The 57,671-nt window shown below is 37.7% G+C and carries 51 protein-coding genes (2 of these 51 cut by a window edge); 21 read left to right on the top strand and 30 right to left on the bottom strand.

What is annotated here, in order from left to right:
- The 6 genes from ACOH2D_RS03045 to ACOH2D_RS03020 all read left to right on the top strand — a co-directional run.
- Nucleotides 1-1,199: the 3' portion of an arginine decarboxylase gene (locus ACOH2D_RS03045; protein WP_348035728.1), read on the top strand. Its footprint begins 211 nt before the window's first position; 1,199 of the gene's 1,410 nt are visible here — the last part of the coding sequence; its start codon lies off the left edge, out of view; the stop codon is at nt 1,197-1,199.
- 72 nt (nt 1,200-1,271) lie between these two features.
- Entirely contained in the window at nt 1,272-2,213 is a 942-nt protein-coding gene (gene speB / locus ACOH2D_RS03040) for an agmatinase (RefSeq protein ID WP_348035729.1), read from the top strand.
- Entirely contained in the window at nt 2,203-3,177 is a 975-nt protein-coding gene (locus ACOH2D_RS03035) for a deoxyhypusine synthase family protein (protein ID WP_348036570.1), read from the top strand. The genes speB and ACOH2D_RS03035 overlap by 11 nt, the downstream gene beginning before the upstream one ends.
- A gap of 5 nt (nt 3,178-3,182) precedes the next feature.
- Nucleotides 3,183-3,521 (top strand): hypothetical protein, encoded by a 339-nt coding sequence (locus tag ACOH2D_RS03030; RefSeq protein ID WP_348036571.1) that lies wholly within the window; start codon nt 3,183-3,185, stop codon nt 3,519-3,521.
- 271 nt (nt 3,522-3,792) lie between these two features.
- The gene (locus ACOH2D_RS03025) at nt 3,793-4,206 is read left to right on the top strand and encodes a VOC family protein (protein WP_348036572.1); all 414 of its coding nucleotides are present in this window, start codon (nt 3,793-3,795) and stop codon (nt 4,204-4,206) included.
- A gap of 141 nt (nt 4,207-4,347) precedes the next feature.
- The gene (locus tag ACOH2D_RS03020; RefSeq protein ID WP_348036573.1) at nt 4,348-4,716 is read left to right on the top strand and encodes a hypothetical protein; all 369 of its coding nucleotides are present in this window, start codon (nt 4,348-4,350) and stop codon (nt 4,714-4,716) included.
- A gap of 11 nt (nt 4,717-4,727) precedes the next feature.
- Here the strand turns inward: ACOH2D_RS03020 and ACOH2D_RS03015 are convergent, their stop codons facing one another.
- The 5 genes from ACOH2D_RS03015 to ACOH2D_RS02995 form a co-directional block, all read right to left on the bottom strand.
- Nucleotides 4,728-6,140 (bottom strand): MptA/MptB family glycosyltransferase, encoded by a 1,413-nt coding sequence (locus ACOH2D_RS03015; protein WP_449534322.1) that lies wholly within the window; start codon nt 6,138-6,140, stop codon nt 4,728-4,730.
- Between the two features lie 604 nt (nt 6,141-6,744).
- Entirely contained in the window at nt 6,745-8,235 is a 1,491-nt protein-coding gene (locus ACOH2D_RS03010) for a cellulose synthase family protein (protein ID WP_449534321.1), read from the bottom strand.
- Entirely contained in the window at nt 8,232-8,924 is a 693-nt protein-coding gene (locus ACOH2D_RS03005; protein ID WP_449534320.1) for a glycosyltransferase family 2 protein, read from the bottom strand. Before ACOH2D_RS03005 ends, ACOH2D_RS03010 begins: the two co-directional genes overlap by 4 nt.
- A gap of 274 nt (nt 8,925-9,198) precedes the next feature.
- On the bottom strand, nt 9,199-10,797 hold the full coding sequence (locus ACOH2D_RS03000) for a 4Fe-4S binding protein (protein ID WP_449534319.1): 1,599 nt from the start codon (nt 10,795-10,797) through the stop codon (nt 9,199-9,201).
- A 10-nt stretch (nt 10,798-10,807) separates the two neighbouring features.
- On the bottom strand, nt 10,808-12,130 hold the full coding sequence (locus ACOH2D_RS02995; RefSeq protein ID WP_449534318.1) for an NAD(P)/FAD-dependent oxidoreductase: 1,323 nt from the start codon (nt 12,128-12,130) through the stop codon (nt 10,808-10,810).
- Between the two features lie 92 nt (nt 12,131-12,222).
- Here ACOH2D_RS02995 and ACOH2D_RS02990 point away from each other — a divergent pair, with 92 nt between their 5' ends.
- Genes ACOH2D_RS02990 through ACOH2D_RS02980 form a run of 3 tightly spaced genes read left to right on the top strand, consistent with a single transcriptional unit; the run spans nt 12,223 to nt 14,545 of the window.
- Nucleotides 12,223-13,245, top strand: a complete 1,023-nt coding sequence (locus ACOH2D_RS02990; protein ID WP_449534317.1) for a glycoside hydrolase family 113 — start codon at nt 12,223-12,225, stop codon at nt 13,243-13,245.
- A 14-nt stretch (nt 13,246-13,259) separates the two neighbouring features.
- Complete coding sequence (locus tag ACOH2D_RS02985) at nt 13,260-13,781, top strand: O-acetyl-ADP-ribose deacetylase (RefSeq protein WP_348036580.1); 522 nt, start codon at nt 13,260-13,262, stop codon at nt 13,779-13,781.
- A gap of 8 nt (nt 13,782-13,789) precedes the next feature.
- Nucleotides 13,790-14,545, top strand: a complete 756-nt coding sequence (locus ACOH2D_RS02980; RefSeq protein WP_348036581.1) for a metallophosphoesterase family protein — start codon at nt 13,790-13,792, stop codon at nt 14,543-14,545.
- Nucleotides 14,546-14,790: 245 nt separating this feature from the next.
- Here ACOH2D_RS02980 and ACOH2D_RS02975 read toward each other — a convergent pair whose 3' ends face one another.
- The 11 genes from ACOH2D_RS02975 to ACOH2D_RS02925 all read right to left on the bottom strand — a co-directional run bounded on the left by ACOH2D_RS02975 (nt 14,791) and on the right by ACOH2D_RS02925 (nt 28,673).
- Nucleotides 14,791-15,678, bottom strand: a complete 888-nt coding sequence (locus ACOH2D_RS02975) for a sterol desaturase family protein (RefSeq protein WP_348036582.1) — start codon at nt 15,676-15,678, stop codon at nt 14,791-14,793.
- A gap of 53 nt (nt 15,679-15,731) precedes the next feature.
- Nucleotides 15,732-16,289: a transposase gene (locus tag ACOH2D_RS02970; RefSeq protein WP_348036583.1), complete on the bottom strand. Its 558-nt coding sequence runs from the start codon at nt 16,287-16,289 to the stop codon at nt 15,732-15,734.
- A 112-nt stretch (nt 16,290-16,401) separates the two neighbouring features.
- Nucleotides 16,402-17,214 carry a purine-nucleoside phosphorylase gene (locus ACOH2D_RS02965; protein WP_348036584.1) on the bottom strand — a complete coding sequence of 271 codons (813 nt, stop codon included), beginning with the start codon at nt 17,212-17,214 and terminating at the stop codon, nt 16,402-16,404.
- Complete coding sequence (locus ACOH2D_RS02960) at nt 17,207-17,884, bottom strand: TIGR04282 family arsenosugar biosynthesis glycosyltransferase (RefSeq protein ID WP_449534316.1); 678 nt, start codon at nt 17,882-17,884, stop codon at nt 17,207-17,209. The genes ACOH2D_RS02965 and ACOH2D_RS02960 overlap by 8 nt, the downstream gene beginning before the upstream one ends.
- Before the next feature lie 391 nt (nt 17,885-18,275).
- On the bottom strand, nt 18,276-19,328 hold the full coding sequence (gene arsS, locus ACOH2D_RS02955) for an arsenosugar biosynthesis radical SAM (seleno)protein ArsS (protein WP_449534315.1): 1,053 nt from the start codon (nt 19,326-19,328) through the stop codon (nt 18,276-18,278).
- 260 nt (nt 19,329-19,588) lie between these two features.
- Nucleotides 19,589-19,924, bottom strand: coding sequence for an arsenosugar biosynthesis-associated peroxidase-like protein (locus ACOH2D_RS02950; protein WP_449534314.1), 336 nt, complete (start codon nt 19,922-19,924; stop codon nt 19,589-19,591).
- 230 nt (nt 19,925-20,154) lie between these two features.
- A complete protein-coding gene (locus tag ACOH2D_RS02945) occupies nt 20,155-20,634 on the bottom strand; it encodes a nucleoside deaminase (protein WP_348036588.1) in 480 nt (159 codons plus the stop codon).
- A gap of 11 nt (nt 20,635-20,645) precedes the next feature.
- On the bottom strand, nt 20,646-20,969 hold the full coding sequence (locus tag ACOH2D_RS02940; RefSeq protein WP_348036589.1) for a type II toxin-antitoxin system PemK/MazF family toxin: 324 nt from the start codon (nt 20,967-20,969) through the stop codon (nt 20,646-20,648).
- Nucleotides 20,960-21,205: an AbrB/MazE/SpoVT family DNA-binding domain-containing protein gene (locus ACOH2D_RS02935; RefSeq protein WP_348036590.1), complete on the bottom strand. Its 246-nt coding sequence runs from the start codon at nt 21,203-21,205 to the stop codon at nt 20,960-20,962. Before ACOH2D_RS02935 ends, ACOH2D_RS02940 begins: the two co-directional genes overlap by 10 nt.
- Before the next feature lie 98 nt (nt 21,206-21,303).
- Nucleotides 21,304-23,586, bottom strand: a complete 2,283-nt coding sequence (gene tamL / locus ACOH2D_RS02930; protein ID WP_449534313.1) for a translocation and assembly module lipoprotein TamL — start codon at nt 23,584-23,586, stop codon at nt 21,304-21,306.
- Nucleotides 23,587-23,642: 56 nt separating this feature from the next.
- Nucleotides 23,643-28,673: a translocation/assembly module TamB domain-containing protein gene (locus ACOH2D_RS02925; RefSeq protein ID WP_449534312.1), complete on the bottom strand. Its 5,031-nt coding sequence runs from the start codon at nt 28,671-28,673 to the stop codon at nt 23,643-23,645.
- A 268-nt stretch (nt 28,674-28,941) separates the two neighbouring features.
- On the opposite strand from ACOH2D_RS02925, the gene ACOH2D_RS02920 reads away from it, so the two are divergent.
- Nucleotides 28,942-29,592, top strand: coding sequence for a fasciclin domain-containing protein (locus ACOH2D_RS02920; protein WP_348036286.1), 651 nt, complete (start codon nt 28,942-28,944; stop codon nt 29,590-29,592).
- Between the two features lie 86 nt (nt 29,593-29,678).
- On the opposite strand, the gene ACOH2D_RS02915 is transcribed toward ACOH2D_RS02920, so the two are convergent.
- A complete protein-coding gene (locus ACOH2D_RS02915; RefSeq protein ID WP_348036285.1) occupies nt 29,679-29,903 on the bottom strand; it encodes a hypothetical protein in 225 nt (74 codons plus the stop codon).
- Between the two features lie 181 nt (nt 29,904-30,084).
- Nucleotides 30,085-31,074 (bottom strand): bile acid:sodium symporter, encoded by a 990-nt coding sequence (locus tag ACOH2D_RS02910; protein ID WP_348036284.1) that lies wholly within the window; start codon nt 31,072-31,074, stop codon nt 30,085-30,087.
- 337 nt (nt 31,075-31,411) lie between these two features.
- Between ACOH2D_RS02910 and ACOH2D_RS02905 the strand changes: the two genes are divergently transcribed.
- The 6 genes from ACOH2D_RS02905 to ACOH2D_RS02880 all read left to right on the top strand — a co-directional run bounded on the left by ACOH2D_RS02905 (nt 31,412) and on the right by ACOH2D_RS02880 (nt 38,819).
- Nucleotides 31,412-31,894, top strand: a complete 483-nt coding sequence (locus ACOH2D_RS02905; protein WP_348036283.1) for a thermonuclease family protein — start codon at nt 31,412-31,414, stop codon at nt 31,892-31,894.
- Complete coding sequence (locus tag ACOH2D_RS02900) at nt 31,891-32,256, top strand: hypothetical protein (RefSeq protein WP_449534311.1); 366 nt, start codon at nt 31,891-31,893, stop codon at nt 32,254-32,256. The genes ACOH2D_RS02905 and ACOH2D_RS02900 overlap by 4 nt, the downstream gene beginning before the upstream one ends.
- Nucleotides 32,257-32,410: 154 nt before the next feature.
- On the top strand, nt 32,411-34,345 hold the full coding sequence (locus ACOH2D_RS02895) for a M1 family metallopeptidase (protein WP_449534310.1): 1,935 nt from the start codon (nt 32,411-32,413) through the stop codon (nt 34,343-34,345).
- Nucleotides 34,346-34,662: 317 nt separating this feature from the next.
- On the top strand, nt 34,663-36,075 hold the full coding sequence (locus tag ACOH2D_RS02890) for a Gfo/Idh/MocA family oxidoreductase (RefSeq protein ID WP_348036280.1): 1,413 nt from the start codon (nt 34,663-34,665) through the stop codon (nt 36,073-36,075).
- A 289-nt stretch (nt 36,076-36,364) separates the two neighbouring features.
- Nucleotides 36,365-37,060, top strand: a complete 696-nt coding sequence (locus tag ACOH2D_RS02885) for an OmpA family protein (RefSeq protein ID WP_449534309.1) — start codon at nt 36,365-36,367, stop codon at nt 37,058-37,060.
- Between the two features lie 316 nt (nt 37,061-37,376).
- Nucleotides 37,377-38,819 carry a glycosyltransferase family 2 protein gene (locus ACOH2D_RS02880; RefSeq protein WP_348036287.1) on the top strand — a complete coding sequence of 481 codons (1,443 nt, stop codon included), beginning with the start codon at nt 37,377-37,379 and terminating at the stop codon, nt 38,817-38,819.
- Nucleotides 38,820-39,392: 573 nt separating this feature from the next.
- On the opposite strand, the gene ACOH2D_RS02875 is transcribed toward ACOH2D_RS02880, so the two are convergent.
- The 9 genes from ACOH2D_RS02875 to ACOH2D_RS02835 all read right to left on the bottom strand — a co-directional run bounded on the left by ACOH2D_RS02875 (nt 39,393) and on the right by ACOH2D_RS02835 (nt 47,080).
- The gene (locus ACOH2D_RS02875; RefSeq protein ID WP_348036278.1) at nt 39,393-40,502 is read right to left on the bottom strand and encodes a formylglycine-generating enzyme family protein; all 1,110 of its coding nucleotides are present in this window, start codon (nt 40,500-40,502) and stop codon (nt 39,393-39,395) included.
- 299 nt (nt 40,503-40,801) lie between these two features.
- Entirely contained in the window at nt 40,802-41,185 is a 384-nt protein-coding gene (locus ACOH2D_RS02870; protein WP_348036276.1) for a DUF3037 domain-containing protein, read from the bottom strand.
- Nucleotides 41,175-41,954: a HipA family kinase gene (locus ACOH2D_RS02865; protein ID WP_449534308.1), complete on the bottom strand. Its 780-nt coding sequence runs from the start codon at nt 41,952-41,954 to the stop codon at nt 41,175-41,177. Before ACOH2D_RS02865 ends, ACOH2D_RS02870 begins: the two co-directional genes overlap by 11 nt.
- 321 nt (nt 41,955-42,275) lie before the next feature.
- Nucleotides 42,276-43,166, bottom strand: a complete 891-nt coding sequence (locus ACOH2D_RS02860; RefSeq protein WP_449534307.1) for an arsenite methyltransferase — start codon at nt 43,164-43,166, stop codon at nt 42,276-42,278.
- 224 nt (nt 43,167-43,390) lie between these two features.
- Entirely contained in the window at nt 43,391-43,723 is a 333-nt protein-coding gene (locus ACOH2D_RS02855) for an ArsR/SmtB family transcription factor (protein ID WP_348036273.1), read from the bottom strand.
- 161 nt (nt 43,724-43,884) lie between these two features.
- The gene (locus ACOH2D_RS02850; protein WP_449534306.1) at nt 43,885-44,673 is read right to left on the bottom strand and encodes a YoaK family protein; all 789 of its coding nucleotides are present in this window, start codon (nt 44,671-44,673) and stop codon (nt 43,885-43,887) included.
- A 129-nt stretch (nt 44,674-44,802) separates the two neighbouring features.
- On the bottom strand, nt 44,803-45,369 hold the full coding sequence (locus ACOH2D_RS02845) for a GNAT family N-acetyltransferase (protein WP_449534305.1): 567 nt from the start codon (nt 45,367-45,369) through the stop codon (nt 44,803-44,805).
- A gap of 145 nt (nt 45,370-45,514) precedes the next feature.
- Nucleotides 45,515-46,087 (bottom strand): GNAT family N-acetyltransferase, encoded by a 573-nt coding sequence (locus ACOH2D_RS02840; RefSeq protein ID WP_449534304.1) that lies wholly within the window; start codon nt 46,085-46,087, stop codon nt 45,515-45,517.
- Nucleotides 46,088-46,378: 291 nt separating this feature from the next.
- Nucleotides 46,379-47,080, bottom strand: coding sequence for a hypothetical protein (locus ACOH2D_RS02835; RefSeq protein WP_348036269.1), 702 nt, complete (start codon nt 47,078-47,080; stop codon nt 46,379-46,381).
- Nucleotides 47,081-47,731: 651 nt separating this feature from the next.
- Between ACOH2D_RS02835 and ACOH2D_RS02830 the strand changes: the two genes are divergently transcribed.
- A complete protein-coding gene (locus ACOH2D_RS02830; RefSeq protein WP_449534303.1) occupies nt 47,732-48,652 on the top strand; it encodes a mechanosensitive ion channel family protein in 921 nt (306 codons plus the stop codon).
- 505 nt (nt 48,653-49,157) lie between these two features.
- Here ACOH2D_RS02830 and ACOH2D_RS02825 read toward each other — a convergent pair.
- The 3 genes from ACOH2D_RS02825 to ACOH2D_RS02815 all read right to left on the bottom strand — a co-directional run bounded on the left by ACOH2D_RS02825 (nt 49,158) and on the right by ACOH2D_RS02815 (nt 51,704).
- Nucleotides 49,158-50,360, bottom strand: a complete 1,203-nt coding sequence (locus ACOH2D_RS02825; RefSeq protein ID WP_348036267.1) for a class I SAM-dependent rRNA methyltransferase — start codon at nt 50,358-50,360, stop codon at nt 49,158-49,160.
- Between the two features lie 103 nt (nt 50,361-50,463).
- Nucleotides 50,464-51,048, bottom strand: coding sequence for a TetR/AcrR family transcriptional regulator (locus ACOH2D_RS02820; RefSeq protein ID WP_348036266.1), 585 nt, complete (start codon nt 51,046-51,048; stop codon nt 50,464-50,466).
- Nucleotides 51,045-51,704, bottom strand: a complete 660-nt coding sequence (locus ACOH2D_RS02815; RefSeq protein ID WP_348036265.1) for a transglutaminase-like domain-containing protein — start codon at nt 51,702-51,704, stop codon at nt 51,045-51,047. The genes ACOH2D_RS02820 and ACOH2D_RS02815 overlap by 4 nt, the downstream gene beginning before the upstream one ends.
- A 189-nt stretch (nt 51,705-51,893) precedes the next feature.
- Between ACOH2D_RS02815 and ACOH2D_RS02810 the strand changes: the two genes are divergently transcribed.
- The 4 genes from ACOH2D_RS02810 to ACOH2D_RS02795 all read left to right on the top strand — a co-directional run.
- Nucleotides 51,894-53,093 (top strand): acetyl-CoA C-acetyltransferase, encoded by a 1,200-nt coding sequence (locus ACOH2D_RS02810; protein ID WP_449534302.1) that lies wholly within the window; start codon nt 51,894-51,896, stop codon nt 53,091-53,093.
- 19 nt (nt 53,094-53,112) lie between these two features.
- On the top strand, nt 53,113-55,254 hold the full coding sequence (locus ACOH2D_RS02805; RefSeq protein WP_449534301.1) for a 3-hydroxyacyl-CoA dehydrogenase NAD-binding domain-containing protein: 2,142 nt from the start codon (nt 53,113-53,115) through the stop codon (nt 55,252-55,254).
- 475 nt (nt 55,255-55,729) lie between these two features.
- Entirely contained in the window at nt 55,730-56,929 is a 1,200-nt protein-coding gene (locus ACOH2D_RS02800; protein WP_348036959.1) for an acyl-CoA dehydrogenase family protein, read from the top strand.
- Nucleotides 56,930-57,267: 338 nt separating this feature from the next.
- Nucleotides 57,268-57,671, top strand: the 5' portion of a protein-coding gene (locus tag ACOH2D_RS02795; protein WP_449534300.1) for a CaiB/BaiF CoA transferase family protein. It continues 655 nt past the right edge of the window; only the first 404 of its 1,059 coding nucleotides appear in the window; its start codon is at nt 57,268-57,270; its stop codon lies beyond the right edge, outside the window.

The raw sequence follows: 57,671 nt of genomic DNA, 5'->3' as shown, positions 1-57,671 counted from the left end.
ATAAATATGCGGGCAAGTACCATTATTGTTACTGTACTAAAAGTTCGCATTTTAAACATGTGTTGGATGAAGCCTTAAAAAATGATATCCACATTGAAACCTCTTCGGCATTTGATATTGACATTGTTGAAAAACTCAAGGCCGATGGCAAAATCACCAATAAAACTTATGTGATCAGTAATGGTTTCAAGCGCGCACAATATGTGACTAATATTGCGAGATTGATCAACGACGGACATAAAAATTGCATTCCTATAATTGACAACTATGAAGAGATCGAATTACTCTCACAGGAAATCAAAGGGAAATTCAATATAGGCATCCGTATTGCATCTGAGGAAGAACCGAAATTTGAATTTTATACCTCAAGATTGGGCATTGGATACAAAAATATCCTTCCATTTTACAGAAACCAGATTAGAGACAATAAAAAAGTAAAACTGAAAATGCTGCACTTTTTTATCAATACTGGGATTCGTGACAACGCGTATTACTGGAATGAGCTCTCTAAATGTTTGAAGGTTTATACGAGTTTAAAACGCATCTGTCCATCATTGGATAGTTTGAATATTGGTGGTGGTTTTCCAATTAAAAACTCTTTGGCATTCGATTTTGATTATGAATATATGGTGGATGAAATCATTAATCAGATTAAAATGTTCTGTGAGCAAGAAGAAGTAGATGTGCCAAATATCTTTACAGAATTTGGAAGTTTTACAGTAGGCGAAAGTGGCGGTGCCATTTATGAAGTGTTGTATCAAAAACAGCAGAATGATAAAGAGAAGTGGAACATGATCAACTCATCGTTCATTACGACGCTTCCAGATACTTGGGCCATCAACAAACGCTTTGTCATGTTGCCAATTAACCGTTGGAATGATAGTTATGAGCGCGTGCTTTTAGGTGGATTAACTTGTGATAGTGATGATTATTACAATAGCGAACAACATATGAACGCGATTTACCTTCCAAAGTACAATAAGGACAAACCTTTGTATCTTGGCTTTTTTAACACCGGCGCTTATCAAGAAACCATTGGAGGATTTGGTGGATTGCAACATTGTTTGATACCTTCGCCAAAACATATTCTGATTGACAAAGATGCGGACGGCAATATAACCACCGAATTATTTGCGGAAGAACAAAAAAGTGAAGACTTACTTAAAATTTTAGGTTACGATAACACAAGCGCGAGCTAAGATTTTCTGTTAATTGAAAACATATAAAAGCAAATTGTATTTTACCTTTAAAATAATAATAAGTATTTCAAAATGAATAGTAATGTAACGTATGCAGGAATACCAGAAGAATATTCCAAATTAGAGACTGCGAAAATCGTGTTGATTCCTGTGCCTTATGACGGGACAAGTACATGGCAAAAGGGTGCAGACCAAGGTCCAAGGGCTTTTTTGGATGCTTCTGAAAACATGGAACTGTATGACATTGAAACAAAAACCGAAGTGTACAAACAAGGGATTTACCTTGCTGATGCAGTGACTGAGAATTCATCTCCTGAAAAGATGGTCGATGCCGTGCACCAAACTGTTAAAAAGTACATCAAACGCAATAAGTTTGTAACGGCTTTTGGTGGTGAGCATTCTATTTCAATCGGTACCATTCGTGCTTTTAATGAATGTTTCGATAATTTGACTGTGCTTCAAATTGATGCGCATGCCGATTTGCGTAAGGAATATCAAGGTTCCAAATGCAATCATGCCTGTGCAGTTTATGAAGCGAGCCAAAACACCAATTTAATTCAGGTTGGTATCCGAAGTATGGACGCCATTGAAACGACAGTGATGGACGAAGAAAAAACTTATTTTGCCCATGATATGGTCAATGATGAGTTTTGGATGGACAGCGCTATCGATCAAATGACCGATAATGTATTTATTACTATTGATTTGGATGCTTTTGATCCCTCAATTTTACCATCAACCGGTACACCAGAACCAGGTGGCTTGCTTTGGTATGAAACTTTGGATTTTTTAAGAAAAATATTTGAAGAAAAAAATGTGGTTGGATTTGACATTGTTGAACTTTGTCCAGACCCGAACGAGAAATCATCAGATTTTCTTGCCGCAAAATTGTATTACAAAATGTTAACCTATAAATTCTTGGACGATAATGTAGATGATAGTTACGAAAGTAACTTTAACGAATCCAGTTCAAGTACAATTAAATATTCTAAATTCGATGACGATGACAACTAAAGGACCTATTTCTAATTTTATTGAAAAGTACTATTTACACTTTAACGCTGCTGCATTGGTAGATGCCGCTAAAGGCTATGAAGCCCAATTAGCAAATGGCTCAAAAATGCTAGTCTCATTGGCAGGTGCCATGAGTACGGCTGAAATAGGTAAAGTATTTGCAGAAATGATCCGTAAGGATAAAGTACAAATCATTTCCTCTACAGGAGCCAATCTTGAAGAAGATATCATGAACTTAGTGGCGCATTCACACTACAAACGTGTGCCTAACTACCGTGATTTAACCCCGCAAGATGAGTGGGATTTGATGGAAAAGGGTTTGAACCGTGTTACGGACACTTGTATTCCAGAGGAGGAAGCTTTCAGACGTTTACAAAAGCATATTTTCAAAATCTGGAAAGATGCAGAAGATAACGGTGAGCGCTTTTTCCCACATGAGTTTATGTACAAAATGTTGTTGAGCGGTGTGCTTGAGCAATATTATGAAATAGACATAAAAAACTCTTGGATGTTTGCAGCAGCAGAGAAAAATTTACCTATAATTGTACCAGGTTGGGAAGATAGCACCATGGGTAATATTTTTGCCAGCTATGTTCTTAAAGGCGAATTGAAAGCAAGCACCATGAAATCAGGAATCGAATATATGACGTTCTTGGCTGATTGGTACACTAATAATTCTGAAAACGGTATTGGATTCTTCCAAATTGGAGGTGGTATTTCAGGAGATTTCCCAATATGTGTGGTGCCAATGTTGTACCAAGATATGGAGCGACCAGACACACCGTTTTGGAGCTATTTCTGCCAAATCAGTGACTCTACAACAAGTTACGGATCTTATTCAGGAGCCGTTCCGAATGAAAAAATAACCTGGGGGAAATTAAATATAGATACCCCAAAATTTATAATAGAAAGTGATGCTACTATTGTGGCACCACTTATATTTGCGTATCTATTAGACATGTAATTATTATGGGTAACAAAAAAGACAATCTAAAGCGCGTAATTGTTGATTTTAAAAAATTGACACCAGAGATTCTATCCTTGTTGGTTGAAAAATATCCTGATGGTTATGATGATGATAACATCATTACCTTCAAAAATGCCAACAATGAAATTGTAGAAGCTGTTGAAGTGACCACGAGCGACACTAAGTATTTAGTGAAAGTGAGCACTAAACTGCAGATTACTATGGAAAACTACGACGAAGACGATTATGAAGATTTTGAAGGTGATGATCCGGATGCAGTTCAAGATCCTGAGTTGGGTGATGACGATGTGGAAGTTGAATTGGACGAAGAGGAAGATTAGTTGTCAATTTATAAGTTTATAGCCATGAACTATTTGCATAGATTCATGATATCATATTAATTTAAAAGTTGCCTGTAAATGGCAACTTTTTTTTGTTTGTGGCACTTATTGCGCGTTTTAAATAAGTTAAGTGAAATATATTTGGCATTAAAAAATAATGTAACTTTAACATACATGTCAATAAATCGATCTGATATTCTACCGCTTGTTTAAGTCGCGAAAGGCATCCTGATGACAAGCAAAATAAATACCAGACAAAAACCAACAAATTATGACAACACAATTCCATTTGGCTTTACCATGTGTAAGCATCAACAAAACGCGAGTATTTTATAAAGACATTCTTGGAGCCGATATAGGGCGTTCCGCGGTTAAATGGGCAGACGTTAATTTGTTTGACCATCAAATTACATTTACCGAATGTGGACCTTTTAAATTTGACTCTAAAAGTTATAATTTTAATGGAGATATATTACCTTCCTTCCATTTTGGCGTGATATTAAAAAAAGAAGAGTGGAACAAAGTTCGTGAGCGCTTGGATTCAAAGAACATTCCAATTGCTTCTGAAGTCAAGTTTTTGGAAAACAAAACTGGCGAACATCAGTCCTTCTTTGTTAAAGATCCTAATGATTATACGGTAGAGTTTAAATGCTTTGCCAAATCATCTGATGTTTTCAACGCTTAATTAAAAAATATTTATAGTAGTCGTTATTATCAATTGATATCCACGTGCAAACTTCATCGGGATGGAGTGGCTAAAAGTAATCGGACTTGTTGTGGCTAACTTCCGAAAAACCAATATTTCCTATCTAAAATTGAAAATAATATGAAAACAAAACTTTTAATGGCCATTCCGATTTTATGCTTTCTTTTGATGTCGGTAAAGCCTTTTCCTTTAAATGCACCAGCGCTTTATGACACCGCTCAAGATTCAAATATAATTGGAGTTTATGATGGTAATGAAGGCTATGGCTATAATTTTATTACCCAACACAAAGACAATGGTTCTGACTTTACCATGACCTTCCAAAAGGTTGATGACGCCGTAATGAAGGAATTTGATTTGGAGGGAGAACTATTTGTGAATCAAAAATTTGAAGTTACTTATAACGTCAAAATAGTGAAAAGCAAAGATGAAGATGGATTTGATCAAGAAGATGAAATTTATACCATCACACACTTGAAAAAATTATAATACCAACATTATTATATTTGAAAGACTGCCTTTTGGCGGTCTTTTTTTATGAAGACTTCCCAAATAAAAACCGCATAAACGATGAGATATTCCAAGCCTATAATCCAAGGGTTTTCGGAATGTTGTGTGTTGGTATACGATAGATAACTCAAGATAATCATGAAAGACCACACCAACGGGAATTTATAAGTGGTAAAAATGGACAAAATTAAAAGCGTTGCCAAGTACCAAGGATGGATCGTTGTCGAAATAAAATAGTAAATACTTACTGCAAAAAGCATGCTCACGATCAGGTGTTTGATGCTTGTGTTTTTACGGAAGAAGGTCAATATTAAAACGGTTAAAATGGTCAACATTGGAATAAATTTCCCAATGAACGCAATTTGATTGTAGCCTGTTAACCGATAGCCAATTTCTCTGGCAACATAATAAAGGCTTGCGTTAAACTCAAAAGCACTGAACCAGAGTCCTACTGTTTTGGAGTAATTTTGAATGAATTCAGAGGAAAAGAATGGTGCGAACAAAAGCAAGGTCGTCACACCGATAATACCATAAAAGCCTAATAATTTTGGCAGACCGAGAGCAGCAGATGTCGAAACTATGTTGGTTTGATCTGAGTTATGGATGGCCGTATTCTTTTTGGTGAAATATTGAAAAAATAAAGGAAGCAGCAATAACGGGATCAATTTGACAGAAACAGAAAGCGCAAAGCTGACCGCGGCAGATTTCCATTTCCCCAAATGTAAAAGATAAAGGCTCAATAGAAGAAAGAAGATCATGATGCCTTCAAAATGCAGGTTTCCGGTCAATTCAATAATAATAAAAGGATTAAGAATGTACCAGAAGATAGTGTGAACGGGCATTTTTAAGCGCTCTAATAGTTTTTTTCCGACATATAAGGTTCCAATGTCGGCAGCAATAATAAATAGCCTAAACACGATGGCTGATCCTAAAATGCTCTTTCCTGAGATGAAGGCGGCCACCATAAAAATAAATTGTTTGATGGGCGGGTAATTTGTAAAGTGGCTTGCGTTGAGCGCGCCCATACCGTAATAGAGTTCCTGGGCTTGCGCGACAGGAAATGTGCTGCTACTAATAAAGGATTCTGGAGTAAAGAGATAAGGATTGAAACCTGCTAAAATCATGCGTCCATCCCAAATAAAGCGATAAAAATCGTGCGATAGATTGGGGGTTGCAAATAGGAATACAATTCGGAAAAGTATGGCCATTCCCAATAAAAACTTGAAATCTGAATTGCCGGTTTGTACGAGTTTGTAGAATAAAAAGAATAATGCCGAATAGAGTGAAATGAGTTTTATATAATCCGTCCGCACCAAATCATAAGCGAATGACAGGTAAAACGCCACGCTAAAAAGCGTAAATAAAAGCGGGGTTTTATGGGATTTAAAAAACGTGGGATTCAACTTTTGTTGTTTTAAAAATGCTCAACTATTAAAGCAAAATGATTTATTCAAGGCAAGATAAGTTGTTTTCAGAATGGATGGTTAATGTCAACGGCGAAATATTATGGAATGACGATTTGCGTTAGGGAATATTGATAGCTTATATTTTTAAAAATATAAATCATTGTTGTCCGACTAAAGTTGCGTTGATCTTCTAAGAATAATTATCAATAAAGGTCTTTGAACGTTTTTGATTCTCAATCCCCTTCATTTCTCGGATTTTGAAAACTGTTGCTAAAACATCATAATTCATTCAAATTATGAATTTCACAGTTCATAATTTCAATTAATTACGTTATAAGTCTTTGTTCATGGTTCTATCAGCAGAGCGGTCTTAATTCTTTACCGGACAATAGTGAATATAAATATCGAGGATTTCAAATATTCCATATTTGCGTTAGGGGTTGCAGCGGCATCCTTTTACAGAAACAGCTGCCCGATAAGGCAGCTGTTTCTGTAAAAGATATAGCGGAAAACCCGACCTTGAGCCAAAGCCCATACTAAATCTTTGATCAAGTAAGGTTGGCGAAAGGTAACGCCCAAATAATAAATCCTATAATTATTTTTAGACCTTTGAAGTCAACGATTTAAAGAATACAAATCCAAAACCTGCAAAAAGCATCAAGTGAAAAGGAAATAATCCGAAATCGCCACCTTGGTCGCCCACTACAAAAGCACTGTAGAGTCCAAAGCCAAAATAGAGCATCAAAGCACCTTCAAAAATAACGTTGACGGAGATTTTTTTACGCAAATATTTATTGCCTTTCCAGGTGTCTTTTAATGAGCTGATATTGAATTTTGGCGTTCTTACAAATTCACTTCGTTTTCCCATATGTCCTTCAATAACGGCAATGGAGTTGTGTAATGAAAAGCCCATGGCAATAGAGAAAAAGGTGAAAAACAAGACGACGTATTCAAAGAAATTTTTAAATCCTTTGCCGTAAATCTGTCTGAACATCATCCAATAGCAAACAAAAAAGATAATCGTGCTCACTACGAAAAAGCTCATGAAATAAAAGTAGAACCTTAAATGGGCATATTCGTTTTTGATATAAAGCATTGGAATACTTAAAACCGCAACTAAAAATACGTTTAAAAACATGGTGCTGTTCAATAAATGCAACAGGCCGTGAACCTTTGTTTTGAATGTAATGTTTTTGGATGTTAACACGCGCCACATCATTTTTCTGAAGTTTTCAGCACCACCTTTGTTCCAACGGAATTGTTGTGAGCGCGCCGCACTAATCACTACAGGTAATTCGGCAGGGGTTTCAACATCTTCCAAATACTTGAATTTCCAGTTTTTAAGTTGTGCTCTGTAGCTTAAATCCAAATCTTCGGTAAGGGTGTCGCCTTCCCAGTTTCCGGCATCAAGAATACAGGCTTTACGCCATACACCGGCGGTTCCGTTAAAATTGATGAAATGACCCTTGCTGTTTCGACCCACTTGTTCTAATGTGAAATGCGCATCGAGTGCAAAAGCTTGTATTTTTGTAAGTACGGAATAGTTTCTGTTGAGATGTCCCCAACGGGTTTGAACCACGCCAATATTCTCATCCTTAAAGTAAGGAATGGTTAGTTTTAACCAATTAGGTTGTGGTAAAAAATCGGCATCAAAAATGGCGATATACTCACCTTTGGCGATTTTTAAACCTTCTTTTAAGGCACCTGCTTTAAAACCGCTACGATCAGTACGTCGGATATGTTGAATATCCAAACCTGTTTCTTTTAATTTTTGAACGTGCGCCAAAGTGGTCGCCACTGTTTCGTCTGTAGAGTCATCGAGCACTTGAATTTCCAGTTTCTCTCTAGGATAATCGATCAAGGCGATGTTGTCCAAAAGTCTCTCCATCACATACATTTCGTTGTAAACAGGCAGCTGGATGGTCACGAAAGGCACTTCTTCAGGATTGGAAAAGTCAAAAAGCTCTGACGTATCCTTGATTTTTTTGGAGGCTAAATAATTAAATAACAGATTAAGTTGCGCTAATGCATACAGTAAAATAAGTAGGAGAGCAATCGTGTAAACAACTATTATTAAGGATTCTAGAATCATTTTTTAAAACTATATTTAAAAATCCAACCTAGGATTTTTACGCCCGCAAAGATAGAACCTTTTATGGTTCCTGATACTTTTGAGATGCCAATTCTTTTTTTATATTTTAAAGGGACTTCAATATAGGTTAAATTTTGCTTCAGCGCCTTTAATTGCATTTCAATTGTCCACCCATAAGTTTTGTCTTGCATCTGTAAATCAAGGAGTTTTTGATACTTAATGGCTCTGAACGGGCCAAGATCAGTGAATTTTGCGCCAAATAAAATACGCATTAAAAATGTGGCCAACCAATTTCCAAAATGCTGCTGAGGCGTCATGGAACCTTTTTCTTGTAAACGACCGACTCTTGCGCCAATAACAAAATCGAGATTATCTTCAATAATTGGTTTTACAATTTTGGTTAATTCTTCGGGATAGTCGCTATAATCACCATCCATAAAAACGATGATATCTGGTTTTTCCGATAAGGTGGCAACATATTCCATGCCTTTTAAACAGGCATTACCGTAGCCCATTTGAGGTTGAAATAACACTGTGGCGCCAGCTTTTTGAGCAACTTCAGCGGTTTTGTCGGTAGAATTGTTGTTTACCACAATCACTTCATTGACAATGGAGGGGATTTCATTGATGACGAGCGCAATGGAATCTGCTTCGTTATAAGCGGGAATAATGACTTTGATGTTGGGCATTTGGTTGGATTAATGAAGGAGCAAAAGTAAGATTGTTTTCTGAATTTGGGTACACGGAGATGCGCTGAGTTTTCGGCAGAGTTCCACGGAGAAATTTGTTAGATTTAAAAATTATAGTACGATAAAAAAAGCTCAATGAACTTCTGAGTTTCCTCAGTTTATCTTAATGAGATATCCAAAATAAACAATTCGTGTTTCACTTGTGATTTTTTAAACCTCTTTTGATTTATTCCAAATCCTCTGAATACTGCGACTTAACAATGAATACTGAACCTTACTTCTGATTAACCAAGTCCATCAAATCCAAATCATTCCCCAATAAGATATCATTGCTGTTAATGCGTCCTTTCATAGTATCATTTTCCAGTTTTAAAACGCCTCGTGGGCAGACTGCAGCACAAATACCACAACCCACACAGCTGCTACGGACAATGTTTTCGCCTTTTTGGGCATAAGCGCGGACATCAATTCCCATTTCACAATAGGTGGAGCAATTTCCGCAGGAGATACATTGTCCGCCGTTGGTGGTAATCCTAAATCTTGAAAATAAACGCTGTTGAAGTCCTAAAATAGCGGCCATTGGACAACCGAATCGGCACCATACTCTATTTCCAAAAATAGGATAAAAGCCCACACCAATCACACCAGAAAATATGGCGCCAATGATGAATCCGTACCACATTTTAAGACTTGAGGCCTTGAATAAAAAGACATGGTCTGTGCCGCTGAAATAATGCATCCCGATCAATGTCATGATAATTACGAAATAGCCAATGGCTCCAAATTGGGCATCTTTTGCTAATTCTTTGCGTTTAAAAATCATGATAAGAGCAAAGACCAAAGTCAGTAAAGCGGCGACACCGGTTAAAAACATGTTTTTCGTCAGCCAATATTTACTGGAATCGGTTCCTAAATAAGAATAGATTACAGCAGTGGTCATCAAGGTCACAAAAACCACCACGCTATGAACGACCCAGCGTTCAATTTTCCAAGCCACTTGGGTTTTGTCGCTCAAATGTCTGAATGGATCTCCAGCAGTTTCTGCAAGTCCGCCGCAACCACAAACCCATGAGCAGTACCAGCGTTTGCCATATTTATAGGTTAGGATTGGTGTGATGATAAAAATCGATACAATTCCAAAAATTAATAATGCTAAGCCGATATCGCCAGAACTGATAAAATCGTCAACTCTGTATTTGTCAAAATTGTAGTAATTAAGTGGCCAAATGTTTTTGAAATCGTAATACGGAAGATTGAACGTATCAGAATTCAGTCGCGCCATAAACTCAGGAATCAAAAAAGCAAATGCCAATTGGAAAAACATTACCGAACCTGTCCGTATTTGTTCATATCTGTTGTGACGGTATTTCAACATAAATTTATAGCCGAAAACCAAAATGGCAACAGTGTACAAGGTGCCATAAACAAACCACTGGCTCGCAGGTCCGCCATTTAAAAGACGGCTTAATGGATCAAAAAGAGCAATCAAACCCGTATTTTCTTCGTCTTTTCCAGCCAGCCCAAACCATTCGGCTTTAAAATAAAGAACTATGTAAAATAAAGTCAATACAATTCCTGTTGCCCAACCCCAAACACCTCGTGATGAAATGGATTTGAACCAAACCCCGTCATTTTTAATGCCAGCATGTTTTGTTAAATAGGCGTTGTTGGCAAAAATGATGGTGCCAACAGTGATCATGACCAATGACAAGGTCAGGAATAAAGGTTTATTCGGGAAGTTGACATTGAAAAATGCCAAGATCATTATAAAAAATCCAGTCACGCCGATAGCAACCGCTATTTTCTGGGTCGCAGAAAGTGCTTGTGAATCGGGTTTGGCCAGTGACATGCTGGGGTTTGTTTTGTTACTCATGATTGTGTTTTTAGTTGTTCCAGACCTCACAGGTTTTTGAAACCTTTGAGGTCTTGTTCCATTTCGTTAAAATCTCCTTTTCAAAAGTTTTGAAAAACTCAGGATCAAAATTAGCTTCTTTTAAATGTTCCATCACATAATCTGCTGAGCGTTTTTCAGTCAGCCATCGGTCGAAGACCTCATGTTTCAATCGGATGCCAAACGTGTTGATGCCTAAAAACTGGTTGGATGCTTGTTCATATTCAATGGTAATACATTTCGTGTCGTCATCATGTTTCCAATGAAAATGAGCATGGCCATCTTTGGGTTTCGCAAAAACCCAACCATACGTTTGATATTCAATTTCAAAGAATTTTGCCGAGTTGAACCAATGTCCAGGATTGTAGGGCATGCGATTCCCGCAGATGGTTTGTGCCACCGTTTCGCCCATCATTCTTCCTGTGTACCAAACGGCTTCAATGGGTTTTCTGTTGCCTATTCGCTCGCGTTGTTGGGCGCAATCGCCAATTGCATATACATTTTCAATATTAGTTTCTAAAAACCGATTGACCAAAACACCTCGGTCAGTTTCAATTTCTGAAGTTTTGACGATGTCAATATTTGGGGAAACGCCGGGCGTTAATCCGACCAGATCACAAGAAATGACTTCGCCAGTTTCTTCGATTACGACAGCATTTGCTTTACCGTTTTCATCAGATTTGATTTCTTTTAAATTCGAATTTAAACGTAAATCAATGCCATGACTTAAAATATGCCTATTGATCATCTGTGCTTCGCCATTGGGCAAGATAGTATTCCAAAAATTATCTTCCCGAACCAAAAAAGTAACTGGAATATTTCGGGTATGTAACATTTCGGCCAATTCAATCCCTACCAAGCCGCCGCCCACGATGACGGCACGTTTGCAAACCACATTATTTGGCGCCAATATTTCTAATTGATCAACATCCTGTTTGCTATATAAGCCAAGAGCGCCTTCTAAATCTTGACCTTTCCAACCAAATTTATTTGATTTGCTTCCTGTGGAAACGATCAGTTTATCGTATTGAATGCTGTCGCCATCTTCAAAATGGAGCGTTTTGCTTTTTGTTTCAATGTTTTTAACGAATCCAAACTTTAGATTAATACGATTTTTCTTCCAAAACCAATCTTCGTAAGGCTTGGTGTGCTCATATTTCATATGTCCCATATAAATATACATGAGTGCGGTGCGCGAAAAAAAATGCTCGGTTTCAGCGGATATTAGTGTAATCTTTTTATCTGAAAGTTTACGAATATGTCTGGCGGCGGTGACGCCAGAAATGCCGTTTCCGATGATGACGATATGTTCCATTTTTAGTGTTTAGGACAGTTTTGTCGAAGGTTTTTTATAAAACGTAATTTTTTTAAATTCCGTTTGTTTAAATTTAGGAATAATTAAAGAGGATGAGAGCGTTTTTCGGATTTTTATATATTTTCACCCTTTGTCTGATGCTCTCATGCAGTGCGACGGTAGAAAAGTCGGAAAAAATAAACGGCGTTAGTTTCGTAGCTTCAAAAGACTCGATTGAAGACAAGAATGTTCGCCCTATAGTTAACCTTAATGCTAATTATGCTTCGGTGATGCCTTTCGGATTTATTCGGGAGTTGGCACATCCGGAAATTACCTTCAATAGCGACAGACAATGGTTTGGTGAAACCGAAGAAGGGGTAAAGCAGTATATTAAAACCTTGCATAAACATCAGATTAAGGTAATGATGAAGCCGCAAATTTGGGTTTGGCGAGGCGAATTTACAGGTTTTATTAAGATGGCGCATGATACCGATTGGAAGGCTTTGGAAGCTGCCTATTCTAATTTTATTCTAGCTTATGCTAAAGATGCCCAAGATGCACAGGTTGAAATTTTTTGTATCGGTACAGAATTGGAGGGTTTTATTGATGAACGCCCAGAATATTGGAAAAAACTGATTGTGGATATCAGAAAGATATATAAAGGCAAACTGACCTATGCCGCCAATTGGAATGAATATGATCGTACCCCTTTTTGGGCCGAGTTGGATTATATTGGAATTGACGCTTATTTTCCGTTGAGTAATGCCAAGACACCAACTCTTGAAGAATGTAAACAGGGTTGGACAGTTTATAAAACCGATTTGAAATTGTTTTCGGAAGCCTATCATAAGCCAATTTTGTTCACTGAATTTGGTTATCGGAGTGTAGATTATGCCGCAAAAGCACCTTGGGAAGCGGATAGAGCAATGACTGAAGTGAATTTGATAGCGCAATCCAACGCCATGCAATCCTTGTTTGAAGAAATCTGGGATGAACATTGGTTTGCTGGCGGATTTTTATGGAAATGGTTTCATGATAATAAGAATGTGGGCGGAGAAACCGATTCGCAATATACACCACAGAATAAACCTGTAGAAAAGGTCATTCGGAAATTTTATGATAAATATAAAACATAAAAATCTGTACAGAAATGTCAGTAGTGACGACTAAATTACTCAAAGGTGATCTCACGACGATCAATGTCGATGCTATTGTCAATGCTGCTAATTCCTCTTTGTTAGGTGGCGGTGGGGTTGATGGGGCCATCCATAAAGTAGGAGGTCCTGAAATCTTGCAAGCCTGTAAGATTATTATTAAGGAACAAGGAGGCTGCAAAACGGGAGAAGCCGTTATTACAACTGCGGGGAATTTGCCTGCTAAAAAAGTGATTCATACCGTAGGTCCAATTTTTGAGGAGGACGCGGATGTAGAAAGCCAAAAACATCTTTTGGCGAATTGCTATTTGAACAGTTTGAGATTGGCAGAAACCCATCATTTAAAATCGGTTTCCTTTCCGAATATTAGCACTGGAGTCTATGGATTTCCGAAAAGATTAGCGGCAGAAGTTGCCATAGAAACGGTTCTGAATTATCAGAGTACCGTTGTTGAAACCGTCATTTTTGTATGTTTTGATGATGAGAATTTTCAGATTTATAATAATATTTTAAAGTAGGAATTGAAATGAGAACTTTAGTGATAGGCGATATACATGGCGGATTAAAAGCTTTAAAGCAACTTTTGAGTCGGGCTGAAGTCACAAGGGATGATCGATTGATTTTTGTGGGAGATTATGTCGACGGTTGGAGTGAGTCAGCAGGAGTCATACACTATTTGATAGCATTATCCGAAACCCATGACTGTATTTTTATAAAAGGAAACCATGACGTTTGGTGTGAAACCTGGTTGCGCAGTAATAAAGCAGAACAAGTTTGGTTAGAGCATGGTGGAAAGGAAACCATTCAAAGCTATGCTGGTTTTACAGTAGAAGAAAAATACAAACATTTGAGGTTTTTTGAGCAACTGAAATTGTATTATTTGGATGATCGCAATCGTTTGTTTCTTCATGCAGGGTTTACCTCAATGCATGGGGTGGAAGAAGAAATTTCTGAGAATACTTTTTATTATGACCGCACACTTTGGGAAATGGCTTTGACCATGGATAAACACATTGACGAGAACTCCGAAATATTTCCAAAACGCCTAAAACATTATGACGAGATTTATATTGGTCATACGCCTACCATTAATTTCAATTCTGAAAGACCTATGCGGGCCATCAATATTTTGAATGTAGATACTGGTGCGGCATTTTACGGCAAATTATCTGCGGTAGATATCGATTCAAAAGAGGTTTTCCAAAGTGAAACGTTAATAGAATTGTATCCTAATGAAAAAGGAAGGAATGAACGGTCGTTGAATCAGATTTTAGGACGATAGAAAATAATAATTATCAGTGGTTTCAGCAAAAAGGAAATACTGAATTTCGAACACCGAATATTGAAGTTTTAAATTTGGACGTTCTTATAATAATTTACAAAATTTTCTTTGTGGAACTTTGTGCCTGCTTTGTGTACCTCTGTGTAATAATTCTTAATAGAACACAGATGACGTTGATTGTTTGGATTTGCACTGAACTTCTAGTCTTTTTAAACCACAAACCTCCATCCTCAAAATATCCAATATCACTTCTCCGTTTTTATCGGATAAAGGCTTTGTTTGATAAAGGTTTTAGGGAAATCTTCGTCATCTTCAAAGCCGAGTTCAATATCCCGACCGTCGTGTGGCACGTGGTGCGTATTGAAAATATAATCCCAAAGGCTCAAAGTCAATCCGTAATTGATGCCGTGCTGTTTATCTTCAGGAAGTTCTTTCACATGATGCCAAATATGCATCTTCGGATTGTTAAGAATATATTTTAAAGGTCCGTAATTCCAACCCAAATTGGCATGGTTCAAATGTCCAATAACAATGGAGAAGAAATAAACAATGGCAACATCTTGCGCATCAAAGCCACCAATAATGGCAATAGGAATGTACAACAAAGAATTATAAACTACAGGTTCCATCCAATGATAGCGCAAATGTGCAGCGAATCCCATTTCCTTCACACTGTGATGTACTTTGTGGAAATTCCAAAGCCATGGCACACGATGTAATAATCGATGGGTGTTCCATTGGACAAAATCAGTGATGATGAAGAAAATGAGCAAGCCCAACCAGCCCGGGACATCGTTAACACTGAAAGCCTGTAAGCTGTTAATATGCAAGCCAAAAACACCAAGAATATCATTGAAAAACTCGGCAATTGTATTTGATAATGCGATAAGAACAATTAAATTCAGAAGGAAGAAATTGAAGAACATATAAAAAGTGTCCAACCAAAAATCTTCTCTAAATATGGATTGGTCTTTCCGCCAAGGAAACATAGCTTCAAGCGCCCAAACCAATAACGAAATCACAATTAGTCCGTAAAAATAGTTGTCCCAATGGGAGATGTCAATTAACTCATATTTGAGGTAACGCCAATAACCAGTATAGGATTTTAAGATAATGTCGATGTATTTTTCCATAGTTTGCGAGAGGCCTTTCAGGTTTTCAAAACCTGAAAGGTCTGGTTACGTTTTTATTCAATATAAAGATTTTCCATTTCGTTGTCCATCATCATTTTTCTTCGCAGATGGACATGCTTAAAATTTTCCAAATCCTCAAACCACGAAATCACTTCATCTCTTTTAATTTTGGTGGGTAAATTGGATAAAAGCGATTTATAAGAGGAATATGAATATTTTGAAAAGTCATTGGATAAATCATGATGTTCAGGATTAAGATGAATATATAAAACTAGAGCTTTTAAATACTCTTCTTTAAGTATCTTAATTCTTTTGAATGGTTTCTGAAAAATGCTTCCGGTTCTTTTATATTTCAAATTCATCGCTTTGGTGTATGCATTGAATAAATTTGAGAACTGTTGAGATGGATTTGATAGGTTGTCATTAACTCTCAATAATAAATGGAAATGGTTAGGAAGTAGGCAATAACAAAAAATACTGCAATTTGGTTCAATATGCTTTTGAAGGAGTTTTAGAAAATACATATAGTTATCATGTTCAAAGAAAATAATGTCTCGATTATTTCCTCTGTTATAAATGTGATAATAATGACCTTCTTCAATCTTCTCCATTCTAAAAAAATGTAATTAAGCGATACTTGTAGATTTTAGCTCATGTTTCTAGATTTTGGCTATTCAAGAGACCTTTCAGGTTTTAGAAACCTGAAAGGTGATGTCTCAAAAATCACAAATTCTTAATCAACTCTCTAAATAAAACAATCATTTGAGGTTCTGCTTTTTCGGCCATTCCAATAATTTCTGTGATATCTACTGGTTTGAGATTCTCTGGGTCGCATTCATCGGTCAAAACTGACACCGCCGCCACTTTTAATTTTAAGTGATTGGCCACAATAATTTCAGGAACCGTACTCATCCCCACGGCATCGGCACCAATAATTTTCAGCATTCGGTATTCGGCTCTTGTTTCCAATTGCGGGCCCACCACACTGGCATAAACACCTTTGTGAAGCGTGATGTTATGAGTTTTTGCAATCTGTTCAAATTTGGAATTGATCTCTGGATCATAAGGAGCGCTCATGTCGGCAAAACGTTCTCCCATATGTTCCACACCTTTAAAAGCCAATGGCGAACTGCCTTGAAGATTGATATGATCATCAATCAGCATCAATTCTCCTTTTTTATAATTGAGATTGATGGCACCCGAAGCATTAGAAACTAAAAGGGTGTGAATACCTAATTTTTCCATAATACGGACCGGGTAGGTCACATCTTGAAGCGAATAGCCTTCATAAATGTGAAAACGGCCTTGCATTATGATGACTTTTTTACCTTCTAAAATACCATAAATGAGCTTGCCTTTATGGAATTCGACCGTTGCGGTTGGGAAATTTGGAATGTGATTGTAGCTTACTTCATGTAGTATTTCAACTTCATTGATCAATTGGCCTAGTCCAGTGCCAAGGATGATGCCTATTTCTGGACTTTCGAAGCCTTTTTGTTGTAAATAATCGGTGGTTTCTTTTATAGATTTAATCATGTGGATTGTAAAATTGATTGAGTTCATTATAATGTTGCATGTCCTCAAAGGTATCAATATCATTTAATTCTTTCAATAAATGAATTTTGCTGTTTTGAAGATCTTTTAAAGTGTCCTTTAACACTGAAGAAGTGCCCCAAGCTTTGTTTTCAAATAGGTTTTGATAAAGATTTTTTAGGCCCAATAAATAATAGCCGCCATCCAGTGCCGGTCCGATAACGACATCATTAAAGTCAAGTTTTGCAAAAGCAGTGTTGACGAGGTCGGCATCTAGATCCAAAAGATCACTGCCAATAATAACAACTTTTTTGTAGCCTATTTCCAGTAATTCTGAAAAAGCATTGGACATTCGTGCTCCTAAATCGTCTCCTTTTTGCAGTTTTTTTCTGAAGATGTTAGAGTCCCAAAGGTCTTCGTTTTTTATTTTTTCAGAATAGAAAACATAACGGTCTGCTTTAATGTCTTTTGAAATGGATGCTGTATGATTAAGGAGATACTTGTAGACTTCAAGCGCATTTACATCCCCGATCATTTTTGCTAATCGCGTTTTACATTGGCCTAATTCAGGATTTCGAGTAAAAATGATCAATGCTTTTTTGGAAGTTGGAAAATGAAAGTTATAGCTTATTTCATTGTCTCCATCCGTGTCTTTAGTGGTAAGTATACCCATTCTTGAAAGTTCGAGGTTTGATATTCAATATTCAAAGTTCGGGAAAAAGGATGGAAAATCTGAGGAAATTGAAGTTGAAATTGAAGTTGAAATTGAAAACGAAGTTGAAACGGGAAAATGAATAATAAATTGGTTATTAACCTCAAGGTACGCTAAGTTGTCCGCAAGGAGCGCGATAAAATTGATACTTCGACAAGCTCAGCAGCCGATTTGAAGTGAAAATGAAATTGAAATCGAATTTTAGTCGAATTTTAAGTCGAAAATTTTAATTACCCTTCCGTGGAACTTAGAAGAAAAGTGTCTAAATTTTTAAGTCTAGCACTTAAATATTATTTTCCCAAATATCACAGAGTTTTTCAAACTTGAATTTCAATTTCAATTTGAACTTCGTCTAAGTTACGCTCCCTTGACAGCTGCTTCCTGCGCCAGCGGTACAGCCATAACAATGTTGCGAAATCATGATGGTTCGGCCCTCTAAAAGTTCTTCGTTATAGTCGGAAATATGTTTGACTTTGCTGTTTACAGACAAATTTAGCATTTGATTAAAATCGCAGTCGTATAGATAGCCATCCCAAGAAATAGAAAGGGTATTGGTGCACATCACATTTTTTACGGTTGTTGGATTATAAGCTTCCACGAGCGCGTACATATAATCTTCATAATTTTCGGAAGCAATTAAGTAATCCAAAAATCGAGCGATGGGCAAATTGGTAATGGTAAATAAATTGTGAAATTGGATTCCGAAATCATCCATTAATGCTTTTTTAAAGTCCTTTTCCATGCTCGCTTGATTGCCTGGTAAAAATGCACCAGATGGATTGTAAACCAAATCCAATCGCAAATCGCTATCCGGCATACCGTAACCTACAGCATTTAGTTGTTGCAAAGCTGTTATCGATTTGTCAAAAACACCATCGCCACGTTGTTTGTCAGTTTTCCCTTTAGTCCAATGCGGCATTGAGGAAATGACATGGGTGTTGTGTGCTTTGAAAAACTCAGGCAGGTCGTAATATTTTTTGTTGGCTCTGATGATCGTCAAATTTGAACGCACGATAAAATCCTTGACGCCAACTTTAGAGGCTTCTTCCACAAACCATCGAAAATCTGGATTCATTTCTGGGGCGCCACCTGTTAAATCCAACGTATGCGCACCTGTGTTTTTAATGACTTCCAAGCACTGCAGCATCGTTTCTCGGGTCATTATTTCCTTTCGATCTGGACCAGCATCCACATGGCAATGTTCGCAAACTTGATTGCACATATAGCCTACATTAATTTGCAGAATCTCAAGTTTTTTGGCGGTTAGCGGAAACTGTCCGGTTTCGGCAATTTTATCTTTGAATTTTGGTAAATCGCCATTCTGGAAAATGCCATTCGATAAAATTTCGAGTTGCCTTTTACTGTTTGTTAATTCGCTATCGCGCTTATGTAAGGACTTAATCATTGATTTGTTTAATATATAAGGTTTTAAGTTCCAAGTTTTGAGGCTTCGAACCTTGGTGTTCCCGACTTCAAAAAAGCTACGTGCGGGCGGGCATGCTTTTAATTTTGATCTTCCATCTTTGTTCTTCTCGCTTGGATCTTGCAGCTTCCAACTTCATGCTTCATGTTTCGAGCTTCAAGCATTTATTCGACAGATCCCGATGAAATATCGGGATGAGCGATTTACACAATCCTGATGAAAAATCAGGATTGGTTCACTGCTCACATTTCTAATTTATTCACTTTGTTCATCATCTGAACGCCATGCACTAAGGATGCACCGCCACGAATAGCCGCAGCCACATGAAGGGCTTCCATCATTTCTTCTTTGGTAATACCACGCTTCAAGCCATCGCCGGTATAGGCGTCAATGCAATAAGGGCATTGGATGGTATGTGATACAGCAAGTGCAATCAGCGATTTTTCGCGCTCAGATAAGGCACCTTCCTTAAAAACCGAATTGTAATAGTCAAAAAACTTGCTGCCAAGCTCTTCATTCCATTCTGATATTTTCCCAAATTTCTTGAGATCTGCGGGGTCGTAATATGTCTTTTGCATTGGTTTTTAGGGTTTTAGTATAGTTTATGAAAAAGTTAAGGGTTAGTTTTAGGTCGAAGAAAATCAAAAATGATTACACCTTTGAAATATTAATTTAATGCTGTCCTGTTAAAAAGTTGAGCCTAATGTCTTCAATGCTTTACGTAATAAGTCTATTTTCTATCAACGCAGTGGTCAAGGTTCTTTTGTCGGACAATACTGGTATTAAATATACAAATTAGAAGTTTAAATCAATATTCCGTTTTATCTTCTTTCTCGCTCCATTTTTGAAACGGTTCCAAGGCGATATCTCGTGCCAATTGTTCAAACGGAATGCTTCGTTTTTCATAAGGCAATTCGATTTCCTTGTAGATGAATTCGTCATCAAAGTTAATATCGGCAGCATCTTGTTGGCTACAACCGTAAAATACCTTGTCTGGTCGTGCCCAATAAATAGCGCCAAAACACATTGGGCAAGGTTCGCAAGAAGTATATATTTCACAGCCTTCCAATTGGAACGTATTCAGGTTTTTACAAGCATCACGGATGGCCATGATCTCGGCATGTGCCGTAGGATCGTTGTTGGAAGTCACTTTGTTATTACCACGTCCTACAATTTCTCCATCTTTGACAATGACGCAGCCAAACGGACCGCCTTCATTATTTTGCATGCCTTTCAGCGCCGCAGTGACTGCCTCGAGCATGAACTTGTTTTTGTTTTCTATATTCATTGATACTATTATTAATCTACAAAAGTCTCTTTTAGAATCGCTTTGCAGGTGCTTATTTCTGTTTTCGTTAATGTTTCAAATGTTTTGATAATTCTGAATTTGTCAATCGTTCGAATTTGGTCGATAACAATCATTCCACTTTTTCCGCCATGTTTGACCAAAATTCGTGTGGGGTATTTTTTCAAGCTAGAAGTCATAGGAGCAATAATGATCGTGTTCAAATACATGTTCATCTCGTTGGGCGAAATGATGACGCAAGGTCTGGTTTTTTGAATTTCACTTCCGATTGTTGGATCCAAATTGACCAAAACAATCATGTATTGCTTTAGCTCCATTCTTCAAAGTTTTCATCTTCAAATACGGCATCCATCAATAGTTGATCGTCGTTATCCAAATTCATTTTTTTGAATGCTTTTCCCCATCCTTTTCGAGGTTCGCCGATAGGTCTGAGGATGATTTGATCGTCTTCAAGGATTAATTGTACTTTATCCTGAATGTTATACTTTTCCAAAATAGTTTTGCTCAATCGCAACCCTTTTGAATTTCCTATTTTTATGATTGCTGCTTCCATAATTCTAAAATGTTATTACAAAGTTATTACATTTAATTTTGAAAAGCAACGTCTAAGCTATAATTGTGGCTTGGGAATATATGCAATTCTGACTACAGTTAAAACGGATACCCAATCGCGAAATTCAAGATAGGATTGGCTATGTCAAAATTGAAACGTTGTTTTTTGGGAAGTGACGGATCATGAAAAGGAGCTGCCAAATCGAATCGGATGACAAAGCTTTGGATGTCCACTCGAAGACCAACGCCGGCGCCCATACCCAATTCGTTTATGAAATTGCTAGTAAATTTGTCCTTTCCGCCAAAGGTTGGGTTTTCTTTAGAGTTCCAAATGTTTCCGGCATCCGCAAAAATGGCGCCTTTAAAAAAAGAATAAATAGGGAATCGGTATTCAAGATTTGCTTCCAGTCGGATATTTCCTGTCTTATCGAAATTTTGTCCGGTGGGATTATTGACGTCTTCATCGGCGTTATAAGTGCCTGGGCCTAAAGAGCGGATTTTGAATGCGCGAACGCTATAAGGGCCGCCGGCATAATACTGTTTTACAAAAGGAATCACATCAGAGTTGCCATAGGCCAAACCATAGCCAGCAAACAAGCGTGCTGCTATAGTTTGCTGTTTGCCAAAATTTAAGTGGTAATGGAAATCAAGATCTGCTTTGGCATATTGTGCGTATTCTGAACCAAAGACTGTCTTTGGAGCGCCCGCTTCATGCTTCTTCGCTAATAGACTGATGGAGTTTCCGGCCACATCCAATGCGAAATTCACATACATTTGATGAGTTTTTTGCCCATCAATCATCTCGTTATAAGTAAATGAATAATTGAGGCCAGAAATAAATTGTTGTTCAAAACTGCGTTTAAGAAATGGATTGTCTTCAAGAATCTGTTCAAATTCTGGAGTGGTTTTCCTGAGATCAGTATAGCTCACGGAAATCGGATTAATTTGATGGGTCACATATCTGTTAGCATCCCAATAATACCCAAATAAAGCCGTCCCAGAAAGTAAGGTATAGAGCTGTGTTCGGTCAAGATAATCAATGCTAATAGATGTTTTGGTTTTTGGAATGGAATATTTGAAGAAATCATCATTAATTTTGACAGGGAAAAGTACACGCGGAAATATCAATTCATTCTTTAAGCCGAACTCTAAACTACTTTTTCCTGTGCTTTTCCCGCCTCCCAATTGGGCTTCATAGCCAACTTTTAAAGTGGTGTTATAGGTTTCTCCGCCACCAAAAAGGTTGCGGTTGCTGTAAGTTAATGCTAAAGCAGGGCCTGAAAAGCTATTCGATTTGGTAACTACTTGCAATTCGGCACGAAAAGCGCGTTTGTTTAAAGGGGACAAATAGATATTGGCTTCCAAAAGACCTAAACTGTCTGTGGCCAAACTGTCGATTTCCCTATATAGAATATTGACATATTTGTAAGCGCCAATGGTCGATAGCCGTCTGGCCGTATTGCGTGAAGTTTCTGGATTATAAAGTTCACCTTCTTTAAGTTGGATGAAAGGATCTAAATATTTCGGCTTGAAAAACACTTCTTTCTCAATGTAATTTTTGTCTTTATAACGTGTGGTGGTTGCTTGAATGGAATCGGAGATTTCGTAACTAGGATAAATGTTAACCTTAGAAATTCTATAAGGAACGATGGATTTTTCGGGAACCGCATTTTTTAATTTGAGAAACAAATCGAATTTTTTGTTATCATATCTATTAGTGTCCGCTTCAAAAATCAGAAAGCCTTCGTTGAAATTATAATAGCCTCGTTTTTTTAGTTCTGCATCGATGCGCAGTCGTTCCAACTTCATGCGAGGTAAATCGAAGCGCATGTTTTTTCTCATACGGGAATTTTTGACGAGTTCCTCAATTTCTTCATCTATTGGAGCAGGTAAGGAGTCCACTTGGTATGTTTCCATACGATATGGGCTCGGTACGTTGACGGTATAAGTGACCGAAGCTCTTTTATCTGATTCTTTAAATTTGGAAGTTGCTGTACTGTAGAAAAAGCCTCTGTTTTCAAGTCGGTTGACCAGCAATTGTTCAACATCAAAAGTTTTTACAGCGGATTGATAAACGGGCTTTTGTCCCAGTTTTTTATAGAGCCAACGATTGATAAACCCTGGGTGTTCTTTTTGGTTTTTATAGTAATAATAAAGACCCAGATTTATTCCTAAAATCTTTGTGTTGGGCTCTGGGAGCATCACGGTTTCGAGTTCGGCTTTTAAACGGTCTTCATATTTGATAATGGAATCTGATTCAATTTTTAACTTTGCGCCTGAGTATAAACGTTCGCCTTCAGGAATATATTTGGAGATACTGCATGAGTAGAAGCTTCCAAAAATGAAAAGGAGAATAGGGATGTATTTTAGATGTCGTTTCAAATTCAATGTTTTTACGTTTGCTATCGGATTGCTTTTTTGATGGAACGAGGCGTTCGTTATTGCTTATTCTCTTTCTCCAAGCTATCCGTAGTGCTTTTTTCTTCTGCCTTTTGAGTTTTCTTTTTGGCCTTTAACTTTGCTTTTTCTTCTTTTTCAGTTGTGGTTGTTCCTTTTGATAATCCTTCCCAAAGCTCTTTAAATTTATTAAATTCCTGAGTAAATATCAATGCAATTCCACTCACTACAGTCTGTCCGTCAATGACATTTTCATATTCATTTTTATGAAAACCTCTGATTCTGTAGCGGCCATTTTCTGTTAAAAGATATTCAATGCTGACATTGCCAATAATCGGGGTGTCTTGGCCTGTGGGGCTGCTGCCTTGAACATCAACTTCACTCCCTACGCTTACAATTAATCGATCATTGAAAAGTTTTTTCTTTGCAGCAACATCTAATTGGGTGCGATCTTGTGGGCTGCTTCCTTGGTAATCTGTAAAACTGTCCAAGCCAAAATTAAGTTCGAAACCGCTGTTGCCCAATAGTTTATCAGAAAACATGTTAAGCTGGTCAGAAACGGCGTCATTTAGGTTGTCTCTTGCTATGGATGCCACGCCACCTGCGCTACCATCACTTCCTGGATCAGGATAAAAACGATTCAATACCAATAACGAAAACACCTGTCTGTTCAGTTCGTCTTCCTGTTGGTTAAGCTGTTGCACTCGGCCATATACTTGTCCGCTAACAGCGCCTTGGTCATCGGATGGCATGTCCAGACTGAAGGCTATTTTTGGTGCCATCAATTGTCCATCAATATTGAGATAGACATAAAATGGGAGCACCTGACGGTATTTTCCTTTGGAGGCATCATCCAAGCCAGACGTTGTAGGCGCCATCAAGGCAGAGGCTGATGTTTTGACCTCATAAAGCGCCTTGACGTCCAACTTGGCATCAAATGGATCGCCAGACCAGGTTACGCGACTGCCTGGAACAAGATTGAATTTTCGGTTAACAATATTGTAAAGGTTCATCTCATAATGGCCACTCGACACTTCGTAAACACCCGCAAGAGACATATTGCCATTAGGTTTCATGTTGAAGTTTAAATCTCCTGCTCCAGATACTTTAAAATTATCACCAGTGGACTCGTCGATTACGATGGTCACCGTCGCATCTTTTCCAATCTTCAATAAAGCATTCATGTCAAATCCGGTAATGGTGGCTGTTTTTCCTTCTGTTCTGGTTAAAATCGCATCTGGATCTTCGCGATTTACGAAAACAACCACGCCGTCACGTTCTTCAATATTTACGGCGGCAGAATGTAATACGTAGGTAACATTGGTGTCTGAACCGACGGTTGCTTTGATGTCAATTTTAGGTATTTGTAAATCGCCAGTAATTTGAGCATCGGCATCAAAGCTCACTTTTCCGAAAAGATATTCGTTATCCTCTTTTGTGGCATTGAGCACTTGAAATTTATCGGCTTTAATTTTTAGATCAAAGGTTGGGTTGATAAAGGATTTCTGGCCTATTTTACCAGTAACAACCAAGGTGTTTTTATTTTCGTCCCTAATGGTGAAATTATCCATAGACATGCCAACGTTGTCGATATTTATGGTTTCATCAGCAAGTTTGAATCCTGCATTGAACTTCTTTATTTTGAAATCGGCATTATTAAAATTCAGAGAGCCTTCATATTTTGGTTCGGCGAGGGTACCGTTCAATTTAAATTTCCCTGAAAAGCTGCCGTCGGTCTCTGTGAGTTCGCCTTGTGAGAATCCGGTTAGTGCTTTCATGTTGAATTTATTGATGTCCAAATTCAAATTGAGTTTGGCTCCACCTGGAATTGCTACATAATCGCCCTTGAAATCCAGATCGATTTCGCCGCCGTTCATATCGACATTAAAATCATAACTGTTATTTCCGAGTGATTTCGCATCAAGGCTCAAATTTCCCAGATCAACTTGCATGAAGCTCAATTTCGAAACATCTAAATCGGCAATAATACCAGTATTGGTAAAAGGATATTCCAAAATGAAGTCGCCATTCAGATTTCCGGTAGCCAAATCTTTATCGGGATTAAGGTAATTTAAGAATTCGCTCAGCTTGAAATTTTGAAAATGCACCGCAATATGTTCTGTCGACATAGAAGCAAGTTTATCCGTAATTTCAAAAGACTGGTTGTCATGACTAAAAAGGAAATCATTAAAGACCATCTTCTTTTCGCCAATCAGGATTTCATTGTCTTCTGGCGCAAACCAAGGTGTTTTATTTAAAATCAAATCTTCAGGAATTACATGAAAGCGCAATTGCTTCCTGTCGCCCGTGATTTTACTGGTAATTTGTGTCAGGATCTCCTTTTTATGATACGCAGTGAATGCTAAAGAGAGTTCATTATTGGATTGGTCTCCTGTGAGTTTTGTTTTTGGAATATCGAATGGGCCTGCCTTAATTCTGTTGAAACCAAGGTCAAAAATGAACTTGTCCTGATCGGTATCCATCGAGAAGGCAAGACTGTCCAGCTCATAACCACTATAATTAATATGTGGCGCCGTAATATTAGCTTTCAGTTTTCGCTCTATTTCGTTAAAATCGACAGCAATCTTAACGGTGTCCAAATCTTTGACATTGACCAAAAACACTTGATTTAAAATAGGGGCCTGAATGATTTTACCTCTAAATTTTAAATTGACCGGATTGGTAATGCTATCGGGCACTTTTTCATCAGGATAGAAATAGCTGAACAAATGACGTTTTACGGATTTTACGAAAGTTTGCGGATCGGTGTTGGATTCAAGCAAAACATCCACCAATTTGTTTTTAATGGAAACCGACGTTGTGTCCTTAGTCACATGCGCTAGGGCATTTAAATCGCCGGTCAAATAAGATTTGTTGTCATATACCATAACGCCATTATCGACAATAGCAGCCACATCATAATCTGTTGCATTTCCTTTAAAATCGACATAGATTTTCATAGCTGTTTTAACCTCACGATCCATGAGTCCTAAAGCCTGCAAATCGGCGCCAATAATATTAAGTTCGAGGGTGGCTTCGGGTGCTATAGAGTCTAAAACGACTGTGCCGTATAAATCCATGTCCAGATTGTAATCTTTATATTTAGAAGTGACTTTACCACGTCCATTTTTGATATCGCCGACCAATTTTAAATCCTTGATGTCGTAATTATTGTATTTAAAACTCGAAATAGTGGCTTCGACATTAGCGTCCAGATCGTTGATGTTTTTACCTTTTCCGTTGGCTTTTACATTTAAACTTAAAGTGCCCAAGTGTTCGTTTTTCAGCAATTCGTTCAGTTTATAAGCATCAATGGAAAGATCGGCATCAAACTCCATGGTTTTTCCGTTTTTAAAATAGCCAGCAACAGAAGCCGCACCTTGCGTGGTGGTCAAGGTAGCGTTAGCAGAAATGTCGTTGGGATTTCCTTTCAGGTTTCCGACTAATTTGACATCTTCCGGCAAACTAACGCCCAGTTTTTTTTCATCTACAAATTGAATGATGTCAGAGCGTTTTGTAATCGCCGAGAAACTTGGAATGTTGAATTTTAAATTATTAGGATTGGTTACATTTTGAAGTTTTCCATTGGCCGAAATGTGTGTGTTTCCCCAATTGGCCTTCATGTGATCGATATTGATGTCAGACAGATAGCCGTTCCCTTTGGCGTTCCCCGTCAGTAAGTGTTTGCTTAAAGTGTTGAGGTATGGGTTTTTTTTCAGTTGCGGTTGAATCAGGAACACATCTTTTAAAGAGACTTCAAATGTTGGAATATTAAGGTCAACCTTCGATTTTTCTGGAGATTCAATCAGCGCAGATAGCTTTGGATAATCCAAGCGTAAATTAGCGTTGACGCTGTTATTGTTGAGTGCAGCCCGTAAATCAGTAACTTTTAAAGTATGGTCGTCTGCATTAAATTTAAGGCTCAATTCCTTTAAGTCGATTCCTGAAATCTCTTTGAAATTCGATTTTTCGATATGAAGTTCTGCGGTTTTATCTTTCAGATTGATGTTGTTGGCTTGAATATTCAAATCGCTTAAAACAATCGCATTCGGGTTGAAATTGCCCGCGTTAGCTTCTGCGGAAGCGACAAAATAGCTGAATTTATTATTCTCAAGATCAAGATCGCCTACTGCTAAACGTAGTTCTGGCCATTCAAAAGCTTTAATATCCTGTTTGATAGCTTCAGTCGCTTCTGCTACTTTTTGGGTTACAATGTTGGACTCCGTTTCGGTATGGAGTACGACCGACGAATTTTTAAGACGAAAGGTTTTGACTTCAAAATCGCTATTGGCCAAGTCAACTTTTGGGATTGCTGCAAACAAATCTTTTATATCAACTTCTGCTGCAATGCGGTCGCTGTACGATTGATAATCGGCAAACACGTTGGTCAAGGTCAAATTGTCGACTGATATGGAAGGCAAAGGCGCTGGATTTTCTTCAGGAATTTTGGGAACAGGGGTTTGGATGAATTTGATGCGCGTATCAGATAATTTTAAATCCGATGCTTCAAACTTCATGTGTTCCAAATCGGTGGTTTTCATGGCGGCATCGAGCGCTCCAATTTTAAATCGGCTGTCAATTCCGACGACCTCATCTTCAAAAACGATGTCAAAATCTTTGAAATTGAGCTTTCCTATGACGATATTTAAGGGTGCGGCCGTAGTGTCAGCTGCTATAGGAGCTGTTTTTTTGGATGCAAAAGCATCAATTAAAAACTGGAAATTATAACCTGAAATCGAATCTTTACGGATGATGTTGGCACGTAAACCTTGCCATTTAAGTGCGTCAACACCAATGCCTTCGCCGCGAATCATCGTCCATAAAGGCACATTGGCTTCCAGGGATTTTGAATAGATTAAGGTGTCGCCTTTGGTGTCTTCAAGGAATAAACCTTCGATTTGAAGATTGCCATCAAAAGTGAGAAACAGACGTTCAATTTCAACTTTGGTGTGGGTTTTATTGGAAACGTAAGCAGTGGCCTTGTCAATAATAATGCCTTGCCCCCAAGGACTTCGGATAAAAAGTAGGACGAGAAATAAGAACAAGAAGATGCCCAGAATAATTCTTAGCATTATTCTGACAATCCTATATTTCTTTTTTATAGGTTTTTTGTTAGCGTTCTCTTTTTCTTCCAATCACGTTGATCTAAGTGTGCAAATCTATCCTATTACATGTTTACGAACGTCCGTTAATACCATAATTAATACCTCAGATGTAAAATTGAGTACTATTGTATTATTTGTATTAAATTTAGAGTTTAAATGTTAAATGTATATTAATAAAGTTCTAAAAATAGTTTTCAAACGTATATATTAACATAAACCAATAAATAATGATATTATGGCTATTAGAAAAACTAATCTAATTCTTGCAGTTGCATTGACAGCTTTTGTTTTTATGTCCTCTTGTGAAGATGGTAAAAAGAAAGAGCAACAAATTAAAATGGAAAACGAGCGTATTGAAATGGAAAATGCTGAAAAAGCTCAAAATGAAATGAAAGCTCAAGAAGCTAAGGCAACCAAGCTCAAAGAAGAAGCGCAAGCAAACAGTATTGCTGGTAAAGCCATGGCTGATAAGGATCTGTCAACTTTGGTGAGTGCTTTAAAAGCGGCCGACTTGGCGACCATGTTGTCTGAACCAGGAGAATACACGGTGTTTGCACCTTCCAATCAAGCTTTTGAGAAATTGCCTCAAAAAACAAGAGATGATTTGATGAAGCCAGAAAACAAGAAAATGTTAACCGATGTGTTGACCTATCATGTGGTTCCTGGAATTATTACCTCAGATAAATTGATGGCTGACATTAAAGGTGGAAACGGATCGTATACCTTTAAAACTGTAAAAGGGGATGAATTGACGGCTTCAATGAATGGCGATAAATTTGTGATCAAAGATGGATCTGGTAAAAAAGCACAAGTGGTTTTAGCTAACGTTCCCGCTTCAAATGGTATCATTTATGTTATTGATACGGTATTGATGTCTAAGAAATAATAAGAAGCTTACTTTATAGAAATTAAGGCGGTCGTTTGAAATTAATTTTCGAACGACCTTTTTCTATTTAATATACCGCCAAAGGTTTATTTTTTAGACTTGTTGATGGTATAAATTCCTCCTGCTAAAAGGATGGCTGCCAGTCCTAAATAAATATACCCTTGTTGTTTTCCAGATTCGTTTGAAGCGTCGATTTTTAATCCTAAAAATTTTACTTCTGCAGTGTTGTCGGCAACCTTATTGAAGCCGAGATATCCAAAGCCTATACTGACAAGGATTAAAATGGCACCGATGATTTTTATTGAATTCATGAGTTTAGTTTTTAAGTGATCTCTAATATAGTTAAAGGCCCCGTGTTTTCAAAGTCGTTGATTTTTGGTTTAGAGCGTATTGTGCAAGATTATAAAGGTTTGTTTTAAGCGTAGAAGCGCTTGAAAAATAAAAATCACTACCAAGTAACACTGTATTTTATATATTGGAAATTCCGTGATCTTAAATCAACTCCTCAATTTCCATCAGTTCCTTTCCTTTTTTTGTAGCAATCACACTTATAATTAAAATCTGAAGGGCGTGATATATCATCAACGGCAATAAAATAATACCGACAATGTTGGTTTGGCCAAATAAGGCTTCGGAAAAAACAGTGCCATGCACCAATGATTTTTTGGTGCCACAAAACTGATTCGTGATTTGATCGGCATGATTGAATTTTAATACTTTTCCGATCCAGCCTGTCAGAGCATATACCACAACAAATAACACGACAACCAAGGCGACCATGACCAGCATTTCAAGGAGGCTCACGCTGCTGAAAATTCTGTCTTCAAATGAGTGTACAAAGCTCTTATAAATGATCAGTAAAATGATGAATTTGTCAAATTTATTCAAGGTACGTTTGTGTTTCATAGCCCATGCTGCAAGAAACTTTCGTAGCAATAATCCTAATGCTAACGGAATCACAATCTCGGTTATCAGTTGTAAATAAATGGCAGAAAAGTCGAAGGCAACATCGGTTTGTTTTATAAACGGCAATAGCCAAATCGGGGTGAGGATGATGCCGATAATCCCTGAAATACTGGCATTAAAGATGGCTCCAGGTAAGTTGCCTTTTGCCATAGATACCATGACCACCGAGGATGAAACGGTAGAGGGCAAAGCCGCCATAAATAAAAAGGCCAACCACAAAATTTCATAAGAAGTGTCTTTCACTAAAGGGAAGAACGGTAAAATAAGTAGTGGAAATAATAAAAAAGTAGACCCTTGAACCGACGCATGAAGCTTCCAGTTTTTAAGTCCGTCTCTCAAGGCTTGCGAACTTAAACTCAGTCCGTAGAAAAAAAAGATGAACGAAATGCCCAGACTACTGATCAAATTCATGGGCACGGGACTATTGGAGGCGCCCAATTGTGGGAATAAATAAGCAAGGAGAATACTAATAACTATCGCGATGACAAAGGAGTCGATTCGTATTTTTTTCAGCATTTGGAATGTTAGTTTGATTGCAAATATAATGAGTGAGGTTTTGAAAGTGATAAAATAATGGTAAACATTACGATGTTTTTGATACCGGCTGAGTTGAATCGAGGGAAGTTTGAATAAAGATAAGGCCATGCGGTAAACTGCATGTTTTTTTTATGTTTAATAATCAAGGAAAAACAGTAGCTCTTTCTAAAAACATCCACGGCATTTCCTGCCAACCATCGAATGTGGTGTTACTTGGCATGTTGCATCAATTAGTACCATTGTCTTTTTTGTAAAACCCCAATCTTATAAAAACGCTATCTTGGCCTTCTAAATAAGCCCCAAAGTTTAAACCTTCATGCGAGTATTTGTTTTATTATTTTTTATTTCACTTAGTTGTTTTTCCCAACCCTTTACAGGAAAAGTAGTGGGCATTATGGATGGCGATACCTTCAAGCTCCTTACAGCAGATTCAACACTGATAAAAGTGCGATTGGCAAATATTGACTGTCCAGAAAAAAAGCAGGCGTTTTCTACAAAGGCCACAGCGTTTACTTCCAAAGCCATCTTTGGAAAAACCGTAACTATCAAGGTTCAATCCAAAGACCGATACAAACGCTATATCGCTAATGTCATTTATGATGATAATTTAAGTTTATGTCATGAATTGGTCAAAAATGGTTGGGCGTGGCATTATGTGCAGTATTCAAAAGATAAAACCTTGCAGCAGATGGAGGATAAGGCCCGGAAATCTAAAATCGGACTTTGGCAAGATTCGAATCCAATAGCGCCTTGGGAATGGCGTGACTCCCAAATGAAGAAAAAAGCAGTGGTTAAATGAAATTGATAAAATTCTTTCTTTTTATTAATCTCATGTTCTTTGCTGTTAACCTGTCTGCGCAAAGCGTATATGTGACCACTACAGGAGAGAAATATCATAAAAGTACCTGTCATTATCTTAAGAACTCTAAAAATGAAATCGCTTTTGATAAGGTTTTAGAGCTGAGATACACAGCGTGCTCGGTATGCAAGCCGAATGTCAAGGGCAATAGCTTAGGCATCATGTCCACTTCCAATAAATCGACTGTTGATCCAAAAGCATCTACAAATTCAACTTCTACCCAATGCATTGGGAAAACAAAATTAGGAGCACGTTGCAAACGAATGACTAAAAGCGGTAATGGGCGGTGTTATCAGCATTAAGGTTTTAGGAAGATTCTGCTAATCATATCATAAAATGGACGTATTTGAACCTTGTGAAGGTTTGATCAGATAGTAAACTTCTAACAGATAACTTTAATATACTTGCCCTCAAATTAGTATCTTCGCTATCAAATTCTATTTTAAAATTTAATACATGACATACTTTAAGAGCAACGCCTTACTCGCAATGTTGGCTTTCGTTTTTTCCTTTTCAGTTTTTGCTCAGGAAGCAAATTATGGAAATCAACATCTTTTTGACGATATATCGTATCGACAAGGGAACGTTTATCGCACGGCTTCCGGAAAGCCAGGTCCAGAGTATTGGCAGAATGCTGCCGATTATAATTTGGAAGTGACTTTAGATGAAAAAAATCATACCGTTGCTGGTAGTGTTACCATTCGTTACATTAATAACAGCCCAGAAACCTTGGACTTTATCTGGTTGTATTTGGAACAGGATCGTTTTACCGAAACCTCTCGCGGCACATTAACTACGCCGGTTTTGGGGAATCGTTACAATGGCGATGTGGAAGGCGGTTTTGAATTGTCGAATGTTTCTGCAGTCACAAAAACAGGAACATCTTCAAAATATTTGGTAAACGATACCAGAATGCAGCTTTTCTTGGATAAACCATTAGCAGCCAAAGGAGGCGAAGTGACCATAAAAATGAATTTCAAATTTAAGGTTCCCGTCGAAGGGATGGATCGTATGGGACGATTGGAAACTGAAGGCGGAACAATTTACGCCATCGCCCAATGGTATCCACGTGTGGCGGTGTTTGACGATGTGGTCGGTTGGAATACCGAGCCTTATTTAGGTGCTGGTGAGTTTTATTGTGAATATGGCAATTTTGATGTGAAAATTACGGCAGCAGCAAATCAAACGGTTGTTTGTTCAGGAATATTACAAAATCCAAAGGAAGTGTTGACCAAAACACAACAAGAGCGATTGGCGCAAGCTGAAAAAAGTGATAAAACTGTTTATATCATCAAGGCTAATGAAGTAGGAAAGCCCCTCGCACAAGCTAAAACGAGTGGAACATTGACCTGGCATTTTAAAATGGAAAACACACGGGATGTGGCCTGGGCTGCTTCAAAAGCCTTCATTTGGGATGCTGCGCGCATGAATTTAGGCGATGGAAAAACAGGGTTGGCACAATCAGTTTATCCTAAGGAAAGTGACGGCAAGGGCGCTTGGGCGCGTTCCACCGAATATACGAAAGCGTCTGTTGAATTTTATTCTAAAACTTATTTTCCTTATCCCTATCACAACGCCATAAATGTTGCAGCTAATGTTGGGGGAATGGAATATCCTGGCGTTAGTTTTTGTCATTATAAAAGCGTGGGTGAAGACTTATGGGGCGTTACTGACCACGAATTTGGGCATAACTGGTTTCCTATGATCGTTGGAAATAACGAGCGCCGTTACCCATGGATGGATGAAGGGTTTAATACGTTCATCAACCATTCTAGTACCGTAGCTTTCAATAATGGTGAATATCCGAGTACAACAGATAAGCCTCGTACTTTAGTAAGATACCTCACTTTTGAAAACCGTGAAGGCATTAATACGTCTCCAGAAGTGGCCAATGCACGAAACTTGGGCTATACCGCCTATTACAAACCTGCAGCTGGTCTTTTTATGCTTCGCGAATACATCTTGGGGCCTGAGCGTTTTGATTATGCATTTAAAAGTTATATCCGTCATTGGGCCTATAAACATCCGCAGCCAAACGACTTTTTTAACCATATCGAAAATGCGACTGGAGAAGATTTATCCTATTTTTGGAGAGGTTGGTTTTATGGAAATGGAAATATTGATTTAGGCATTTCTTCGGTAGAGCCTTATCAAGGGAATTATCTTATAACTGTTGAAAATGACGGGCAAATCCCAATGCCGGTACAGCTTCAAGTGATTTATACAGATAACACGACCGAAAATATATCGCTTCCAGTAGAAATCTGGCAGCGTGGCAATAGCTGGAGCCATCTTTTGAAAACTAAAAAGGAAATTCAACGTGTTGTTTTGGATCCAAACAAAATGTTACCAGATATAAATATGCTGAACGACACTTGGAATAAGTTGTGATATTTGGTTTAATATATAGAATGCCTCTGAGAGCGCCATGTTTTTAGAGGCATTTTAATTTTTAACATATTTTTAAATTGCTTTGAACTCATTAAACTTCATGGCCATAGGGTGGTTTTGAATGATCATGCTGTCCTATTCATATTTCTTAAAGTGAAACGCTCTTGAAGTCTTTAATAAACTTAATATATTTAGCGCTTCAGATATTGATAGGATTGATGCGATTTTTATTGGAGTGACCAATATGCTGCAAAATCATAGGAAATTTGAGCATTTTAAAGAGATATAATAAGAATAGAAATCTAATATATAATACAATGAGCGAGTCGAATAACAGAAGAAGTTTTTTAAAACTGACGGGATTAGCCGGGCTTGGAATGGCTGCCGGCGGACTGGTAAGTTGCGGTCCTGCCGTAAATATTTTGACACCACCTAATAGAGGCGTGTCTCGTTTTAACATGTCAGGTTACGCAGCACCTAAAATAGAAACCGTTAAAATTGGTTTTATAGGTTTGGGGATGCGCGGTCCTGGAGCAGTTAAACGCATGAGCTACATTGAAGGAGTTGAAATAAAAGCTTTATGTGACTTAAGACCGAAACAAGCTGAAAGTGCCAAGAAATTATTGGACGGTACCTCACACAATCCTAAAATTTATAGCGGTACCGAAAATGCTTGGAAAGAGATGATCGATACGGAAGATTTGGATCTGATTTATATCGCTACCCCTTGGGATTTACACGTACCCATGGCGGTTTATGCCATGAACGCTGGTCGACACACGGCGGTTGAGGTACCTGCAGCCAAAACCATCGATGAGTGCTGGGAATTGGTGGAAACCTCTGAAAAGACGAAAATGCATTGTATGATGCTCGAAAACTGTTGCTATGACTTTTTTGAGTTGCTTACTTTAAATATGGCTCGACAAGGTTATTTTGGCGATATCGTCCATGGGGAAGGGGCGTATATCCATGATCTGGTAGATCTGAATTTTAATAAAAATGCCTTTCAGGATATGTGGCGTTTAAAAGAAAATATTGGCCGCAATGGGAATCTTTATGGGACTCATGGCTTGGGGCCGATTTGTCAAATTATGAATGTGAACCGTGGGGATCAAATGGATTATTTAACCTCGCTTTCAAGTGCTGATTTTTCTATGGGACCAATGGCAAAGGATCTGTCAGCCAAAGATGATTTCTTTAAGCCTTTTGAAAATGCTGATTATAGAGGCAATATGAATACTACCATGATTAAAACCAAAAATGGTAGAAGTATCATGGTTCAGCATGATGTGAGTTCGCCACGGCCATATTCGCGAATTCATTTGGTAAGCGGTACCGAAGCCATCGCTCGAAAGTGGCCCTCAGAAAAAATCGGAAAAGGCCATTCTTGGTTAAATGATCAAGAATTTAAGGCTGTAGAGGAAAAATACACGCCAGAAATCGTAAAAAGAGTGGGCGACTTGGCCAAACAAGTGGGAGGTCATGGCGGCATGGACTTTATGATGGATTGGCGCTTAATCGATTGTTTGCGCAATGGACTGCCATTAGATCAGGATGTTTATGATGCGGCGCTTTGGAGTGCCATTACTCCTTTGAGCGAACAATCTGTAGCTAACCGCTCTAATTCCATAGATGTTCCAGATTTCACACGTGGCCATTGGAAAACCAATGCACCTGTTGATATTAGTTTAACGGGAGGTGGTAATACCAATGTGCTTTACGGTAAATAATATTTTTATGATAGTTTGAGTAATGATGCTATAAGTATCTTTTAATATCAAAACTAATAAGAGCATTCTTCTTGATTCAACTGAATTAGGAAGAATGCTTTTTCTTTTTCTACAAGTTGTAATTGAATAGCTTATTTGACATGTAGATATTTTTGGAGTGTGATTTTTAATCACTTGTTCTAAAATTGTTATTCTTTCTCTTGATTTAAGGGCGTCGGTTTTTTTAAATCAAGTTGGATTCTTTTTTCGTAATCACATAGATTGGAATGCTATTTTATAAAGGGAGTTTGTGTATGACAACATTTATTCGTTTTTAGAAACTTTGCCAATCATTGATGTTTATGCGGCTGTGATTGAAGGCACGGTTATAGATAAACAAACAGGATTGCCTCTCAAGGATGCTAGCGTTGTTTTAACTGATTCTGAGAATAAGGTGTTTAAGGAAGCTAATACGAACGAAAACGGTCAATATAGAATGTTTACAAATAAGTTTGAAGCGTATTTTGTGAGAGCATCTTTAGATAAATACGATGCCGATGAGTCGCTGACCCAATCAGGTTTAGCCCATCAAGAAGTGAGTTTCAAGCTGCAGCTTAATGAGGTTGCTTTAGTCCCTGGAACTGATTTGGCCAAAGTTTTAAATATTCCGATTATTTATTTTGATTTTGACAAGTCTGACATTAGAAAAGACGCTCAAGTAGAGTTAGAAAAGCTCTTGGCGGCACTCAATCAGTATCCTAATTTAAAAATACAAATCAGAGCACATACGGATAGCCGTGGTAATGACGCTTATAACAAAGCATTGTCTCAGCGTCGTGCCACATCTACCTTAAATTCTTTAGTAGCAAACGGAATCGATGCCACAAGATTATCAGCTGTTGGATTGGGTGAAACCGAATTGGTCAATAACTGTAATAATGGTGTTGATTGTTCGGAAGAAGAGCATCACAAGAACAGACGTTCAGAATTTATAGTAAAAGAATAAAATAAGGATTGAATGCATATTAAAAACCGGAGATTCGTCTTCGGTTTTTTGTTTTTCCATTCTTTTGAATGGTTATTGTTAAAAGTCATTGATCCATCGTTTTCCAGCTCTTTGAAGATACCGGCAAATTGTGTGAATAACCTTTACACTGTGTAAATACGTGTGTAAAATCTCTTGGCATGAGTAAAATTTACACACTTTTTAACTACCAACTCTATAAATAAGCCTGAAAACCACACTTTTTACAGATGGCACAGGTGTTGCTAATTACTAGATGAAAGCGATTAATTAAAACAATAAATTGATACATCTAAATATGAACATTGAAACGACAACTTTAAAACGGGAAAAAATTTCTGTAGCAGGTAAAACAACCAACGGGACTTTAAAAAAAGGTTCCTTTTTTAATGGCTTAAATTCAACAAAATCAATTAATCCATGGGGTATACTCGTCTTGATCAGTACGTTTATACTGATGATTGGTTCTGTGTTTTTGGTCTTTGATTTACAAAATGATTTTGCACAATTCAGAGAAGAGCGTGTGAACTCTACTTTTGGACTGATCTTTTTAACTGTCGCCACGGGGTTATTTTTCTTTAAGGCGGCTTTCTTCATTTATAATCTATATCTGTATTTTAGATATAAAGCGATTAAATCTGTTTCTAATGAAGAGTTACCTACGTGTACGGTAATCGTTCCTGCTTACAATGAAGGAAAACAAGTTTGGGATACCTTAATGAGTTTAGCTGATAGCGATTATCCAGAAGGAAAATTAGAGATATTAGCCATTGATGATGGTAGTAAAGATGATACTTGGTACTGGATGCAGCAAGCTAAAAGAAAATTGGGCGATCGTTTATCTATTTATCAGCAACCCAAAAACAAAGGAAAACGTCACGCGCTGTACCGTGGATTTCATTTAGGTAAAGGAGATGTTTTTGTGACTGTAGATAGTGATTCTGTCGTAAAAACGGATACGCTTAGAAATTTAGTGAGTCCGTTTGTAGTTAATGAAAACTGTGGTGCCGTCGCTGGAAACATTCGCGTTCTGAATAATGAAAGAGCTTTATTGCCGAAAATGTTGAATGTGAGTTTTGTATTGAGTTTTGAATTTGTACGTTCTGCAGAAAGTAGTTTGAACTCTGTACTTTGTACTCCTGGAGCTTTGGCGGCCTATAAAAGAACGGCAGTTTTCGCTTGTCTTGAAGACTGGATCAATCAAACCTTTATGGGACAACCTTCCGATATTGGAGAAGATCGTGCCATGACCAATATGATTTTGAAACAAGGTAAATATGTGCTTTTCCAAAGAAATGCCTACTGTTATACCAATGTGCCTGAGCGTTACAAAGGCTTGTACAAAATGTTTATCAGATGGGGTAGAAGTAACGTGCGTGAAAATATTCAAATGTCAAAATATGTTTTCACGAATTTTAGAGAAGGCTCTAAAATAGGAATACGCTTATTGTTTATCAGTCAATCGTCTAAAATCATCATGAGCTATCCGTTTTTAGTATTTATGTTGTTCTTTATTATAATGCATCCGGTACTATTCATCGTCTCTACGTTTGCTAGTATCTTGGTTTTGTCAAGTTTCCCAGTATTGTTTTATGCAAAACGTTATAGCTTTACAGAGTCTTTTTGGGCATATTCATATAGTATTTTATACACCTTTGGGTTGTTTTGGATCACTCCTTATGCCATAGCAACAGCGAGTAGAAGAGGTTGGTTAACCCGCGAACTACCAGCAGCAAATTAATAAAGGCCTTTTCTATGGGCATTTATAAATAATGTTAGAGGATTACGACTTGAAATTTAAGTTGTAATCCTCTTTCTTTTTCAAGAGATTTATGAGCCTCAATTGAGGTTTAAACCTCTCCTGATTCCAGGCAGACAAGGCTGCTAGAACGTTTGTCATACCGACACATACTCTAAAGTAAGTCTCTTTAAATTTAAAATTTTGACACGAATTTCACGAATTTGCACAAATTCACTCGCTACTTGAAAACTCGTCATTAATCAATTGCTACAGATTTCACGAATGCAACAGACTTTCAGTCGGTTTTTAAACTCAGCACCAGAAGGTTTGTCGGGTTGTGGTGCTTTAGGATATGATTGTTTAGGTTGTTTTTTGTTTTAATTAGGGGATTAAGGTTTTCCTAGCGGTAAACTAGCCACGCAAGTTGATGATGTCCCTATATGTAATTTATTAGAAATCTTAATAAACCATGCTGATTTAAAAAGAATTTTCATTTTAAGCCCTATGTTCAAATCTTTACGACACAAGTCTATTTTCTACCCTCTATATTCTAAGAGCGCAGCGGTCTAAATTCTACTTCCTCAGCATCGCCACTGTCGCCACCGTTCTAAAACCAACATGATCAGATCCAGAATCTAAACTGGTGCCCATGCGTGCAGAAATTCTAAAACTCGAGCAGTAGGATGCATGGCACAAAAATGAACCGCCTTTTATAATGTGTTCTTTTTGATAAGGATTATCTGGACTGTAAGATTTGTCAGCACCTGTCGGATTTATTAAAGGTTTTGAAGGGTCTAATTGTTTGTAATAATCCACGTTAAACCAATCACTGGTCAATTCCCAAACGTTTCCAAGCATATCATAAAGCCCAATACTGTTTGGAGCATAGGATTTTGATGGTGCAATTAACTCAAAACCATCGACACTTTCATTTTTTACAGGAAACGTTCCTTGCCAAGTATTTGCAGAAGCGTTTAGTAGGCTTGGGTCATTACCCCAAGTATAGATGTGCTCCGTATCTTTTCCTTGTGCAGCAGATTCCCATTCGGCTTCGGTTGGTAAGCGACGGTTCGCCCATTTGCAAAAGGCCAAAGCATCTTCGTAAGCCACGTGCACCACCGGATAATTATCTTTGCCATCGATATTGCTTTTTGGACCTTCAGGATGTTTCCAATTGGCGCCAATTTTCCACAACCACCATTGCGTGTAGTTGTCCATATCCGAAACTATATTTACATCCCTGTTAAATATTAAACTTCCGGGTTGAAGGATGCTGTCGGCTGGTTTTGGTGTGCCTTCTGGTAGTTCTTTTTTCATGTCTTCCCAGTCGATGGGACGTTCTGCTACCGTTATATAATTTGTGGCATCTACAAAAGCTTTAAACTGTTTATTGGTCACTTCAGTAATATCCATAAAAAAACCATCCACAGTAACCTTATGTGCCGGTTGCTCTCTTGGTAATGCAAACGGGTCGCCTGGTTTTGCGCCTTGTGTAAATGTTTTGCCCTCCACCCAAACCATGCCTTCTGGTGTTGGAATGTCTTTTGGTTGTTCCTTTAATAAGATATGTTCTGGAATTTCAGTAACACGTTCTTCTTTTTTGGCGGAAGGATTTTTGCAGTTTGCAAAAGCGAATAGAACGAGCGTGAAAAAGATGAGGTTTTTAGAGATATGGTGTGACATCAAATAGTATTTCAGGAGAGAATAGCTTTGGTTTAAGATCGAAAACTTAGATTTTTTCAAATGTAAATTTACGAAAAAAAACGAATTCGCTCATTCAACTTCAAAGCTTCTTCCATAAAAACATATACTGATCTGCGTATCTACAATCTGTGAAAATCTACGGGAAATAGGACGAGAGACGTGTTGTTGCTATTTGAAAAACTGTGACACAAAGTTCCACAAAGGAGACACCAAGGGCCACAAAAATGAGTGGTTTAGTATTTCATAATGAGGTAACAAGCAAAAAAGGTCGACGTTATTTATAATACGAAAGTATTGAAAAGCGCTTCCAATTCGTCTTCGGGATCTGTACACAATCCAGGATGGGTTTTTGAGCTTTGAATGATCGTGCTTCGTGAAGCGGCCAGCCATCTAAATCGGTCAGATAATTCAAACTGCCCAATAGTTCCGCCTTTTTCAGGACCGTCACATACAAGTTCCCAAGCTTTGAGATGGTTGTGCAACATGGTGATATCTAAATCCTCGGAAAAAGCTGTAAGCTTTTTGGTGTCAATCTTATATTTAATGCCCAAGAATTTTTTCCGTTTAGAAAAAAGAAGCACCCCAACATTAAAGAATTCTTCCCGCTCGACTTTAGGGACCACTCTGATAATTGCATATTCGTAAGTGACTTTATCTTGCATCTTGAGCTTCTTTTGCTAATAGGTCAATCATTGAAAGTTTTGTGGTCAGATACTGGGTGTATGCGGCGCGCATCTCGTCTGGAGATAATATATCGCCTTCATGGATTAACCAATCTTCGGGAATATTCGCGATGATTTCTTCAATTTTAGAAGCGGTCAACGTCAATTCAATATGCTTGGCTGCGGCTGATATTTGCGTGGCCTGATCTAATAAAACGTGATCTTTTATGAGTGGAAAAGTTCTGGTCAGATGGTTTTCCCAAGTTGGCCAGTTATGATGAAAGTAAAAACTAGCACCGTTGTCAATAATCCAAAGTTCCTTGTTCCAAATAAGGACGTTCGGATTTTTTGGCGTGCGGTCAATATTACTGATGATACTATCTAGCAAAACTACTTTAGAAGCCAAAAGTCCATCTATTTCTGTGACCAACGGATCAAAAGTGATGGCGCCCGATAAAAAATGCAGACCAAGATTAAGACCGACGCTAAACTTTAGTAAATCCTGAATCTCTTCATCAGGTTCCGTTTTGCTGAAGGAATCATCAAGGTTCATAAAAACCACTTCTGGCACTTTTAGTCCGATGGCTCGCGCTAGTTCGCCACCGATAAATTCGGCGATAAGTGCTTTTTTTCCTTGTCCTGCACCACGAAATTTAAGGACATACATAAAGCCATCGCTGGCCTTAACAATAGCGGGCATGGAGCCGCCTTCGCGTAAAGGCGTAACATATTGCACCACATCAACGGTGCGAATATCGAGTGTATTCATAACGACGAAGATACTAAAAATGAAAATTGCTCAGGCATCAAAAAATATAGAATTAAGATCAGCTATTATTTTGGCTTTCCTGAGCAATTTATTGATCTCAAATTAAGTTGAAATCCCGTTAGAGCATTGGTCACTGGTATGAACTTTAGTGCATGTCACTTTATCTTCTAAAATTTTTTGACACGAATTTCACGAATTTACACGGATTCACTCGTTCCCTGAAAGTATTAGCGTAAATTATTTACTTTTAATTTCACGAATTTAACAGACTTTCAGTCTGTTTTAAAAACAAAGGCAGTTTAGTCCATTGATTTATTTTACTTAGCAACATCCGGTAGATGGCGAACAACAATCCGTGCTCTTCCAAAGTTCCGATAGTTTTACTTTTGATTTTTCTATGGCAATGCCATCTTTTTCGGCATAAACGGTAATGCTGAAAATTCCAGTGGCACCTTTGTTGAACTCATTAGTTTCTTCTTGTGAAAGATATTTGATAAGGATATCATCAGGAATCGTAATCGGTTTTTCCTTTTGAATGGTTAGGTTTTGGAAACCTTGATCTATGATTAATTGAAGGTATTCTGATTTCTGAATCGCGCCTGCCACACATCCGGCATACATTTCAGCATCATTTCTTAAAGTATCAGGAAGATCGCCTACCAATACAATATCTGAAATACTAAAATGTCCGCCAGGTTTTAAAACCCGATGAATTTCGCCAATCACTTTTTGTTTGTTGGGCACAAGATTCAGCACACAATTGCTGACAATCACATCGGCAACAGCATCGTTAACGGGCATCGCATCAATATCGCCTTCTCTAAACTCGACGTTGTTATAGCCTAGTTTTTCTGCATTGATACGTGCTTTTTCAATCATGATCGGTGTGAAATCAATCCCGATAACTTTGCCTTCAGCACCTGTTTCGTGACGTGCAACAAAGCAGTCATTTCCTGCTCCAGAACCCAAATCGATAACCGTATCCCCTTTTTTAATTTTTGCAAACTGCGTCGGAAGTCCGCAGCCTAAACCTAAATCAGCCTCTGCGTTATAACCACTCGTTTCCGAATAGTCATCCATCATAATATTGTAAATTTTGTTGGAAGGTGTCGTAGCGCCGCAACATGAGGCGGCATTTTCGGCTTTTCCTTGTTCGGCGATTTTAGCATAACGCTCTTTGACGATGTCCTTTAATTCTTGTTCTTTATTCATGGTAATTAATTTTATAGCGATTTGTTCTATTCAGATTATACTTTTTAGAGTGTTCAGATATTTCACAGTTACCGTTATTGCAGTTCTATTGATATTGTCTTTTTTTAGAAATACACAACACATAGAAATATAGACTAGTTGTAAATTTCAAAGTCTCTATTTTCAGTCCTTTACGGTTTTAGTCTTTATTCTTGATTCTTAAAGCGAAGCGTGTCTTAATTTTATTAGCAGCACTCCTCTTTTAACGAAATGTCCTGATTTAGAAATTCCGATAGGAGAGCCTTCATTTTTGTCCAATTTTTCACATCAATGCAATAGCAAACCGTTGTGCCTTCAATGCTGCCTTTAATTAAACCCAGGTTTTTCAATGCTTTTAAATGTTGTGAAATGGTAGGTTGCGCAAGTCCTATTTCATTAACAAGATCGCCACAAATGCAGGCCTCCATTTTGAATAAATGCTGTAAAATGGCCACGCGGGCAGGATGTCCAAAAGCCTTGGCAAATTGTGAAATCTCGTTTTGTTGATCGGTAAATATCTCGGTTTTCGATAGGCCCATAAGTAGATCATTTTGTGTATCGTAATATTACGATGAATGGAATTCTTGTCAAAATTATTTTTTATTTATTTTAGAAATTTTTATAAAATAAATTCGTTTTGACTTGGATTACGAGAACTATCGGGGAGATTTGTTAGTATTGAAGCGCGATGAAAAGTGTGTTATTTCTTGCCGTCAACTATGGTCGACATATGTTTGCGCGACTTAAAGATGGATTTAATAATGCGCTTGTGTCTTCTTTTGGTCGTGATCAAACGAAGTCTGAAATCGTCATAAAATAGACTTATTAATAAAATTAATGCTCCAAGAAGAAGCGTGTTTAACTTCCAATCTAATTTGGAATAGAAAAATCCGCCGGTCAATCCTCCGAAGAAAAAGAAGCAAATAATATAAAGACGTAGTTTTATGTTCGATTTTATATGGGCTCTTTTAGGACGGTATTTTGGAAATAATAATTGGGAAATCTCAATGCCTAAATCGGTAAATAAACCCGTGAGATGCGTTGTTCTAACCACAGCATCTGAAATTTTGGTCACAAACGAGTTCTGTAGTCCCATGACAAATAATAATAAACACACCATGAGTTGAGGGTTTTCTGTTTTAGGGAAATTGCTAAAAAAGGCAAGTCCTATTAAAATTACACTTTCAATAACCGTTGGTATGACATAAACATTCAGTTTCTTGTTTTCTTTATACTTTTCAATGAGGAAACTCGAGAAGAAAGAACCAAATAGAAATGAAAAAATATACAGAAAATAGATGGTGCCTTTCCATAATTTGAAATCCGCAACATCGCGTATAAATAGCGCAAAATGGCCCGTGACGTTGGTGGTCAATTCGCTGAAGGCTAAGAAACCGGTCACATTCACGATTCCGGCAACAAAAGACAAAATCGTGGCAATACGTAGATTGTGTTTTAAAGTTCTTCTTTTGCCTTGATGTCTAAACATGTAATTCGTCTTTACTGTGTTTGGTTAAATCTTAATTTACGGTTTTATGACGGGATTCCGAAAAGCGGTTGTCTTTTTTATAAACTCAAATGAAAGTTTCACTTAGAAATTGTCATGAAGCCTCCGCCGCTAGGTTAATACAGAATTTTTCATATCAAACGCTAATCCGATATACGTGTTATTATTAAACTGAAATTCATCGATAATTTCCCAGCCTAATTTTTTAGTGTGTGCCTTTTCAGAAATCACATTGATTTTATTGATGAAGGTTATGGAGATTGGATACTTTTTAAGGAATTCAAGGCGCATTTCTTCAAAAATTTGATTCAACAAACCTCTACCTCTATAGCGTTCATCGATGCAAACGGGGCCATATTGAAAACTGTTTTCTGTTGTGATGGGATTGCCATGAAACGATAACTGTGGAAAACGAGAGACCATAAAAATGAAAATTTCCCATTGCTCAAAATAGCTCCAACTTCCCGCAAAGGCGTAGGCAATAATGCCATCGTCTTCATTTTCTGCGATAAATATCCCGTTTTGTTGAATGATTTCTTCAATTTGAGGAATCGTAAAAGGCGTGGTCACAAATCCTTTTTCTCGTTCTTGATCAGTTAAATTTCTGTAGAGGTACTTTTCTTGAAGCGATAGAATGCCTTTGATGTCATCCTGAGTTCCAATTCTAGTGTGTATCATGAGGAATTATTTATTATGAAAAGTGAGGAGCAGCCTTGGTTTTAAGACTTCTAAATTAATAAATAATTATGGATTAGAATATCCGAATTATCAGTTTTAAAGAGGAATGGTTTTTTAAAAATAGGGTCGTAATTGATTTAACCTCTTATGACGTTATGGACTTCGGTTTGACCTGAAGATGCAATAATTTGTTACCGACTAGCATTTTTTCTCCAACAGGCTCAAACCCCAGTTTTAAATATAAGCGTTTAGCATTCGGATTGCTTTCCTCTACCAGAAGGCCAATGGCTTTATCGTTTTGAGTCACATAATAATGGATTAAAAACTGTAATAATTTAGCGCCGATACCTTTGCCTTGATGATTTGGGTTGACGCCTAAGGAGTCTATGTAAAATTCGCCGGGCTGTGTTTCATCCTCAGGATTGAAAACTTTCGAGAAATGCGTTTCAATGTATTGTATGATCGGTGCTCTTAAGCGTTTTAATTCGGAACCGTCGTAAATGTTTACTGCGGCAATGATTTGATGGTCTCCTTCAACTACGAAACAGTTCTGATAGGAGTATTGATTGTTTTCTTTTTGTACAAAATGAAGCAGAAACTCCTTAGCCTTTTTGGGATCGTTTTGTCCGATAAATTCGCAGACAATGTCTTCCATGGCTAACAGCAGATAAGTTGCGATCGCGTCAGAATCTTCTAAAATTGCTTTTCGTATAATCATTATAATGGGGTCTTTTTGTGAAGGCGTTAATAGTCCGCAAAGATCGGCATTTACAAGGCTTTTTATCGCATATAATCCAGATAAATTACAAAGCTTAAAATGTAAGTCCTATCTAAATCTGTTAATTCATCATGCTTTTTCAAAAAGTAAGCCTTCATTTTTTAGATTGCGATGGCGCTTTAATTCATAGATTTAGTAGATGAGCTATAGTCATAAAAAATCCGTTTTCGATGTCATCAAAAACGGATTCCTTGTATTTTATAAACTAAAAATAATAAGCTATTATGTCTTTTAAGAGGGATCAACAACGGCTTCCTCAGAAACACCTTTGATTTTCAGCGCTCTCTTTTCACAAGTTTTGCAAAGTTCAGAAATGCCTTTCTTTTCCCATGATTCTTTAACCGTTCCTTCGGAGATGCCTTCTCTTCCTTTAATGTGTTGACAGTCTTTAAAAATATGGTATTTATTTCCGGCAGTCGTCCAATAGACATGATCATTATCAAAATTGAGATCTTTTAAAACGCTGGTTTGTTCGTTGATTTCTTTGGTATATTTTTCAATGGATGGCGGATTAAAATCTACCCCAGAAATACCAGCAATCAGTAGCGCAACAACCGCAATTGAACCTGCAATTCCTTTTGTTTTGCCATTAACATCTTTGTTCATAAAGATGAGAATTACCAAAGGCAAAAATGCTAACACGCCCATAATGGCACCCAGCTGATTTTGAACAAAAAACTTGGTCTTGTTTTGTTCAGAAGCAGGATCCAAACGATTGGCTTTTTTCCAAAGCATTGACGCCGTTATGGATAAGGCAAGGATGGCGACAATAACAACGATTAACCAAACCAAGGTTTCATCGTGGATTAATTTGAAAATGGCGAATATCTGTCCAGCAATGGCGATAATCCAGGCCAAAAATGCGAAAAGACGTAACTGTTTTGCTTTGCCCTTACTTTCAGGACTGGCTTCGAATACTTTTTGTTCTGACATAATTTTAGTTTTTTGTGGGTTGCAGGTCAAGTGGATGAGCAAAAACCTAAAATGTCAAGGCTTCTGAACATTTCACTTTGGATTTTATACATCAAATATAAGATAAGTTCGACTATTTTTAAATGCCACCCATTCATTTTCTAATCAAGCAATTACAAAAAAAACAATTCACAAATCAGGCAATCTTATGACTGTCCTCTTCAAGGTAATTGAACTATCGATAATAGGCAGTGTTTAATTATTCACGGAGAACCTAAAACCCACCAATTCTTGACAAGGTCATCGTTCTATATAATGACTTTTGTCTATATCTTATTCAAAAACACTATGGTCCGGAAAAGAATTAAGACACTTCGACAAGCTCAGTAACCGCCGCTTCGCTAATAGAACCAAGAACAAAGACTAAACTCGTAAGTAATTGAAAATAAGTGCTGTGAAATTCATGATTAGAATGTGTTATGATTTTTTAGCAATAGTTTTCAAAAAACCTCGAAATGTAGGAGATTGAGGATCAAAAACATTTAAAGACCTTTATTTATCACTATTCTTAGTAGATCATCGCAACTTTAATCGGACAACAATGATTCAAAAAGTCTAATTAATTTAAGAAGATGTGTTAATTTCGCAATTATAAATAGAAAGGGAAAAGCTATGAAAAACCAGAAGAAACACGCAATTACAATTTACATCGTCATGGCGGTGTTATTGATAGCAGTACATTATGTGTTGGACTTAGAGTTTTTTGAGTCGTGGGGGAAATTGACGCCTTTCTTAAAGAAATTGACCCTCAGTTTGTTTTTGATTTCCTTAATCTTAATGATCAGTAAAATCATTGAAAAAGTAGTCACTGCTCAGGCGCGAAGTGAAGGCGATCGGTATAATCTGTTGCGAATTATTAGGTTTCTTACGATTGTATTCAATTTAATCGTGGTTATTTCTTTTTTATTTAAGAGTCTTTATGCGGCCGCGCTTAGTGTTGGATTATTTTCGTTGGTTGTCGGTTTTGCATTGCAGGCACCCATCACTTCTTTTATTGCTTGGATTTATTTGATTTTTAGACGGTCGTATTTAGTCGGAGATCGTATTCAAGTCAAGGGGTTTCGCGGGGATGTAGTTGAAATCAGTTATCTGGATACGTCAATTTTAGAGTGCAGTGGCGATTATTTAGGCAACGATAGAATGAGCGGTAGAATCATTCGTTTTCCCAATAGTTTGATATTGAGAGAGGAAGTTATTAATTATTCCGGCCCGCAAATTCCATTTATTTGGGATGAAACTGCCATTCAAGTGCTTTATACGACAGATTTAGAGTTTGTGGAAAAATGTCTGTTGGAGGCTGCTCACAAAGATTTTATGGAACATTACCCACAGCGTTCGGGTAAAGGTTATGAGCAATGGAAACCCGCGGTTTATTTTAGGATAAATACAAGGGCATGGATGGAAGCTGTAATTTCTTATCCAGTGGAGCCAATAGATACTACGGGACGACGCAATCGTATTTTGAGATATGCCTTGCCGTTGTTGAATGCGGCTCCTGATAAAGTTCAGTTTCCTGATACACCAAAACGGTAATGCCTTAAGTGGTTATGTGTGGGTTTTTTGATGTCCAAAAGGTTTGACAAGGATTTCACGGATTTTCACGGATGCAAGATGTTTTCGGAATCAAGAATCTGTAAATTTCCATTAGCTTCTAAGTTTTTTTTGACACGAATTACACGAATTTGCTCGAACTCTTAAAAATACAACTTTACATTTCACGAATGTAAAAGGTTTTCAGAGCCAGGAATTTGCGTTAGGTTCAAAGTTTTTTGAAACGAATTGCACGAATTCGCTCGAACTCTTAAAAATACAACTTTACATTTCACGAATGTAGAAGTCTTTCAGAATCCAGAATCTGCGTTAGGATCAAAGTTTTTTGACACGAATTGCACGAATTTTCGCGAATTCTTAAAATACAGGTTTACATTTCACGAATGTAAGAGATTTTCAGAATCAAAAATCTGCGCTATCTGCGGGAAAAATTTTGAGTGGGAACTGTTCTTACCATCCTAAAAAACTATGAAGAAAAACATTACATCTATCCCTTTTGATAAAAGATCGTCTTCAAATAGTTGCTTTCTGGAAACGTGATCGGGTGGTCATCATCATGTAAAGTATGGTGTAAATACTTCCAACCGTTAGCGCTTGTGATTTTTGCATTTTGATGGATCTTTTCGAAGTCTTCTAAACTGATACGGCTGGAACAGGAGCCTAAAATTAATGTGCCTTTTGTAGCCACCAATTCTTTTCCTAAACGAGCTAATCTTTCGTATTGTTTTGAGGCGCTAACCACTTCGCTGGCTTGCTTTGCAAATGACGGGGGGTCAATGATCACCATATCAAATTGCGCTTTTTGCGCGATCAATTCATTCAAGGCCACAAAGGCATCTGCGGCCATGGGTGTCCATTTTGAAGCATCGATTTTATTGAGGGCAATGTTTTCAGAAGCCACATCCATCGCATGTTGACTGATGTCAATTGACGTCAATGATTTGGCATTTCCTTTTAAGGCATGAATGCCAAAACCACCCACATAACTAAACACGTCCAATACTCTTTTTCCTTTGGCATGTTGCTGAACCCATAAGCGATTCGGGCGTTGATCCAAAAAGAATCCTGTTTTATGACCGGATTGCGTATAGGCGTAGAATTTCACACCATATTCTTCAAAAGCTACTTTTTCGGAAGACAGCGGTTGACCAATAATAGCGCCTTCTTGATAGGGGAACGTATTGTTTTGTGCTATTTTTCGGCTGAATCTGATGACGATGGTTTCTAAATCATATTGGGCTTTAATTTCGGTAATCAAGACTTCAAGGTAGGGTTTCCAGATGTCTGAATAGATTTTCAATACTCCAATTTTAGCATACACATCTAAAATTAAACCAGGGAAATCATCGTTCTCGCCATGAATCCCTCTGTAGCCCGTAACGCCATTATGAATTAAAAGTTCTCTTTTAGAATACGCTGCTTTAAGTTGAGATTTCCAAAATTCGGTGTTCAATTGCAAGCGACCACCTTTAAAAATGATTTTTATACGGATGATTTCTTCAGGATCCCACAATCCAAAGGCAAAAGGTTTATTCGTGCGTTGATCGAAGATGACGCATAAACTTCCGGCCAAGGCATTGGTTTCTGGTGCTTTCTCGATGCTTTGTTCAAAAACCCAAGGATGCCCTTGTTTCACTGCTCTTTCAGCTGTTTTATTTAATTTGATGGCAATGGTTGCAGGAACTTTCATAGGTTGAATTTATGATTGCAAAAATAGCGAAAAATAGAGCACATTAAGGTTGAAAAGTGGCGTGATCTGAATTTATTGAAGGTAAATTTGATACTGATAAATGTTACTTTTTACCTGGCTGCTTATTAAATAAATCAATCGTTTTTTCAATTGCTTTATCAAAGTTATTCCACGAATCCTGAGAGGTTAAATCGATAGTGATAAACTTTTTATTGAATTTTGAGAGCAGGGTGAAATAGACATAACCGCCAATCATCAGTTGAAAGGCGTGGTTAAGTGAACTGTCTTTATCAGAAATGGCGAATATCTTACCTATTTCTTTATTACTGTATTTAAATAAATTGTGGGTAGCTTCATTGTTTTCGAGTAATTGCCAACGCAAAATTTCTTGCGTCAGTTTATTTTCACGAAGTTCTTTGGTTCCTGCTTTGGCAAATTCTTTAAGATCTTCTACCGTTTCTAAATCCCGATCATGAAGTGCGAGCATCGATTTAAAAAAATCGCCTTTTTTTGCAAGTTGAAGGAGTAGGCCTTGCAAGCCTCCATAATAGCGGTAAATCAGTTCCTTTGAAACCCCAGCTTTTTTAGCAATGGCATTAATGCCGACGGCTTGAGGGCCTTTTTCTTCTAGTAGACTTAAAAAACTCTCGTAAATTTTCTCTTCGGTGGCAGCTCTATCTTTCTTCATGAGATGTCATGGAGGTTTAAGACCATACCTAATTTAAAATGACCGGTTTGCAATGGCGGATAAGTGTTCTTCATCAAATCGAACATGTAGGATAATGGGACGTGATCAAAAGTACCATAATCTTCTAAATACTCCATGAATTCGATGGTGCCCGACATATCATAAGATTGGAACAAGGAGTCATTTAGGCCATCAAATTCTAGGGGAGAAACATGAAGTTTTTCACATAAGGTTTTATTAAATGCCGGAGTTGCCTTTACCCATTTGTCATTTAAAAATAGCTCCACATAACCATGGGGCACGAGGACATCATTACCGAATTTTTCGACAATTTCCTCAACGGCAATATGATTTTTAACTTTTGCTAAGCCTAATCGCGCAGGGATGTTTCTTCCGCGTAAAACACTGATGAGTAAAATGGCTTTGTCCAAACAATGTCCCGATTTGCGTGAGCTAATTTCAGATGCTTTCCAATCGTTTTCAATTAAACTGAAGCGATAGGGATTATACGGCCAAGTATCTCGAATATGGTAATAGGCTTTGAGTGCAAAATCTAGAGGAGAAGAATTACCGTCATCAATGGTTGTGATTATATTTTGAATAGCCACAGATGAAAAATCAAAATTATTATTTTCTTCTAAATAGGTCGTTGCCATATCGGTTATTTTTTAGATTAAAATGCAGATTAGTAGTAATCTACATACTATAAGTTTTATGTCGATTTTGAAGATTTATAATATTTTATTTGACAAATATAAATCTTTATCATAAATTCGTTACCATGTGGTCACATATTTTTTTATCTTTCATGTTACCACCTAGTAACCTTTTAATAATTGAATTCAATGGATGCATATATTTATGATTCTGTAAGAACTCCTCGAGGCATCGGGAAAAACACAGGGAGTTTATCTCAAGTCAGTCCGGTGCAATTAGTAACGACTTTGCTTTCAGCATTAAAACAGCGTAATAATTTAGATACGTCTTATGTAGAAGATCTCGTGTTAGGATGTGTCACGCAAGCCGGCGAGCAGGGAGGTAATATTGCTAAAGTCGCGGCTCAGGTGGCGAATTACGGCGATCATTTGGCGGCTGTTTCATTAAATAGATATTGTGCTTCTGGATTAGAGGCAGTAAATCAGGCGGCAGCTCGCGTAATATCTGGTTGGTCTGATCTTATTATTGCAGGTGGCGTAGAGTCGATGTCGAGAGTATCTATGGGAATTGATGGTTCGGCTTGGGTTATGGAACCCGATGCAGCCTTTGGAAAGTTTGTGCCACAAGGAATTTCGGCAGATTTAATAGCCACAAAATATGGGTATTCACGAAACGATGTGGATCGTTTTGCTTTAGAATCTCAAAAAAGAGCCACCGCGGCTTGGGCGAAAAATGCATTCCAAAAATCGATCATTCCAGTTATGGATATCAATGGCTTAGAAATCTTACCCATAGATGAATATATTCGTTCCAATACTACTTTAGAAGGTTTAGGAAAATTAAATCCAGCGTTTGAAATGATGGGACACATGTTGTTCGATCAAACTGCTTTAGATACCTATTTAGAAATCGAGCAAATTAACCATATCCATCACGCTGGTAATTCCTCTGGGCTTGTTGATGGCGCTGCATTAATGCTCATTGGTACCAAGGAAATTGGACAGAAATTAGGTTTGACAGCAAGAGCAAAAATCAGAATGGGCAGTATTATTGGATCAGAACCTCTAATCATGCTCGAAGGGCCAACGCCAGCTACTAAAAAAGCATTATACAAAGCCGGGATGAAAGCTTCTGATATTGATTTATGGGAGGTCAACGAGGCGTTTGCAGTCGTGCCTTTGCGTCTGATGGAAAACATGAAAATAGACCATTCCATTGTCAACGTCAACGGCGGTGCGATTGCGATGGGGCATCCTTTAGGAGCCACCGGCTGTATGATTTTAGGAACAGCTTTAGATGAATTGGAGCGGCAAGATAAAAGCACCGCCTTAGCCACGCTCTGCGTGGGTGGAGGCATGGGAATCGCTACAATAATCGAACGTGTGTAATCGCTTAAAAGAAAACAAAATGCAACATATAAAATATTCAATAGATACGGACGGAATTGCTTTTATTACTTGGGATGTCGCCAACGCTCCGGTTAATATCATGAACGAAGCAACCGTTATAGAATTTTTCACAGCGACAGATAAAGCTTTTAATGATGACACTGTAAAAGGAGTTGTTATCAATTCGGCGAAACAGGATTTCATTGCAGGAGGCGATTTGAAGTGGTTTTTAAATTATGATAAATCTAAAGAAGACGCTTTCGAAATGCTCATGCAAACACATCGTGCCATGCGTCAATTGGAATTATCTCCAAAACCAGTGGTGGCTGCCATGAACGGATTGGCATTGGGTGGCGGATTAGAAATTGCACTGGCTTGTAACTATAGAATTATGACCGATCATCCAAAAAATGTCATGGGATTGATAGAATGCTCTGTGGGATTATTTCCTGGTGCAGGTGGGACGCAACGTTTTTTGCGACTATTAGGCCCTCGAAAAGCGATTGAATATATTACCCAATCTAGACAACTAACGGCAGTACAGGCTTTAAAAGTTAAATTAGTCGATCAAATCTGTAGTCCAGAAGACGATATTAATGCCTTAGCAAAAGCATGGATATTAAAAAATCCAGAAGTACAGCAGCCTTGGGACGATAAACGTTTTGTGGTTCCTGGAACTCCAAATGGGATCGGACAGGTTTCTGGATTTACCGAGTTTTATTCCGTGTCAAATGCGATGGCGTATAAAACAACGCATGGTAATATGCCTCATATTAAAAATGTGTTGAGTGCTATTTATCATGGGAGTTCAACGGGAATAGATCATGCGTTGGAAGTTGAAGCGCGTTATTTTGTAGATACCTTATTTAGTAAAGAAACTAAAAACATTATTCGAGCCTCCTTCATTTTTATTGGCGATGCTGCCAAAGGAAAAGCGAAACCAAAAGGTTTTCAACAAACCACTTTTAGAAAAGTAGGCGTTTTAGGTGCAGGAATGATGGGCGCCGGGATTGCCTATGTTTCAGCTAAAGCAGGATTAGATGTGGTGCTTAAAGATGTCTCTTTAGAAAGCGCAGAAAAAGGGAAAGCTTATGCAACAAGCCTTGAACAGCAAAAAATAGAGAACGACAAATCAACTCAAGAGAAATCATCAGTAATTTTAGATCATATTATTCCTTCGGATAATTTGGAGGATTTAAAAGATTGTGATTTAATTATCGAAGCTGTTTTTGAAAATGAACAGTTAAAAAACACCGTCACAAAAGAAACAGAAGCCGTTATAAAACCCGGAGTTGTTTATGCCAGTAATACGTCAACAATTCCTATTTCTGCGCTGGCGAAAGCGTCGTCGCGATCGGATAAATTTATAGGCTTACATTTCTTTTCTCCGGTAGATAAAATGCCTTTGGTAGAAGTCATTGTCGGTAAAGAAACTTCTGATGAAACCTTGGCCGCAGCTATAGATTATGTGACCAAAATACGCAAAGTGCCGATTGTGGTTAACGATGGCCGCGGGTTTTTCACGTCTCGTGTGTTCGGGAAGTTTGTCAACGAAGGTATCGCCATGTTAACGGAAGGCATTCCACCTGCAGTTATAGAAAATGTAGCGAAGAAGCTAGGCATGCCCGTAGGGCCTTTGGCAATTTCCGATGAGGTCAATTTAAAACTCATGTTAGATATTATGGGAGAAGATCCTAATCTGTCAGATTTTGAAAAAGAATTGGAAAAAACGTTAACGACCATAGTTACAAAGCATCAAAGAACAGGAAAAAAAGAAGGCAAAGGATTTTATGACTATCCGAAAGGTGAAAAAAAACACCTCTGGAAAGAGTGGGCTGCCATTTATCCCGTTCAAACAGACTATGACGAAGAAGAAATAGGAAGACGTTTGTTATTTGCCATGGTCATTGATTCCTATAAGTGTTTGGATAGTGGCGTATTAAAAGAACCTAAAGACGCCGATGTCGGATCCATTTTAGGACTTGGATTCCCAATTTACACAGGAGGCGTGATGTCCTATATCGATTATACAGGGGCTCAAGAATTTAAAGATTATGCGGCTTTTTTAACTGAAAGGCACGGCGAGCGCTTCCAATTACCAGAAACACTTTTGGAGCGTATTCAAAATGCGGGCACCAATCGTGTATTTTACAGAAACTAAATAGTTCAACCATGAATGTTGAGGGTTTAATGGTGTTCCGAATTTGAAAAAATCCCGACGTAGGACTTTTAGACGTATGACATAAGACTAATTAAGATGCTCTCTGAGAACAAATTTATAAAAGACAACTAAATCACTATGGACTAAAGTGTTATAGGTTTTTTAAACAGACTGAAAGTCTGTTGCTTTCGTGAAATTTATCGTGGCAAATTTGAAACAACATTCTCAGAATATCAGTAAGTTCGTGGAAATTCGTGAAATTCGTGTCAAAATTTATAGAAGCTAAAGCGAGATGTGCTAAAGTGCATATTTTCAAATATTTATGAGACCAAAAAATGTGTATTAGTAACGAATAAACCCTAAGTCTTATGTCCTTTCGTCTTATGTAATAGGCCAAGTGGAAATCATAAAAAAATGACAGACACAAATAATGTAAAATCAACCAAAATAACAGCAACAGCAAAATAAAGAAGCCATGTTACAAACCGTATTATTAGAACGAAAAATATATGCATCAGAAGAACATCAAATGATGCGCGGAATGATTCAGGATTTCATTAAAAACGAAATCTTGCCTCAAATGGAAACTTGGGAAAAGCAAGGTATGGTCAGTCGGGACATCTGGAAACGCGCGGGCGACTTAGGCTTGCTGTGTATGGATATGCCAGAAGCTTACGGAGGCTCAGGATTAGATTTTAGTTTTAGCGCTTTATTTATTGAAGAATTAGCTAAAAAAGGAATTAGCGGACCTGGGTTTTCATTGCACTCCGATATCGTGGCGCCCTATATTTTAAAATATGGTACCGATGCTCAAAAAGAGCACTACTTACCACTTATGGCCACTGGCGAAATGATCACAGCCATTGGAATGACCGAGCCTAATTGCGGATCAGATTTGCAGGCCATCCGCACGACTGCGATTGATAAAGGCGATCATTATGTGGTGAACGGACAAAAAACATTTATAACCAACGGGTATCTGTCCGATATGTCCATTGTTGCAGTAAAAACAAATTCAGGTACTCCGAATGAAGGCGTTTCTTTATTAATTATGGAAAGCAAATGGGACGGGTTTGAAAAAGGGATTCCTTTCAAAAAAATAGGAATGAAAGCGCAAGATACTTGTGAGCTGTTTTTTGATAATGTAAAAGTTCCTAAGGAAAACCTATTAGGCAAAGAAGGCGAAGGCTTTGTGATCATGATGACCGAATTAGCACGCGAGCGTTTGTCTGTAGCCTTGTCAGCCATCGGAGGCGCTGAAGGTGCCATAGAAGACACCATCGCATACACCTCGACCAGGACGGCTTTTAAACAACCTATTGCAGGGTTTCAAAACACCCAGTTTAAATTGGCCGAGGCTGCAGCACAATTACAAATTCATCAAGCTTTTGTGGACCGTTGTACAGAAGATTTAGCACAGCACAAACTTTCCGCGGAAAGTGCTTCTATGGCCAAGTTCTCGGCAACGGATATGCACAGTAAAGTCGTGGATGAATGTTTGCAGTTATTTGGCGGCTATGGCTATATGTGGGAATATCCGATTGCACGAATGTATGCCGATAATCGTGTCGCACGGATTTATGCGGGTACCAATGAAATCATGAAATTAGTAGTGGCCAGAGGACTTTTCAAAGAGTTGTTTGCTCAAATGAAAGCCATACGCAAGAAGGACTAAACACCAATGGAATAAAACTAAAGTGGTATAGTTTATTAGCAGACTGAAAGTCCGTTACATTAGTGAAATCGATAGTAACTGATTTGCGTACTTATTTTCAGGGAATGAATGAATTTGTGAAAATAATGAAATTCGTGTCAACCTTTTAGACACATACACCAATTTGACAAACATTCTAGTTGAGGTTTAAATTATTTTGAGACCAACAGAGATTTAAAAACAGGATGAATGTCTGTTTCATTAGTGAGATCTATAATAAATATTCACACTCCCATTTTCAGGGTACAAGTGAATTTGTGATAATTCGTGTAATTCGTGTCAAAAAAACCACAAAATTAATGCAAGAAACCAAACCATTACAAGGTATTACCGTTATTGATTTTACACGCTTGCTTCCTGGGCCTTTAGGCACTCATTTTTTGAGTCAATTAGGCGCGCAAGTCATCAAAATAGAAGGCCCCAAACGTCTAGATTATACGCGATTTTATGATCCTAAAATAGAGGGTAGTTCAGTCATGTTTCATATGCTGAACCATTCTAAAGAACAACTTATTGTGGATTATGAAACAGAAGAAGGTTATCAAAAAACACTCGAATTAATAGCCACGGCAGATGTATTGATAGAACAGTTTCGTCCAGGAGCAATGGCGAGTTTTAATTTAGATTTTGAAACTGTAAAACAAATAAATCCCAATATAGTTTATGTTTCCGTAACAGGTTATGGGCAAAAAGGAGAATTGCA

The organism is Gelidibacter sp. (assembly GCF_053579655.1).
The sequence above is the reverse complement of the archived record's forward strand: the minus strand, read 5'-3'. Positions and strand labels throughout refer to the sequence as shown.

Bases quoted from the DNA above. Each gene is read 5' to 3' on its own strand.
- ACOH2D_RS02835 (WP_348036269.1), bottom strand. From the start codon at position 47,080: ATGTCAGAACAAAAAGTATTCGAAGCCAGTCCTGAAAGTAAGGGCAAA.
- ACOH2D_RS02810 (WP_449534302.1), top strand. From the start codon at position 51,894: ATGGATGCATATATTTATGATTCTGTAAGAACTCCTCGAGGCATCGGG.
- ACOH2D_RS02945 (WP_348036588.1), bottom strand. From the start codon at position 20,634: ATGAATATAGAAAACAAAAACAAGTTCATGCTCGAGGCAGTCACTGCG.
- ACOH2D_RS02895 (WP_449534310.1), top strand. From the start codon at position 32,411: ATGACATACTTTAAGAGCAACGCCTTACTCGCAATGTTGGCTTTCGTT.
- ACOH2D_RS02905 (WP_348036283.1), top strand. From the start codon at position 31,412: ATGCGAGTATTTGTTTTATTATTTTTTATTTCACTTAGTTGTTTTTCC.
- ACOH2D_RS03005 (WP_449534320.1), bottom strand. From the start codon at position 8,924: ATGCCCAACATCAAAGTCATTATTCCCGCTTATAACGAAGCAGATTCC.
- speB (WP_348035729.1), top strand. From the start codon at position 1,272: ATGAATAGTAATGTAACGTATGCAGGAATACCAGAAGAATATTCCAAA.
- ACOH2D_RS02875 (WP_348036278.1), bottom strand. From the start codon at position 40,502: ATGTCACACCATATCTCTAAAAACCTCATCTTTTTCACGCTCGTTCTA.
- ACOH2D_RS02995 (WP_449534318.1), bottom strand. From the start codon at position 12,130: ATGGAACATATCGTCATCATCGGAAACGGCATTTCTGGCGTCACCGCC.
- ACOH2D_RS02830 (WP_449534303.1), top strand. From the start codon at position 47,732: ATGAAAAACCAGAAGAAACACGCAATTACAATTTACATCGTCATGGCG.
- ACOH2D_RS02865 (WP_449534308.1), bottom strand. From the start codon at position 41,954: ATGAATACACTCGATATTCGCACCGTTGATGTGGTGCAATATGTTACG.
- ACOH2D_RS02845 (WP_449534305.1), bottom strand. From the start codon at position 45,369: ATGATACACACTAGAATTGGAACTCAGGATGACATCAAAGGCATTCTA.
- ACOH2D_RS02855 (WP_348036273.1), bottom strand. From the start codon at position 43,723: ATGGGCCTATCGAAAACCGAGATATTTACCGATCAACAAAACGAGATT.
- ACOH2D_RS02915 (WP_348036285.1), bottom strand. From the start codon at position 29,903: ATGAATTCAATAAAAATCATCGGTGCCATTTTAATCCTTGTCAGTATA.
- ACOH2D_RS02820 (WP_348036266.1), bottom strand. From the start codon at position 51,048: ATGAAGAAAGATAGAGCTGCCACCGAAGAGAAAATTTACGAGAGTTTT.
- ACOH2D_RS02990 (WP_449534317.1), top strand. From the start codon at position 12,223: ATGAGAGCGTTTTTCGGATTTTTATATATTTTCACCCTTTGTCTGATG.
- ACOH2D_RS02890 (WP_348036280.1), top strand. From the start codon at position 34,663: ATGAGCGAGTCGAATAACAGAAGAAGTTTTTTAAAACTGACGGGATTA.
- ACOH2D_RS03030 (WP_348036571.1), top strand. From the start codon at position 3,183: ATGGGTAACAAAAAAGACAATCTAAAGCGCGTAATTGTTGATTTTAAA.
- ACOH2D_RS02980 (WP_348036581.1), top strand. From the start codon at position 13,790: ATGAGAACTTTAGTGATAGGCGATATACATGGCGGATTAAAAGCTTTA.
- ACOH2D_RS02880 (WP_348036287.1), top strand. From the start codon at position 37,377: ATGAACATTGAAACGACAACTTTAAAACGGGAAAAAATTTCTGTAGCA.
- ACOH2D_RS02815 (WP_348036265.1), bottom strand. From the start codon at position 51,704: ATGGCAACGACCTATTTAGAAGAAAATAATAATTTTGATTTTTCATCT.
- ACOH2D_RS02805 (WP_449534301.1), top strand. From the start codon at position 53,113: ATGCAACATATAAAATATTCAATAGATACGGACGGAATTGCTTTTATT.
- ACOH2D_RS02960 (WP_449534316.1), bottom strand. From the start codon at position 17,884: ATGGGTATACTTACCACTAAAGACACGGATGGAGACAATGAAATAAGC.
- ACOH2D_RS03000 (WP_449534319.1), bottom strand. From the start codon at position 10,797: ATGAGTAACAAAACAAACCCCAGCATGTCACTGGCCAAACCCGATTCA.
- ACOH2D_RS02870 (WP_348036276.1), bottom strand. From the start codon at position 41,185: ATGCAAGATAAAGTCACTTACGAATATGCAATTATCAGAGTGGTCCCT.
- ACOH2D_RS02975 (WP_348036582.1), bottom strand. From the start codon at position 15,678: ATGGAAAAATACATCGACATTATCTTAAAATCCTATACTGGTTATTGG.
- ACOH2D_RS02970 (WP_348036583.1), bottom strand. From the start codon at position 16,289: ATGGAGAAGATTGAAGAAGGTCATTATTATCACATTTATAACAGAGGA.
- ACOH2D_RS02950 (WP_449534314.1), bottom strand. From the start codon at position 19,924: ATGCAAAAGACATATTACGACCCCGCAGATCTCAAGAAATTTGGGAAA.
- ACOH2D_RS02925 (WP_449534312.1), bottom strand. From the start codon at position 28,673: ATGCTAAGAATTATTCTGGGCATCTTCTTGTTCTTATTTCTCGTCCTA.
- ACOH2D_RS02935 (WP_348036590.1), bottom strand. From the start codon at position 21,205: ATGGAAGCAGCAATCATAAAAATAGGAAATTCAAAAGGGTTGCGATTG.
- ACOH2D_RS03035 (WP_348036570.1), top strand. From the start codon at position 2,203: ATGACAACTAAAGGACCTATTTCTAATTTTATTGAAAAGTACTATTTA.
- ACOH2D_RS02985 (WP_348036580.1), top strand. From the start codon at position 13,260: ATGTCAGTAGTGACGACTAAATTACTCAAAGGTGATCTCACGACGATC.
- ACOH2D_RS02800 (WP_348036959.1), top strand. From the start codon at position 55,730: ATGTTACAAACCGTATTATTAGAACGAAAAATATATGCATCAGAAGAA.
- ACOH2D_RS02965 (WP_348036584.1), bottom strand. From the start codon at position 17,214: ATGATTAAATCTATAAAAGAAACCACCGATTATTTACAACAAAAAGGC.
- ACOH2D_RS03020 (WP_348036573.1), top strand. From the start codon at position 4,348: ATGAAAACAAAACTTTTAATGGCCATTCCGATTTTATGCTTTCTTTTG.
- ACOH2D_RS02825 (WP_348036267.1), bottom strand. From the start codon at position 50,360: ATGAAAGTTCCTGCAACCATTGCCATCAAATTAAATAAAACAGCTGAA.
- ACOH2D_RS02850 (WP_449534306.1), bottom strand. From the start codon at position 44,673: ATGTTTAGACATCAAGGCAAAAGAAGAACTTTAAAACACAATCTACGT.
- ACOH2D_RS02900 (WP_449534311.1), top strand. From the start codon at position 31,891: ATGAAATTGATAAAATTCTTTCTTTTTATTAATCTCATGTTCTTTGCT.
- ACOH2D_RS03025 (WP_348036572.1), top strand. From the start codon at position 3,793: ATGACAACACAATTCCATTTGGCTTTACCATGTGTAAGCATCAACAAA.
- ACOH2D_RS03010 (WP_449534321.1), bottom strand. From the start codon at position 8,235: ATGATTCTAGAATCCTTAATAATAGTTGTTTACACGATTGCTCTCCTA.
- ACOH2D_RS02940 (WP_348036589.1), bottom strand. From the start codon at position 20,969: ATGGAGCTAAAGCAATACATGATTGTTTTGGTCAATTTGGATCCAACA.
- ACOH2D_RS02840 (WP_449534304.1), bottom strand. From the start codon at position 46,087: ATGATTATACGAAAAGCAATTTTAGAAGATTCTGACGCGATCGCAACT.
- ACOH2D_RS02910 (WP_348036284.1), bottom strand. From the start codon at position 31,074: ATGCTGAAAAAAATACGAATCGACTCCTTTGTCATCGCGATAGTTATT.
- arsS (WP_449534315.1), bottom strand. From the start codon at position 19,328: ATGATTAAGTCCTTACATAAGCGCGATAGCGAATTAACAAACAGTAAA.
- ACOH2D_RS02860 (WP_449534307.1), bottom strand. From the start codon at position 43,166: ATGAATAAAGAACAAGAATTAAAGGACATCGTCAAAGAGCGTTATGCT.
- ACOH2D_RS02920 (WP_348036286.1), top strand. From the start codon at position 28,942: ATGGCTATTAGAAAAACTAATCTAATTCTTGCAGTTGCATTGACAGCT.